This is a genomic window from Pseudoalteromonas sp. OANN1 (assembly GCF_024124685.1).
Taxonomy (GTDB): domain Bacteria; phylum Pseudomonadota; class Gammaproteobacteria; order Enterobacterales; family Alteromonadaceae; genus Pseudoalteromonas; species Pseudoalteromonas piscicida.
In genome coordinates this window covers 230,686-288,356 of sequence record NZ_JAMXSE010000002.1, presented here as the reverse complement: position 1 = coordinate 288,356, position 57,671 = coordinate 230,686, and the positions used below count along the sequence as shown (strand labels likewise).

Here is a 57,671-nt window from a genome sequence, read left to right as displayed (position 1 = left end):
CAAAAGCAAGCAGAAGAAGTAGCAAAAATGATAACTGCCTGTGGCTTTCCTGCAGAAGCTTTTCATGCATCGTTGCAGAGCGAGAAAAAGGCCCAAATCCAGGCCGACTTTCTAACGAAGGCTAACCTTATCGTTGTAGCCACCATTGCATTTGGTATGGGTGTAGACAAACCCGATGTTCGCTGGGTACTACATTATGATATGCCAAAATCTATTGAGGGATATAGCCAAGAAGTGGGTAGGGCGGGGAGAGATGGCGAGAATGCACATTGTGTTGCTTTAATTAATAATGAAAAAATTGCTACATTAGAGAACTTCGTTTATGCCGGTGCATTAGAGCGAGAGTCATTAACGCTGCTTTTTAATGAACTTTTCGGTGATCCAGCTACAGATTATCATCTCAATGAATACGATCTCGCCTATAAAACCAATATTAATCAATTGGTACTAAAAACACTTATTGTCCAGCTCGAATTGCAAGGTTACTTACAGGTAAACTACAGCTATTTTGCGGAACTAAGCATCGCATTCAGCCAAGACAAAGATAAAATATTAGCCAAGTACTCGCCTGAGCGGCAACGGTTTTTGACTCAGCTATTTTCGTGTTTTGAATTCAAAAAGAAATGGGGATTACTTTCACATCAAGCATTAAGCGAGCAAAATATCCCACAGGCTAAAGCCCAAGAAGTCGTTGAGTATTTGCAAAACCAACAACTGATTGACGTAAAAGTCGCTAAATATACGTCGGTTTATTCAAAGCCTCCTCAACAAGTAAACATTAATGAACTGATTGAGTCTTTCTATCAGCAATCACAAATTAAAGAGCAAGGCGAACTTGCACGACTAAGACATTTACTTAAATTTTTCCAACTGACTTCATGCTATCACAAAGCGCTTGCCAGCTACTTCGGTGATATGCACGCACCAGAGCAATGTGGCCATTGCGGAGTCTGCAGCGGTAAGCATTTGATCGTCAATGCACAAGAGAGCCACGAATTAGATATTGAAACAACACGAAATATTTTAAGAGACGCTTCGCAGTTTGCATCGCAACGCGGCGTAAATTTTTCTACTCACCTCAAAACGTTGTTTTTACTAGGCTTAAATTGCCCCTATTTTACTAAATATAAATTCAGACAACTTGAAGGATTTGGCAGCTTGTCCGGCGTAAAGTATGAACAGGCAAAAGCATTGATCATGGAGCGCGCATTATAAATGAAAACAGATATTATTAAACTCGCCACGATCGCGGAAAAAAAGACCAAATATATAGTCGGACTTATGAGCGGTACCTCATTGGATGGATTAGATATTGCGTTATGTAAAATTGAAGGTGTAGGAAAAAATACACAGCTAACGGTCGAACAATTTACCACGATAGAATACAACTCTTCGCAAAAGCAGCTTCTCAGTGATCACGCGTCTAAATCTCAGGTAAATCTTAAAACGTTATGTCAATTAAATGCTTGGCTTGGCGAGTTGTACGCAAGTCTCATCAATAATGCTTTGGCAGAATGGCAAGTTGCGGCCGACACTGTTGATTTAATAGCGAGTCATGGACAAACACTTTACCATTGTCCGAAACAAGCCTTTGCAGACATTGAAAACTTAAATAGCACGTTGCAGATCGTTGACGCCGATATTATTGCGACAAGAACAAACATCATCACCATCGCAGACTTTAGACAAAAGCATATCGCCAAAGGATATGAGGGCGCGCCTCTCGTGCAATATGGTGACTATCTATTATATTCGGACACGAGTATCGATAGGGTTTTACTCAATATCGGTGGTATTTCAAACCTTACTTATTTACCACAAAATTGTGCACTAACGCAGAGTATGAGTAGTGACATCGGTCCAGGAAACACATTAGTAGACCAATATTGTCGCCACGTATTAGGGCTGCCATTTGATGAAAATGGTGAGATTGCGTCAAGTGGCAAAATTCAATTGCCATTTCTCGAAGCCTTACTGTCACACGAATTCTTTGATATACCACTTCCAAAATCAACTGGACAAGAGTTATTTAATCAAACTTTCGTGCATCATGCATTGGATGGAAAAGATTATAATCATGAAGATATCATCACGACACTGACAGAGTTCACAGCTATCACCGTCGCAAATGCGGTGAATATACTTAGTACGGCTGAATTAGAGCTATATGTAAGCGGAGGTGGTATTCATAATGTATTTTTAATGGAGCGAATTGAAAGCCATTTGAATAACCGTGTTTTAATCAAGGATTTCTCACAACTGGGTATCAACCCTGATGCCAAAGAGGCCGCTTTATTTGCGCTACTTGCGAATGAAACCGTATCAGGTGATGGCGATGCACTGCCTTTTTCTATGGGTAAGATTTCATTACCAACATAGTCGCTAAAAAACGGATAATACAGCGCTGACCGCAGAGTTAAAAATACGTTTGAAGCCAGTAGTCTGAGTTGTAACCGCTTCAGATAATGGTTCGCTTACGATAAGTCGCTCATTCAAAATGATATCAAACTCAGCCGCATTCTTTAAGTAATCGTGGAGTCCCACTAGGTTCAGTTGCATAAAGTAAGGACCTGCATCAAGCGATTGCTTTACTTTAATTTCGACAATCTTAGTGAGATAAGACTCCGGATCAACCACCAAAGAGACCTCGCACTTAGTATTTCGCTCGCCGTGCTTTGTTAGTACAACGTTAACTCGGTCATCAATACGCGCATCCATTGGCAACTCTATCACCAAAGAAAGTCCTTGCTCACCTGGTTGCAGACTAAGTTTCTCATAGGGTTGAACAGCACGGTACTGTCCCCTCATAGAACTTGTGATCTGTGCTGCATTAAAACTAAAAATACCAGGTTTGCTACTCATTACTTTCTTTCGTTATTTACAAGACAATGTTAATTATCTCAAAGCTAGATTACAGAATTATGACTTATCAACCAAAGGCTACAAAAGTCAAAGCTCGGCAATACCGAGCTTTAAATGCATTCTTTGTCCGTTTTATTTATCGTACTGCGAGCATAATGAGCCCCGGAAATACGAAGAATGAACCTAATACGTAAGCCAAAGCTGCTGGTTTATTCTGCGCACCAATCTCGGCTAACTTCTCAGCTAGATGAAGCGGAATTTCTCTCAGTAATGGTAAACCGTAAATAAGTGCTACCGCAAAAACGTTAAACATAACATGTACAAGTGCAATCGTTAATGCGACTTCTGCTGCAGGACCTGTGATAGAAGTCGCCGCTAACAAAGCGGTAATTGTAGTGCCTATATTTGCACCTAAAGTGAAAGGATATATCTGACGAGTGGTAAATACGCCGCTGCCAGCGAGTGGGATCATCAAGCTTGTTGTTGTCGAAGACGATTGTACCATTACCGTAACTAAAGCGCCTGAGCTTATACCTACAACAGGGCCTCTGCCTATCGCACTGTGTAATAATTCTTTCGCTTTACCTACCAACGCCTTTTTGAGTAATTTACCTAAGTAAGTTACAGCGAACAGGATCATCATGATACCGATAACAACCATGGCAATACCGGCAGCCGTCGAATCTAAGAAGCTAACACCATCTTTTACCACGCTAACCGCAGGCTTCACTAGCGGTTTGATAAAGTTGTAACTTTTTAACGATAAGTCAGCATCACCAACAAATACATGGGCTAGTCCTGACGCAAGTTTCTCTAACATGCCAAACATGATTTCCAAAGGAAGGAAAATAGCAACGGCTAATAAATTAAAGAAGTCATGTACGGTGGATGCGGCAAACGCTCTTCTAAACTCGTCTTTACTACGAATGTGGCCAATAGAAACGAGCGTGTTAGTAATAGTTGTACCAATATTTGCGCCCATCACCATAGGAATTGCGATACTAATAGGTAATCCACCAGCAACGAGGCCAACAATAACAGAAGTTACCGTTGAAGAGGACTGCACCAATGCAGTTGCTAAAGCCCCTAAGAGTAGGGCGACGATTGGATTGGTTGCAAATGCGAAGATTTCCTTCGCGCCTTCACTTCCACCTGAGGCCAATTTAAAACCGCCACTCACAGTGCCAACTGCGACTAAGACTAAGTAAACAAGTAATACGATTGACAGCCAGTTAAAAAGTTTAGCTGATGCTGAAGTCTGAGATTGATTAACCATAGTTTCGCTCTTAGAGTAAGTAATGTTCATTCATTACACTTTTATTTCAGCCGCGCATTTAACCACCCAATTGTTACAGTTATATTTCAATTTTATGTAACTCGACACGTATGCTCATTTTCTCATCGCATTTTTTGAAACAATGGTAACTAATAGTAGTAATATGCTGTTTTTACTGATTATTAGTTATGTGATGCATTTACATTTGTTTACTTATCCAAATTTGATCCACATTTGCTTCACTATTTAAAAGTAGGATTTAACTATAATTATTGTGCCTTATATCACTATGTTAAGACTTTTCTCGTTAATTTTTATGCTTTTTTCTATGGCGGCTGGTGCAGTTGACTTTACGCCTAGTGCCGAGCTTAGAGTAAGTGAACCATTAACAATCCATTTTGGAGAAGTCGATGCTGCGCAATTATCTTCAACGCTCGGCATAAATGAGCGCGAAAGCCAATCTATTGTAAAGGTACTTTCAAGCCAAGTACCTGAGCTAAAGAATGAGTCTTATCAGTGGGCATTGATCACCCCAAATATGCTTGTATCCGAGGGCAGAAATTACATCGCATTTGGCTTTGCTAGATTACCTTGGCTAAGTGTTGCTTTGATTAACAACGGCGAGGTCAAATTTTTAACGCAACACACCCTGAATACCGCGTTTAATAAAAGGGAAGTGGAAGCACCTCAATTATACCTGCCATTATCAAAAGAGCACTTAACAGGGGCAAGTATTGTTGTCCGCTATCAAACTTTTGCGAATGCCCCCGCTGACCTTAGATTAATCAATGATAATGAGCTAAACAATAATATTCTTACCAGTACTGTCACCAATGCTGCACTAAGCGGGATCATAGCAGCCGTGTTTGTTATTGTATTGGTTAACTTCTACTTTAATGCCAATGCGACCAACGCTTACTATTGTCTTTGGACGCTATTGTTTTTGCTTATTGTGTTGGATATGTCAGGGTTCACTTTTCAATATTTTTGGCCTTCACAAGGCAAATTTGCCACCTTATTTTCAGCTTGTTTGATGACTTTTGTACCAGTGTTTCACCTTCTTTTCATCAAACAATTTCTGCAATTAAGGCATAGAAACGAAACCTTACACCTTTTATATAATGGATTTTTAGCGGCTTACCTACTACTTATCCCAATGGCAATCTATTCAAAATCGGTTCATTACAATCTAGTATTAAGCTTGAGTATCATCCCGCTATTTCTTTATACCAGCTATTGGTCTTTGAAACAGAGTGCTCCTGGTTCTGTAACTTTTTCCCTCAGCCTGCTAAACCATGTCATTTTTGTAAATTTCATTGCTATCGGTGGGACGATGTATGCTGGCTTTATCAATGTTTATCATATATCAAGCGCGATTAAATTTGGCTACTTAATTGAGGTTATGTTGTTTACGCTGGCACTTGCGCAACAAAATAAGTCAGCCCAAAATAATCTGCTATCAACGCTACAAACCCAGGTGAATGCGCTCTCGAATACAGTACAATCAGAGAAACAGTTCAACCGTCAAAATCAACAGGCGTTAGAAAAGAAAGAGCAACGTTTATTTACCGATCTCTCTCATGAGCTGCGTACACCACTTACCGTTATGAAGGTACAGGTTGAATCTCTACAATACAATATCGTTGAGAATGTTCAGGAGAGCTACGGCAAGCTCATGGATAAAATCGACGAGCTAAATCACTTTATTAATCAATTGATGCTGGTCACTGACAATGAAAAGTTAGCAACTATGCTTAATCTAAGAGACTTCACGATCTGCAAGCTGGTAAATCAAGTACATACTCAGGCCGCGGGCTTATTTAAGGATAATAAGGAGCAATTAGAGGTTAACTATCAAATATCTGGTACAGAAAAGATAACCATCGACCTAGATGCGATAACTAACTGCGTCCTTGAGATCTTAGGTAATGCGATTAAGCATGGTGGAGATAAGGTCCAAGTAAAGATGAGCTTCTTTAGCGTCGACAGCAATCTAATCATTCGCATTGAAGACTCTGGCACTCCGCTATCCTATGAAGCGCACCAACAGCTATTTGACCCGCTTTACAAATCACAATCAGCAAGAACCAATTCGGGAAAATCCAAGGGGATGGGCCTTGCGATGTGCAAAAAAGTGGTAGAAGCTCACAGTGGACAAATTGAATCCTTTAATAGCCTATTAGGCGGGTTGAACATGGAGATCAAGCTTCCGTTAACTAAAGTGCCTGCTTTTAGTTGATATACAACAGTATGTTTTCGCGCTCACGTTTTATTATTTCGTCGCGGTATTAACTTAAGCCAAAATGCAATTTCAAGTGCCACACCCAATATCACAAAAATGAACATCCCAGTGTGGCTGCTATAGCTATAAGCAGCTATTGCCCCAATGAGGAGCGCCAATAAAATAGCGATTTTGTAAAGTGTCTTCATTTTATATCCTTTTCTATGGTGACTTAGCTAATTCATTTACAGCCGAATACCAAATTTACAGCTCACCTGAGATTGCCACTTGATTACGACCATTACGCTTAGCAAAATAAAGTGCCTGATCTGCCGAGGCGAGCAATTCTTTACCGCTGTATGGTGGCTTAGTCTGAGTATGTAATCCTGCACTTAATGTCATCTCTATACAATAGCTTTCGCTTATCAATGGGCTAGTCTCACATGTCATTCTGATCTTCTCTGCAAGGTCAAAAGCCTGCGAGCTATCGGTTTGTGCAAGTACAATACAAAACTCTTCGCCGCCATACCGTGCGACAAAGTCTCCCGCTCTCGTAGCACAATTGGAAAGTATACGTCCGATGTGAATCAGACAATCGTCTCCCGCTTCGTGACCATAGGTATCGTTAACCTGCTTAAAAAAATCGATATCGATCATAATAACACTAAGAGCGTGTTCAAAACGCTTTGCTCTTAAGCATTCACTATGCAAGGCTTCGTCTAGCGCTCGCCTATTGGCAACACCAGTAAGCGCATCGGTGCGACTCGCAAGCTCCAGTCTATCGTTAGCTTCCTGTAGCGCTTGAGTTCGGATGGCGACAGTCTTCTCTAATTGAGAGTTTACTTTTTGGATTTCATTGAATGCCGTTAATTGCGCTTGAAAGCGCTTGTTTTTCTCGGTATTGAGTTTTTCACCTATTGCTATCGATAAACAGGCCACCTCAATGGCAGTACCTATTAATAGCGCATTTTCGGTAAACCAAGTTTGGCTGATTAAATCTAATTTATTTAGCGCAAGAATGATCCCGCCAAAGAGCACTGAGCTCCAAGCAATCGAATAGTATGTCGCTAAGCGGCTTTTCCCAGCCAAACGTAAAATACGGCAGAATACGCCCCAGATACAAGCTGATACGGCATACGCTATGGTAAGTTTTATCATCACTGCATAGTCAAAAAACACAGAAGAAAATAAGAGTACCAGCCCTAATCCCAAAATTAAGCGACAACCTAGATAAAGCCACTTGTCCGAAATACAAATCTCGAGCAATGTCATAACAAAGTAAGTGCCGGTTAACACCGAACTGATAAGAAAGAACAAGATTGCTTGATCGTTCCACCAAAGACTATTTGGCCAAAGATATCGAAAGGCAAAACCTGACAAACAAGCAGAAAATAGCGCTAAACAAATAACGTATAAAACATAGTAAAATAATGTGGATTCGCGAATGGTAAAATAGAGGAGCACATTATAAGCTGCCATTATCCCCATCAAACCAAAGTAGATCCCCATCACGATACGAAAAACTTGGTCGTTTATCAAAAAGTCATGGTTTGTCCAAAGTACCACGGGAAGTTGCAGCGCACTGGATGAGCGTACTTTAATGTATAGTGCTACCTTACCATGCGTGCCGTTTGGGAGTGGTATAATAAAATGTTCATGCGCAAAAGGGCGGTCAACGAAAGGTTGTTTATCTCCTAATTGCTGATGAACAAATATATTGCCTTCTTGTAGCATGTAAACATCAAGTTGATCCAGCACCGGATAGGCTATCTCAAGTAAATAAGGCCCTTCTTTTTCGTCAATATTTAACGACGTACGTACCCAGTAACTTCGGTTGGAATAACCTAAGTTCAACACTTTATCATCGGTAGTTTGCCAATGGATACTTGAGTTATTTATGACGTCGACAATTTTAGCATTTGAAGCCACGTACTCTAGTTGCAACGTCTCTTTGCCAGCAGCTACCACTTGACTACACAGAGACAACTGGAGTACAAACAATAAAAAGACGTACCTTTGCCTCAATCAACCACCCTCGCTACGTTCCATAATCGCAGACAAATAGCGCTCTCGCCAAAGATTATGAAATAAAAATAGTACTTTAATCATAGTCAGCCATAAATAGTTCGCCAATTTTGAATTATGTTCAACTATCCTATAGAATGCGCCGCTTGTTTGATGTGATCGATTCCAACGTCACAAATCAAATATGATGCAAAAAAGCGTAATGAAGGGGCAAAGTAATGAGCTTTTGGCAAGAAAAAGTACTCGAAGAAATGACTAGAGATGAGTGGGAAGCGATTTGTGATGGTTGTGGTAAATGCTGTTTACACTCTTTTATCGACGGCGATGAAGAAGATGAATCATTTGAGAGCACCGACTTTTTACGCGAAGGTGAAGAGTTACTCTACACCGATGTTGTTTGCCAATATAACGATAAAAATAGCTGTGGTTGTAGCCGCTACAGCGAAAGGCAAGTTCTAGTACCGTCTTGCGTACAGCTAACCAAAGAAAACCTCAAAGATATTTTTTTTATGCCAAACAGTTGTAGTTATCGACGACTTCATGAGGGCAGGGGACTGGCAAGCTGGCATCCACTTAGAAACAATGGTTCCAAACAAGCCATGATAGACGCGGGGATCAGTATTTTTGGTAAGGCTACCTCTGAGCTGGAGGTGGATTTAGAGTCTGATTTTGAAGCGCATATTGTAGAGTGGCCCCACAAAGACTGCGACTAAAGAAACAAGGACTAGGATAAATGCTTTGCGGTAGAGCATGCATCTATCCTAGAAAAAAGGCTACTATTCGCCAATATCGCCTTTAGACGGCAAAGCGGCAAATGCACCGTAGCGTTGAACGGCAAATGCACCACATTTCGCAGCATACGCGACTAAGTCTTTTGCCTCATCCAGTGAGATGACAAACTCAGTATCTTGGGTAGGTTTAAACTTTCGAATGATCTCAGCAAGTAACCCCCCGACAAACGCATCTCCCGCAGCCGTGGTATCCACAGCAACAACATTTGGCGCAGCAACTTTAGCACTATCATTTGGTAGATAAATCTCAACTGGGTTTGCGCCGTCGGTTATTAATAACAATTGAGTTTGCTTATCCATAACTGCGGCTATGGTTTGCGCTTCGGTTTTACCCGCATGACTATTCGCGTTCAGGTATTCCAATTCTTCGCGTGAGAGTTTAACGACATCACTTAGCGCGATACAATGCCAAATTCTATCAAGAATATGCGTAGTCGAACTCCAAAGGTTCAACCTGAGGTTCATATCAAAACTAACAAGCATGTTGTTTGAACGCGCATGCTCGAGCGCATAAACCGTGGTTTTATAGATATTCTCTTCAGTAAGACTGTTACTGCATATATGTAATACAGAATGCTCTGTAAACATATCCTCAGAAAAATGTGTTTGCCTGAACAACAAATCCGCCGCTGGTGGCCGATAAAAACTAAAGCTTCTTTCACCTTGTTTATCTAGAGAAACAAATGCCAATGCCGTTTTGGCTTTATCTGTATACTCAAGGTAACGAGTATTTACGCCATTAGCCTGTAGCTCTTCAGCTAAAAACTGGCCGAACATGTCATTGCCTAACATGCCGCAAAAATACGCATCAACGCCTTGCTTTGCCGCAGCTACTGCCACGTTTGCAGGCGCACCACCTGCATATTTAGTAAATGACTCTGGTGTTTTGCCGTCCGATAAAAAATCAATCAACGCCTCACCAAAACAAACAAGTGCCATGTTATTCGCCTTTTAACTTCATTGAACGCAGGACTTCGTAACACGCGCCCATGGTGTGATAATCGGTCTTGCCCGCCGGACTTTTTTCATCACTATACTTTTCGTTCTTGTTATTCAAAATACGATACCAAGCACCGTATTCATGGTCGACGAAGTTATCCCAAGCATATTGCCAAATTCTGTCGTACCACTGCCAATATTTTTCATCACCGGTTTCAAGTGCTAGTAGCGCAGCCGCAGCGAATGACTCAGCCTGAACCCAAAAGTACTTGTCATCATCACAAATCGACTTATCCGGCGCAAAACCGTAGCAAATTCCGCCGAATTCATTATCCCAAGCAGCTTTTAATGACTCATCAAACAAGTGCACGGCTTTTTCCACAAGCCATGACTTTGGCATGTAGCGGTTAATCAGCAATAATAATTTTGACCACTCAGTTTGATGACCAGGCTGAAACCCCCAAGGTCTGAATAAGTGTTTGGGATCGTCTTTGTTATACTCAAGGTCGACTTGCCAGTGACTATCATAGTGCTCCCAAATCAGCCCCTCAGCCTTAGCCGCTTGACGATTTACCATATTGTCGGCAAGCAAATATGCACGCTGTAAAAACCTTTCATCCTGTGTTGCTTCATAGCAAGCTATTAGCGCTTCGCAGGTGTGCATATTGGCATTTTGACCTCGGTACTTATCTGCCTGATTAAAGTCTGCATCGAATTCGTCTTTATAGAGTCCGAACTCAGGCTCAAAATATTTCTCTTCTAACAGCTGCCATACTCGCTCAATTGCAGACTTGCTGTCCGATAAACCAACCTTAAGCGCGCAGGCATGAGCCAATAAAACAAAGGCGAGCCCGTAACAATGGTTAGTGCCATCTACAACATTTTCGCCTTCAAGCAACCACGCATAGCCGCCATTTTCTTGTCTATGGACAGTTTCTAAATATTCGATACCATGCTTAACCTTATCTAAGTCAGCTGGCTCTTTAAAATAGTCATAAGCCATAGCATAGTTAAAGACAAAACGGGTACTTGATACTAAGTGACGCGTGTTCGCATCATAAATCTCGCCATTATCCCTGAAGAAGTGATTAAAGCCACCACGTTCATCCACGCAATTTGGTGCGTAAAAGCTGAGCGTCTTTTTAATGTGTGCTTCTAAAAATTGCGTTGTTCTAAAATTCATCTAACTTTTAACCTACTGCTGAACATTTCCGTTACTTTAGCAGATAAAACATGGAACGATCCAACAAAACATTTGTGATTTTCATGTAACAGTGTGTAGAATCTAGGTGAAAACAGATTGGAGTATCACTTGTGAGCGAAATAAATACAAATCAAACCTTCGTCACAAGCGGGAATACCGAGAATAATAATTATCGACTTCCGCTTATTGCAATGACAACGCTTTTTTTCCTTTGGGGATTTATCACCGTTTTAAACGATGTCCTCATCCCACGTCTAAAAGGCGTATTTGACCTTAACTACACAGAAGCAATGCTGATCCAGTTTTGCTTTTTTAGTGCCTACTTTATTATTTCTTTACCTGCTGGGTATTTAGTTAAACGCTTTGGCTATAAAAATGGCGTACTAACGGGCTTAATCGTGGCATCCTTTGGCTGCATCATGTTTTATCCTGCCGTTGTTGTTCACGAATATTGGATCTTTCTCTCAGCGCTTTTTGTGCTTGCATCTGGCATCACTGTTTTACAAGTATCAGCAAATCCTTATGTAGCAGCACTCGGTCATCCTCGCACAGCTTCAAGTCGTTTAAACCTTGCGCAAGCGCTTAATTCACTGGGTACTACTATTGGCCCAATCGTTGGTGGCTTTTTATTGTTTGGCTCAGCCGGTACGTTAACCGTTGAAGCTGCGGCAAGCGCAGAGGGTGTAAAGGTACCTTATCTTATTTTGGCAGCTGCGCTACTTACAATCGCCGTTGTATTCGCGTTTTTAAAGTTACCCGTCATTGCTGAGCATACTGAAGCGGTCGATTGTAAAGCCAAACACCATAACCTAATTGAAGCGCCACACTTAGTAATGGGTGTAGTAGCTATTTTCTGTTATGTCGGTGCAGAGGTTGCGATTGGAAGTTTCCTTGTAAATTACTTCGCAGAACCTGAAATCGCAGGACTTGAAGAGCATGCCGCGGCAAAACTTATCGGTTACTACTGGGGTGGTGCTATGGTAGGGCGCTTTATCGGCTCTGCAGCCTTAAAGACCATTGCACCTTCAAAAGCAGTGGCTTTTAACGCTGTCGTTATCATTTTATTACTGGCATTGACCATGAGCACCAGTGGCAACATTGCGATGATTGCCGTGCTCGCGATTGGCTTGTTTAACTCCATCATGTTCCCGACAATCTTCTCAATGGCAATAGAAGGCTTAAGTTCATTAACCAGTAAAGGTTCTGGTTGGCTATGTTTAGCCATTGTCGGTGGTGCTATTATACCGCTCATTCAAGGTGTGGTGGCAGATAAGTTCCATATTCAGATCAGCTTTATTGTGCCATTGCTTTGTTATGTCTACATCGCATGGTACGGATTAAACGTGGTTAAGCTGTCGCAAAAGTGGCAAGCAAAACTGAATTAAGTTAACGAAAGTTTACAAGGCGAGCATAGCTCGCCTTTTTTATTGCATAATTTTTTCGTCGCAGAGTATTGAATACGTATTCATAAAGGGTATTATAAAATAAAATTGGAACGCTCCAATTCAAAACAAAAACTAGGAGAGAGTAATGCGAGCTAAAACTTGGGCGTTGGCAATCACACAAAGTGTGTTGTTAAGCGCAACAGTTCACGCCACTGAATCAAATACACAGTGGGTCGATACCTTCATTGGTACTGGCGGTGATGGCCACACATTCCCTGGCGCAGTCGTGCCATTTGGTATGGTGCAATTAAGCCCAGATACAGATAACCCCATGCGCGGTGTTTCCCCTCAACCAGAAATCTACAAGCGCTGCGCCGGCTATCACTATGACGACCATACTATTGTTGGTTTCTCCCACACGCATTTCTCTGGTACTGGTCACTCAGATCTTGGTGACTTGCTGATCATGCCAATGACCGGCGAAGTAAAACTCGATGCCGGTACCGCTGAAAATCCAGACATAGGGTATCGCTCACGCTTCTCCCATGACCAAGAATGGTCTGAGCCTGGCTATTATGGCGTTGACTTACTCGACTATGGTGTGAAAGCCGAAGTCACCGCAACCACGCGAGTGGGTATGCATAAATACAGCTTCAACAAAGCAAAACAAGGCCATGTATTGCTTGATTTGACCTCTGCAATCTATAATTTTGAAAACAAAGTGATTTGGAGTGACATCCGCAAAATAAACGACACCACATTGGTTGCTTACCGTGCAACTAATGGCTGGGCGCGTAACCGCCAAATGTATTTTGCCATCGAGTTTTCAAAACCTATCACTGACTATCAGTTTTATAATCTAGACAACAACCGTTATCGTTGTATGAATTGCTTAGGAAAAGACAGCAAACACTCTACGATTGAGAATACCGCAGTAAAAATGACAGCAGGTAAAGCCGTTAAGTTTGTTGCAAGCTTTGATGATCTAGACGAAACGCCGCTATTAGTTAAGGTCGGACTTTCTGCCGTTAGCCGCAAAAATGCATTAGAGAATCTTAAAACTGAAGTGCCAAATTGGGATTTTGATACCGTTCGCGCTAATGCCAAATCTCAGTGGGCAAATTATTTAGATAAAGTCGACGTGGAAGGCACCAAAGCGCAAAAACGTCAGTTCTACACTGCGCTTTACCATGCGCTACAAGCGCCTAATATCTACCAAGATGTCAATGGCCAATATCGAGGCGTTGACGGTGAAATTCATGACGGCAAAGGTTTCGAGCACTATACCTTATTCTCGTTGTGGGATACCTATCGTGCATTACATCCATTACTCACTTATATCGACCCAGACCGCGTATCCGGCATGATCCAATCGATGCTGGTACATTATCAGCAAAGCTATGAAAAAATGTTACCTATTTGGTCGTTCCATGCCCACGAAACATGGACCATGATTGGTTATCATGCGGTGTCAGTCATTGCCGATGCATATCTAAAAGGGATCAGAGATTACGATATTGATTTAGCAGTAGAAGCCATTGAAAACACGGCTAACAATCCAGTGTATGACGCCATCCCTGAATACAAGAAATTTGGCTATGTACCAATGGACGTACTTCCTGAGTCTATTTCTATCACTCTTGAATATGCTTACGATGATTTTGCCATTGCAAGAATGTATGAAGCGATGGGCAATACCAGCAAAGCGAAAGACTATTACCGCCGCGCGATGAGCTATAAAAATGTGTTCAATAAAGAAACCGGTTACATGCAAGGGTTAGATTCAAAAGGAAACTGGGATCCGGAATTTGACCCGTTTGAAGCAAAATACATGGGGCCTTATACGGAAGGCAACGCTAAGCAATATAGCTTCTATGTACCGCACGATGTTGCAGGCCTGATTGAATTAATGGGTGGTGATGATGCATTTGAAGCGCGTCTAGATGCACTGTTTGATACCCACCTTTCTGAAGAGATGATCAAAGAGCACGAAGATATTGCAGGCCTGATTGGTAACTATGCCCATGGTAATGAGCCTAGCCATCATATTGCCTATCTATATAACTACGCAGGTAAACCGTGGAGAACCCAAGAGCGCATTCGTCAGATCATGGATACCTTAAGCTCAGACAAACCGGATGGCCTTGCAGGTAATGACGATGTAGGTCAGATGTCCGCTTGGTATATATTCTCAGCGATGGGCTTTTATCCTGTTGCGCCAGGCGACCTAAGCTACGCGATTGGTGCGCCTCAGGTGCCAGAAGTTACCTTGAAACTTGCAAACAGCAAAGCGTTTAAAACCGTTGCTAAAGGTTTCAGTGATAAAAACAAATACATCAAATCCGTTAAATTGAATGGTAAACCGCTTAATCGCAGCTACATCACACATAACGACATTATGAATGGCGGTACATTGGAGTATCAAATGTCCAGCAAGCCTAATAAAGCATGGGGTCAATCCAAAACGCAAAGACCACCTTCATTGTCGGAGTATAAATAATGGTTAAAGCAGGAATATTTCTTGCGGCTATGACTACATTTGCAAGTGCGCCGTTCGCACTTGCAAATGACACCGATAATGCCGCAGCGCGATTAAAACCGATCGCGTTTCAATCAGACTTAGCATGGCGTCAATTTCCCCTGCCAGCCGTCTCGCTCAGCAAAACAACTAAAATTAACCATTTCGCATGGCAAGAAATTGATAACAAAGTAATAGAGCAAATAAGTTATAACGTGGCTAGATTACTGTATAAAGATATGAGAATGGCGCCTAAACTACCTACACTCCATATCGTCTTTGAAGACCTAAAAGGGGTTGCATATAAAGAGGGCGATTTTAACGGCGCAACAATCCATATCAGCGCAAACTACATGGAAAACTTTTCTAAATCGCACAGCGAAACAGAATCATTCGATGAACTTATCGGTATTCTCTATCATGAAATTGCCCATGCTTATCAGCTAGATGATCATAATTACAAGGAAATAGGGCCAATCATTGAGGGAATAGCAGATGTTGTTAGACTAAAAGCTGGGTATATTCCTGATGACACCCAAAAGCCTGGTGGCAACTATAAAGATGGCTATAAAAATACTGCTTTCTTTATCGATTGGTTATCGAAGCAAAGTAATCGAGACCTACTTCAGGAGATCAATGCTCAGCTGGACCCACATGACGACATAAAGTGGGACTGGCAATACTTCGAGCAATCAGCAGGTGTCAAATTAGATACTGCTTGGCAACATTATCAAGCGTCATTACTGTAACGCAAGGTGAGCTTAGACTCACCTTTATTTAACATTCACACTAAACCTCTCTCAATTCCTGCCGATAATCAAAGACAAACCTTTGAGTTTTTGATAAAAATAGTTACAAAGGAATCCAGTTCCTAAGTCTATTAATAACAATCGGCCAACGAGTTTATTGCTTGGCTGAAGAAAAGAACAAGTTCAACAGGATCATGATGTTTAAAGCGCTAAAGTTCACCACCAAAGTAACCGTAGCAGCCTCCCTTGTGTTAGTGATTGTGCTCGGCTTATTTACCGTAAACAACTTTCTCGTTATGCGAGACCAAACTCAAGCTCGGCTTACCTTAGTTTTACAAGAGATTTCCAGCTCGGTTTCACAGAATATCGCCAATTGGCTCAATGATAGACTTGAAATCGTAGTCTCGATTGCTGATGGACATAGAGCTGATGACTCCACTGAACAGATAAGAAGACGGTTAAAAACCGCTGACACTGCAGGGGATTTCAAAAACGTTTTTATTGGCACGCCAGATGGTACATTTGTGTTGGACGATCCAAGTATCCAACTTCCTGCTGATTTTGATGCGACTAGCCGCCCTTGGTATAAACTCGCTGAGCAAAAACAAGATACCGCATTTACCGCACCTTATATCGACGTTACCACCAACGAATTCACTATTTCTGCCGTTGTACCGGTAAAACAAGGAGGCCGATTTGCAGGTGTGGCTGGGGGGGACATAGACATGTCAACCATCACAGAAATTATCAACGAAATTGACTTTTTAGGGTTTGGTTACGGTTTTTTACTTGATGAAAGCGGTAAAATACTCAGTCATCCAGATACTAAACTGAATGACAAGCCGATGTCAGAGCTGTTTGGTAAACGCCTGTCATTAAACCGGGATTTCACGGAGCTTGAAATTGATGGCACAGAAAAGCTCGTTTCATTTGTAAAAATGAAAGGCATTAAAAATGTCGACTGGTATCTTGGCGTTGTCATTAATAAAGAAATTGCCTATTCGTCCGTATCTTCTTTTAGAAATATGGCTGCTATCTATATGCTACTTGGCGTGATTGCTATTGTGGTGATGCTACAACTATTGCTCAAGTATCTGATGCGCCCAATGTACAATCTCAACGCAGCCATCAAAGACATCGCCCAAGGTGAAGGTGACCTTACTCGTAGATTAGTCGTAGAGAATCAAGATGAATTTGGCGAGTTATCCGATTATTTCAACCAGTTTATCGACAAAATTCATGCCTCAATTACACAGGTAAAAAATACCACGGTGACACTTGAAAACGTCGTGAATAGTTTGGTTGCACAAACGCAAGATACCTTATCTATGTATACAGATCAGTCCAAGCGCACCGATAGCGTCGCGACAGCCATCAACGAGCTTTCTTCAAGTGCACAAGAGATCTCAAACAATGCAACCCATGCTTCAGAACTTGCCAGTAACGCCAACAAGCTTTCTGTTGAAAGCCAACATTCACTCACTCAAAATATCGAAGAAATCGCTTCACTGACACAAAAAATGTCTCAAGCTCAAGACACGCTGGATGGATTGGATAAACTCTCAGGCAGCATAGGGCAAGTGCTTGAAGTAATTAAGGGAGTTAGCGAACAAACCAACTTACTGGCATTAAATGCAGCCATTGAAGCCGCTAGGGCAGGTGAGGCTGGACGTGGATTCGCTGTCGTTGCCGATGAAGTAAGGCAATTGGCACAGCGCACGCAAGAGTCAACGCAAGAAATCGAAAGCACTATTGCTCAACTACAACAAGGCTCGGCTTCAGCTGTGGCTGTAATGAAAGCGAGTTTAGAAGACTCAGCGAGAAGCGCCGATAGAGCTAATGCTTCTGGTACTAAAATGCAAGAGGTGAGCAATTCGATTGATGCCATAGACGGCGTTAACCATGCAGTTGCCAGCGCCACACACCAGCAAAACACCGTTATCCAAACATTAGATAGCGACATTCATCATATTAGTGACCTCAGCCTGCAAGGCAGTAATAACCTAACCGCAACCCTTGAAGAGTGTAAGTCATTGAAATTACAGTTCGACGAATTAGAACAAATGGTGCTCAAGTTTAGAGTCTAACGCCATTCCAATAATGCTTAAAAGCCGCTTAACAAAAGCGGCTTTTTTGTGATCCTTTTATGACACAAAACACCTGCAACATCTCATTAACCAACAAAATCCAATTAAAACCAATAAGTTAATTGATTAATGTAATTTCAATGACAACTGTCATATTTGTGTATTAGTTGCGCAACATGGTTGTCATTTTTCGTAATTAGACTGCACCCAGTTTTTTAGCAACTAGCAATAATTTATAAGGTGTATGCGATGAAGTGCGTTAACCACTTGCTTATAGCAGGTATGCTAGCAACGGCCTCTGCCGGAGCAACAGAATTAAATCAAGCGATGGACAAAAGTGCAGCTATCAATGAATCTGCATTAAAGTCTCAAGGGAAAATCGATGGTATTGCAGACGATATGCAGTCTCGTTTGCAAAAGTTCAAGACGTTGAACAAAGAAATCGACGGCCTATCTGTTTACAACGCTCAATTAGAAAAACAAATCAAAAACCAACTTGAAGAAATGGCGGCAATTAACACCTCTATGGACCAAGTTTCGGTGATCGAGCGTCAAATCACACCTCTCATGATGCGCATGATCACAGGCCTGAAACAGTTCGTTGAATTAGATGTGCCTTTCCTTCCAAAAGAACGTGCTGAGCGTATTACTCAGTTAACTAACTTGATGGACCGTGCTGATATTTCATCAAGCGAAAAGTTCCGCCGCGTACTTGAAGCTTACCAAGTTGAAGTGGACTACGGACGTACTATCGAAGCTTACACCTCATTACTTGACGTGAATGGACAAGAACGTGAAGTAGATTTCCTACGAATTGGTCGTCTTGAGCTGCTTTATGTCACAAAAGATGGTAGCCAAGCTGGTTTTTGGAACAAAGACAGTAACGCTTTTGACGCATTACCAGATACCAACATCAGCCAAATCAATAAAGGCATTCGCATCGCACGTAAGCAGTTAGCACCTGACATGTTAACGCTTCCAGTTCAGGCTGCAGAGTAATAGGTGAGACCACTATGAAATTCGTACAAAAATTCACTAAACACGCTATTTTCGCAACAACACTTGCGTTAACCGCATCTGCGCATGCTGAACAAGCATTAGATTTAGATTCGCTACTTAAAACCTTAGAGCAAGGTCAAACCGCACAAACAGCGCAAAACAAACAACGTGAAGCCGAGTTCAAAGCGCAGCAAAACAACCAAATCCAAATGTTGAATGCGTTAACGGGTGAACGTAACCAAGCGTTGGCTAAATCTGAACGTCTAGAAACCAATTTCGAAGAAAATGAAATTAAACTGGCCAACCTAAGTGACACCCTTAGCAAGCGTATGGGGACATTAAAAGAGCTATTCGGTGTGCTTCAACAAGTAGCTGGCGATAGTTCAAATAAGTTCGCAACTTCAGTTGTATCAGCTGAAATTAAAGGTCGTGATGATTACATGACTGAGCTTGCGAAAAAGATGGGTTCAACATCACGTCTAGCATCAATCGAAGACATTGAGAAAGTCTGGTTTGAGATGCAACGTGAAATGACAGAACAAGGTAAAGTGTCGCGCTTTAATACCGAAGTTATCGTAGCCGGTGGTGCCAAGCAAAACAAAGAAGTGCTTCGCGTAGGTGCGTTTAACTTAATCGCTGATGGTAAATACCTGACTTACAACAATGATACACAAACACTTTCTGAACTGACTCGTCAGCCAGCGTCTCGTTTCACCTCAACAGCGGGTGAATTACAAAGTGCGAAAGCAGGTTCTGTAGATTTTGCCCTTGACCCAACAGGCGGTTCAATTCTTGGTCTACTAGTACAAGCGCCAAATACCGAAGAACAAGTACACCAAGGTGGCGCGGTAGGTTATGTGATCCTAGGTGTTGGTTTACTCGCACTACTTATTGCAATTGAGCGTTTTGTATCACTCATGTTGATGGGTTCTAAAATCAATCGTCAGCTTAAAGATAGCGTTGCCCGTGACGACAACCCGCTAGGTCGTGTGATGAAAGTGAAAGAGCAATACCCTGATGTGGCTTACGATACGCTAGAACTTAAGTTAAGCGAAGCAATCCTTCGTGAGATGCCAAAGATCACTCGTAACCTGACTTTAATCAAAATTATTTCAGTCGTAGCACCTCTACTTGGTCTACTAGGTACAGTGACCGGTATGATCAACACCTTCCAAGCAATTACCTTGTTTGGTACGGGCGACCCTAAACTCATGGCTGGTGGTATTTCTCAGGCCCTTGTAACTACCGTACTTGGTCTGGTTGTCGCTATCCCAACCGTATTCCTTTACACACTACTAAACACACGTTCTCGTAACTTGCTCCTTATACTTCAAGAGCAGAGCGCGGGGATCATTGCAGAGCGTAGCGAGAAAGGAGCGTAATCGTGGTTTTATTGCTTGATGCAATTAACGCTTTACGTGAATTCCTTGATACAGGTGGCCAGGTTCTCCTGGTCATCGGCTTCGTAACCTTCGCCATGTGGCTACTTATTCTCGAGCGCTTCATGTTTGTGTTCGGTAAATACAGAGGCTACAAAAACGAAGTCCTACAAGCTTGGAACTCTCGAAATGAGCGTAACAGTTGGAACGCAGAGCAGATAAGACAAGCAACTATCTCTCGCGTGGGGATCAAACTCAACGCCAACTTACCATATATAAATGTCATGGTGGCACTGTGTCCTTTACTAGGACTCCTAGGTACGGTAACCGGCATGATTGAAGTATTTGATGTAATGGCGATCACCGGGTCAGGCAGTGCACGTTCGATGGCATCTGGGGTATCAAAAGCAACTATCCCAACAATGGCAGGCATGGTTGGCGCACTTTCGGGTGTATTTGCATCGACCTACCTTCAGCGTAAAGCCAAGCGTGAAGTTGAGTTGTTAGAAGATAAAATGCTACTAGACCATTAATCGGTCGTGTGAGGAAAGAATTATGAGAGCACCACTTGCAAAAGTATTCCAAGAAGAAGAAGCAGAAGAAATCAACATGACACCAATGCTGGACGTTGTATTTATCATGCTTATCTTCTTTATTGTAACGGCCTCTTTCGTTAAAGAAGCGGGTATTGATGTTAACCGCCCAGAAGCGGCCACTGCAGTGAAAAAGCAAAGAGCCAATATCCTGGTTGCAATTTCAGATACTGGTGAAATTTGGATTAACAAACGCCAAGTAGACATCCGTGCAGTTCAAGCAAACATTGAGCGTCTTAAAGCGGAAAACCCACAGGGTAGTGTGGTTATTCAAGCTGATAAAAAGGCAACTACTGACACGCTAATTAAAGTAATGGATGCATCACGCGCAGCTGGCGCATTTGATGTTTCAATTGCAGCACAGGAGTCATAGGAACATACCATGCGTTACTTAATTGCTTTAGTAATTGCAGGCATAGTTACCTTTTTCCTTTTCTTGGGTATGCAAGCGCTTATCCAAGGAGGGGAAGGAGCAATGACAGATCCTGTAAAAGGACAAGTACTAGATTTCGTCCGTCTTAAAAAAGAAGAGACGGTGGAGAAAAAAGAGCGTAAGCCACAAAAGCCACCAACACCAAAAGAGCCGCCTCCACCAATGGATGCACCACAAACGCAGAACAACAATCTTGACGCAACAGGCGGCAACTTTGATTTCAGTGCCAATGTGGACGCTGACGTAGATTTGGCGGGTGGTTTAGCACTTGAGTCCAGTGATGGTGAATATCTACCAATCGTTAAAGTTGCGCCGGTATATCCAAGACGTGCGTTATCACGCGGAATTGAGGGGTATGTGATTGTTGAGTTCATTGTAACTAAACAAGGCACCGTGAGAAACCCTGTTGTAGTAAGCGCCGAACCGGAATCAATCTTTGACCAAGCAGCGCTTGATGCAGCATTGAAATTTAAATACAAACCTCGTGTCGTAAACGGTGAACCGGTTGAAGTTGCGGGTGTTCAAAATAAGATTTCATTTCAAATTAATGGCTAACCGCCATTAAGGATTGCGATTATGAAAATATTTAAAAAAATTACGTTAATAAGTGCGTTATTTAGCACAGGTTTAATAGCACCGAGTCTCATTTCGGTCATACCAAATGTTAATTTGGCAACGGCTTATGCAGACTCAGAAACTAAAACCAAGCGTGTGCCCGCGCTACGCGAAAAAGTGTATAGTCAACTGGCTCGCGCACAAAAACTTGCAGACGACGGTCAAGTTGCAGAAGGCCTCGCCGCATTAGATTCGGTGAAAGAACGCGTTTCGAGTATGAATAGCTACGAAGTGGCAATGATGTATAACTTCTATGGTTTTATTTATTACAACGAGAACAAGCTCGACAAGGCCATCGAATCTTTCAAAGCCGTTATTGCTGAAGAATCTATTCCTGAGTCCCTGCGTCTTTCTACGACATTTAGTTTGGCTCAATTGGCCATGGCAAACAATGATTTTGAAAGTACATTATCATTCCTTGATCAGTGGAAAGAAGTTAATACGCAGGCCCCAAAAAGTAACTTTTATATTTTAAAGGCGCAAGCACAATATCAACTAAAAAAATATAATGATGCGATAAACAATATAAATACTGCGATTGATTTAGTTGAAGCCGACGGTGAACTACCTAAAGAAAACTGGTTAGTTCTTCAACGTGCGATATATTACTCATTAAATCAGCCGAAAAAAGTAGCGGATGTTTTAGAGAAAATGGTTACCCTTTATGACAAACCACAATACTGGATCCAGCTTGGCGGTATGTACGGTGAAATAGGTGCCGAGAAAAAACAGCTTGCAACATTTGAAACTGCGAAGCAAAGGGGCTTTATAAAATCAAAATCTGATTATATGCAACTTGCTCAAGTCTATTTAATGAACGCCTTGCCTTTTAAAGCAGCGGAAGCACTCGATAACGGAATAAAAGCAGGTGTCGTTGAAGACAGCGCCAAAAACCTAACTTTTATCGCAGAAGCTTTCGTTCAAGCAAGAGAAGATAAAAAGTCACTACCTTTCTTCCTAGCAGCAACTGAAAAAGTTGAACATGGTAATTTAGATCAGAGACTTGCAGAGATCTACTTAAATCTTGAAAAGTATGATGAAGCCGCAGATCACGCCCGACTTGCTCTCAATAAAGGCGATTTAACGTTTGAGTCTAACGCCTATGTTGCACTTGGAATGGCACAGTTTAACCTGCAAAACTTTGATGCTTCTATATTGGCATTCGAACAAGCTGAAAAGCACAAAAAATCAGCAAACCTCGCTAAACAATGGATTAAATATGTGAAGCGAGAAAAAGTTCATGCTGAAACATTAAAACAAGCTTTATTATAATATTTTATAATCGCAACACCAAAGCCGCCTTCGGGCGGTTTTTTTATTTTTAAAAGTTCCAATTTTTATTATGAAGATTTAATTACAATCACTTTGTGTAATCTTCGTGTAATAAAACCCCATTAATTTAGTCACATCATTTAAACACAGTAAAAAAATAATTTTTTAAAAGTCTACTATTGGAGTTAGCAATGGAACTAAAAAACCTCTTCAGAGTCTCTGCAATCGTCGCTGCTATGGCACTTACTGGTTGTGGTGGTGACATCGAAGTTACACCTACTGTAAACGATAACAGCACTAACAATTCAAACAATACAACAAACAATGGCGATTCAGGCGGTGATACAGGTGGCGATACTGGCACAACTAACCCTTGTACAACTCGCGCTGTAGGAAGCACTGAAGTTCAAGGTACGTTCCAAGCACCACACTGTGTATACGGCACTGACTTTGCTTCTAAATCACTAGAAGTACAAGCTGATGTGACATTCAAAAAGCTTGAGAATGGTGGCGCTCACGTATTCAAAGGTGCACTTTTAATCGGTAAAGATTGTAACACGTCAACAGGTTGTACAATCGAGGCAAACGGTCCAACACTAACTGTAGAGCCAGGTGCAGTAATGGCATTCACTTCTGGTGAGTCAGTGGTTCGTATCGCGCGTGGTGCGAAAATCAACGCAGTTGGTACTGCAGCTGAGCCAATTCGTTTCACTTCAGCAGCAGAATTTGACGCATTTAACCTAGCAGGTATCGGTCCACAGTTTGCTGACTGGGGTGGTATCATGGTTAACGGTTTTGGTATCACAAACGAATGTACTGATGCAGAGCGCGATGGCAACCTTTGTAATGCAGATTCTGAAGGTGTAACAAGCTACTATGGCGGTAAAAACAATGCAGATAGCAGCGGTCAAATCAAATATGCGCACATTTGGTATGCAGGTTCTGGTCCTCGTGATGGCGGCCCTGGGGACGACTTAAACTCACTAACACTGAATGCTGTGGGTTCTGGTTCAAGCTTCGAATTCCTTCACATTCACCAAGGTTTTGACGATGGTATCGAATTCTTCGGTGGTGCTGCAAACATCAAAAATATCGTAGTAACAGATACTCAAGATGATGGTATCGACGTTGATGCGGGATGGCAGGGTAAAGGTCAGTTTATTGTTGTTAAACACGGTACGATTCAAACAAAGCGTGACGTTACTTATGCTGATGATAACGGCGACGCGGTACTGATCCCAGCTGGTACAGAAGGCTTCATGGGTAATAACGGTTTTGAAACCGATGGTGAAAAAGCAGCAGGTCCTGATTATAGTCAAGCACCGGCATCTACGCTTAACTTTGCGAACGTAACTGTATTAACAACTGATGGTAACTCTATTCGCGACAATGGTGCATCACAAGGCATGAAGTTCGATGATGCTATCCGTGGTATGTACTACAACACGCTAATCGTAAAAGCTGAAGCTTCAAATGGCACTGAATGTCTAGAATTCAAAGACCCAGATGCAGCGGCAAACGCTGAAGCTGATACGCTTAACTACGTAAGCTCTGTACTTGCTTGTGCAGCGAACTTTAAAAATGGTTCTGAGCCATTACCTGCAGGTGAAGGTAAAGAAGACTGGTTTGTTAACGCAGGTTCTAACCAAATTCTAAACGGTGCTGCTGACGTACTTGCAGCAGACGGCTTCTCAACAAATTCAAGCTCTACCGCTATCACTGTAGAAGCAAACGACCTAAGCAGCCTAAATGATAACTTCTTCACGACTGTTGATTACATTGGTGCGGTATCTGATAAAGATACATCTTCTGAATGGTATCAGTGGGTTAAGAAAGCAATTGAGGCTTCAAACGCTGACTAATTATCCGTAATGACCTTAGTTATTACAATTAAGGCGCAGTCATTGCGCCTTTTTTATGATTTTTGGCAGGATTGCATATGGATACTCAAATGAAATTTAAAAAAGTTGCTTTAGCCATCAGTACGGCACTCACAGTCGCAACTTCTCTACCAAGCGTTGCAGAAGAAGAACAGGCAATCGAAGAAGTTGTTGCGGTAGGTACTCGTTTGCAAGGTAGTGCTGCGGCGGTAATTGAAGAACGTAAAAACCAAGCCTTCGTCGCGGATATCTTAGGTGCAGAGCAGTTATCTAGAACAGGTGATAGTGATGCAGCATCCGCGCTACGTCGTGTTACCGGTCTTACGTTAGTTGACGGCAAGTTTATCTATGTTCGTGGCCTGGGTGAGCGTTACTCAAGTGCTCGCCTAAATGGTGCCGCAGTACCGAGCCCGGACTTAACCCGAAACGTTATTCCACTCGATATTTTTCCAGCAAGCATTATTGAAAGTCTAGCGGTACAAAAGGCTTATTCTCCGTCAATGCCTGCTGCATTCGGTGGTGGTAACATCGATATCCGTACTAAGTCTGTACCATCGGAGTTCACCGCAGGTATTGAGTTAGGTATTGGCCAAAACTTTAATTCTGATAAAGGCTTTACCTACAGCGGAACCGCGGAAGGTATACCTCAAGTACTACAAGATGCAGTTGTAAGATATCGTGGTAACTTTGACATCGGTGAAGTTGTAGACAAAAACGGTTTCAAAGATAAAGACGGGCTAACACGTGCGGATCAAGCAATTGACGTGATCAAAGGTTTTGTGTCATCACTTCCTCGCGATATTCAAGTCAAAGAAGAATCCCTAGATCCAAACTTTGATGTAAAAGCCAACATTGGCAATAGTTTCCAAGAAGATTGGTTAGGCGGCACGGTAGGCTTTATGCTTGCGGGTTCCTATGACAACGATTGGAATTATAGCGACCGCACAACAGGCGTTATTGACGACACATTAACTGAAAACTGTACTTCAAAACTAGAAACCGCAGAAGACACAGCCAATTCCTGTTATGTGACACTTAAAGAATCTAAAGTAACCACTGAAACTGAACGCCTAAATGGTGTATTCAATATCGGTTACCGCTTAGACCAGCATAGCATTACTTATTCTAAGATTTATCTCGAAGATAACGAAACCGAATCAGAGTTTTCCGTGTTACAAAGCCCTAACGGTAGTACCGTTAGAACTATAGCGGGAACAGGTGCGGCACAGCGTTCACATCAGTTTGATTACGAAGAACGCACGTTGGATATCGACCAAGTGATTGGTCAACACACGTTCCTCGATTACTGGGGGATAGGCTTTGACTGGCAGTATACAGAGTCAAAGGCGCAAACCGATATTCCAACAGAAATCGACTTTAAGTTTATTGATAACTATAACGAAGACGGTTCTTATAAAAACTCCATCGTTACCGGTGATGATAACCGTATAACGTACGCTTTTACAGACATGGAAGACAACGTTAAGTCTTACAGCGGTAATGTCACCTTACCGTTAACCTTCGAGGGCATAGAAATTACCCTTAAAGGTGGTTACGACTTTATGGATAGAGCGCGTGTTTACAATACCAGTAACTTCGTTGTAAATAACAAAAGTGGCATATCCATCCCAGTAAACTTTGATGAATCTGAGATCTATGGATTATCGGGTTATCTTGACGATGAGTTTTTAGACAACAACACTTTCTTGTTGACCTTCAATGAACCTCAGGCACCAGCGGCAGACGATTATATCGCAGCTCAAAAGATTGATGCGGGCTATGGTGAGTTTGATATCTTCTTCGACAATACCTGGCGTATTAGTGGTGGTATTCGTTACGAAGACTTTAAACAAGTGTCACTTGCGACATCGAGTCTGATCTTCGACCGCGTAACGATGGAAACGATTTACGACGAGGAGCGCATTTTAGCTGGTACAGTTAACGAAGATAACTTCTTTAACGCACTATCGCTAACGTATCTGTCAGACGGTAACTATCAAGTACGTTTTGGTTATGGTGAAACCACTGTACGTCCAGACTTACGTGAGTTAGTACCGGTTGCCTACTATGACCCATTAACCGATATCCGTACCTTCGGTGTAGCTGGCCTTAAGAGTAGCGACCTGAAAAACTATGACGCGCGCTTTGAATACTATATGGATAATGGCGATAACTTCTCTGTTGCGGCATTCTATAAAGATATTACGGCGCCAATAGAAACTATCTTGCGCGTTGGTGATGAAGACTATACAGCAACCTTCGTAAACGGTGAGGAAGGTGAAGTATACGGTATTGAAGCCGAATGGCTTTACGACTTATCGGGTCTTGCGAGTGGCTTCTTTACGTCAGGTAACATCACTCTGAGTGATTCTGAAGTATCGATAGATCCTGCTCGTGCTGGTAACTTAACCAACCCAACGAAGCGTATGACGGGTCACTCAGAGTATGTAGTTAATATGCAATTAAACTATGACTCGGCTGATGGTCAACACAGTGGTTCATTAGTGTATAACGTCTTTGGTGAGCGTATTTTGGCTTCAGGGATCGGCGGTAGAGATGATGCTTATGAGCAACCATTCCACTCACTTGACCTAGTATATACTTGGTATCCTGACTTTAACTCTAAAGTTAAATTTAAAGTCAAGAACTTGCTAAATGAAGATCAAGAAGTAACTCAATCTGACGTAGTGGTGCGACAAAAAGATGTCGGTACCTCTGTTAGCCTGAGCTACAGCTACGAGTTCTAAAGAACAACTAAGCTTTAACCAAAGCCAAGGTCAGCCTTGGCTTTTTTGATCTTTATCAATCTTCGAGATATTTTTTTCTACTAATTCATTATTTCATGGACTAAGTTCTGTAACTTTGTGTATAGTTGGTCTATATATAAAAATATATCCAAATACTTCAGTAGGTTACTAGGTTGTTAATATACTTGTCATATTTAACCAGTAACATTATTTAAGAGCTTTAAAAACAAAACCATAGCTCGTTACGTACCGAGTTCTTGTTGACGCAAATGCGTTTAATTAGGACAACCTTTACATGTTGTATCCAAACCCCGCCATGCGGGGTTTTTTATTTATTAAATTCCTAATTTCTAGCTAGTCCACCGCGTCTTCTTTTGCTATGGTAGCCATCTAGACATACGACTCACGCAATGATCCGTATAATCAAGAATTAAGGCACATAACATGAAAAAAGTAGGACTCGTCGGCTGGCGTGGAATGGTTGGCTCCGTGCTAATGGAGCGTATGCAGCAAGAAAATGACTTTGATGTCATTGATCCACACTTCTTTACTACCTCACAAGCAGGTCAACTCGGCCCCGTTGTTAAAGGCGGTGGTGAGCCAAAGCCGCTTCAAGACGCAAGCGATATTCAATCGCTTGGCGAAATGGATATTATCATCTCCTGCCAAGGCGGAGATTATACCAAATCTGTATATCCTTCATTGCGTGAACAGGGCTGGGAAGGCTATTGGATAGATGCAGCCTCAGCACTGAGAATGGAAAAAGACAGTATTATTGTGCTTGACCCTGTCAACAAAGATGTCATTCAACAAGGCCTTGAACAAGGTGTAAAAACCTTTGTCGGTGGTAATTGCACGGTTTCTCTTATGCTACTTGCGCTTGGTGGTTTATTCGAGCAAGACTTAATAGAGTGGGTGAGCCCAATGACCTATCAAGCGGCATCAGGTGCAGGCGCGAGAAATATGCGTGAACTCATCACTCAAATGGGTGAGATCCACAGCTCGGTTAAAGCACAACTCGACGACCAAAGTTCAGCCATCTTAGAAATTGATAAGCTTGTGGCGGAAAAAATCAAAGATGATTCTTTACCACAAGATCAATTTGGTGTGCCGTTGGCCGGCAGCTTAATTCCGTGGATTGACGTTCCAATGCCGTCTGGTCAAAGTAAAGAAGAGTGGAAAGCACAAGTAGAAGCAAACAAAATCCTTGGCTCGTCAAAGCAACCTATTCCTATCGACGGATTGTGTGTACGAATTGGCGCGATGCGCTGTCATTCACAAGCGCTCACCATCAAGTTACGTGAAAATCGAAGCGTCGAAGAAATAGAGGAAATTCTAGCGGCACATAATGAATGGGTTCGCGTCATTCCAAATGAGCGTGATATTACGGCAAAAGAGCTAACTCCGGTTAATGTTACTGGCACACTGAGTATTCCTGTCGGCAGGATAAGAAAGCTCACAATGGGTGAAAAATATATCAGTGCATTTACTGTTGGTGATCAACTTTTATGGGGGGCGGCAGAGCCACTTCGTAGAATGTTAAGGATCATTACAGGTTAATTTCAAAAGGCGCCGTTGGCGCCTTTTGCTTTTTAATCGATGACTTTTGTAAGACCGATTAAGGCGTTTTCACTCTCACCATCGTGGCATTTAATGTTCCCGCCATCTCTGTTTTCAATAACAAGGCTATACACAGTACGATACTTTTCACCTTCACGGATAGCATCCAGTACAGGCCCTAACAGATAGTGCTGTTCTGGATAGATCACAACAGGCTCAAGGTCGAAACCAGACTCACGCTCGAACCTTACTTCATAACGGTTGTCACCTTTTGAGTAAAGGTCGTACACGATGCCTTTACACGTAAATATGACTGCATATGACTTTAATGAGATAAGCGCAAGGCTCACTAACATTAGTTTGATAAATCCTTTCATACATTCCTCTATTTAATTTTGACGCCAATACCATTATTAGCAACAAGAAGGTAGCAACACTGCATTACCATTTGTTTTCAGAAAAATTACTTCAAGTAACATTTATCATATCCTTACTGCCTCAAAACGCTAAATCTATCACGATGTTTGTTACAAAATATCTCACCTTAATTTTGTTGGACTATAGTTACCTTGATTAAACAATAATCTACGCTCGCGCTACGGAGAGACGAATGGGTATTTTGAAAAGATTTTCGATTATGCAGCTCACGATGATAAGTTCTTTCTCACTGCTTGCATTTTTACTATTTTTAGTTGGCAAAAACGTTTTGAATAACTGGAGACAGTACAATGCGGCCGATCAAAATATCAACTATGTCGTTTTGCTCGATGCCATTGAGAAAGTAGCGCATCATCATGCGGTAGAGCGCGGCTTAACGGCAGGGTTCCTTGGTAATCCAAGTAGTGATAACAAACGAAAGGTCGAGGCGCAACGTGAAATTGCCGACCAAACAATATCAACGCTTAAGAGTATTCACTCTTCACTGTTTCTTAAAAATAAAAATGTGCAAAAATGGTTACCTTATATTTTTGAAGTGGAAGCCAATAAGAACCGCGTAAGAGGTGAGGTCGACAGGAAAAATGGCATTAATGCTTTTGCTTACTACAGCAAACTTAATCAAGTTTCATTAAACACAGCAGCAAAAATTCAAGCCTACGTATCAGATAGAACCCTATCTTCTGAACTTTCTATTGCTTTCCTTATTGCCTAAAGTAAAGAGCGCCTTGGACAGATCCGTGGCAAAGTGAATGGTGTGCTTGCGAAAAAAGCAATGTCAGACACCCTCAAAGACGATATCAAGTACTATCGCCAACAGCTAGAGATGTCATTACATCAATTAGAAACCGCACTCGAAGGTACAGGCCAAAGCAACGTACAAACTATTTTATCTTCAAGCGAGGCAAAAGCGTTCAATCAAATTCTTGATACTCTTGAAAGCCAAGGGCAAGTTGACTTTAGTCGCTTACCTTCAAGTGCCGAGTGGTTTTCTGCTGCGACAAGTTTAATCGGTAAGTTCAAGACCAAACTCGATTCCGTATGGGAAATGACAATTAAAGATAGCCAAAAGCACAAATCAGATATCGCATTTGAAAGTATCTTAATGTTTGTGCTTTTTGTCATCGTTCTCAGCTTTATCGCGCTCGTCAACTTTCACCTCATTCGTTCATTACGCTCGGAGCTTTCACAATTAACAAGCATATTAAAACGTGTAGCTGAAGAGGGCGACTTAACTTTAGATATGCGCTTAAACACTCGCGACGAACTTGGGCAAATCTCCGAGTCAATTTACAATACGATTTATGCGTTTAAAGATTTAATGGTTGGCTTAGCCAAGTCCGTACAGGTAGGTACAAGGCTTGGCGAAAAAATGCATTTAGCAGCCTCTAATGTCAATGAGGATGCACAAAAAACCCAAGGCATGGCATCTTCCATTGCGGTTGCAATAGAAGAAATGGCCGCAACCAGCCAAGAAATCGCAAAACTCGCGCAAGATACACTAGATGCCAGCGACCAACTTAACATCGAATCACAGCAATTACTTGCAGACAACCAAAAGAACTTAGACACCATGAAAACCCTCTCGATGAGTATGAACACCGTCGACGAGATGGCCGCGAGTATGGAAAAGCAAGTTTCTGAAATAAATACTATCTTGGACTCCATTCGCAGTGTTGCCGAGCAAACTAACTTGCTTGCACTCAATGCCGCAATAGAAGCAGCCCGCGCAGGCGAGCACGGTCGTGGCTTTGCAGTTGTAGCCGATGAAGTGCGTGGACTTGCAAACAACAGTAAACAATCTTCAGAGCAAATTTCCACACTGTTACTTAGCTTGTCAGAAATAAGCCAAAGCGTTGTGAAATCAATCAGAGAAAACACACTGCTCACACAAAATACCATGAACGAAGTAGAAGAAACGCGTAAAGTCTCGCTCAGAGTAAACGAACACAGTACACATGTTGAAAAACTCACGACCTCAGTTGCCACCGCAGCCTGCGAACAATCAGAAGTCGCCGCCGATATATCACAAAACACCGCCGCAGTGCTTGAAGCCGCAAACCATGAATTAGATACATCGAAAGCGTTAAATGAGTTGTTTAAAGATATGAAATTAAATAGCGATACGCTACAACGCACAATGGATATATTTAAAATAGATAAGAGCTAGATTAAATTAAATCACCGAATCAAGGTTTACGAAAAATAAACCCTTACATAAATAACAACTTTATTTTCAATTAGTGAAAATAAAACAAAATAAAATCAAATCAAATCAAAAGGTGTGTAATGGATGTAAATAATGCAGCAGGTAGATTGCTGAATATCCTAGCTGAAGGAAAAAAAGCCAACCCCACAGAGAACTGTAGAAAAGTATGGTGTAAGATTCTTGACGTTGAAGAAAGTGAATCATTTATTTTGATAGGAAGAATAGGCAAAGTATTTTCTCTGGTGGATGATATTTCAACAGAGTTAAGCCAAATTGATGAAGTTGATGTATCAAGGTATATGTCTTGGACCAAATATTTAGAAAATGCATTTTCTAATTGTAACTTGGGCTCTGCATGGGGAGAGTTTATGAAACAACTTGGTGAGCCTGCTTTCGATTATCTTCACATGACAGCGGGTATGCTCTCTTCAAATAGACCACAACCAATTTTACCTCTTTCCGAGTTAAACCAAATTTATAGTGGTGCGAAAGAGCTTCTCGAGGAGGTTATTAATTCCGATTTACCTATCAATATTAAAAAATATTTTTCCGAGCAACTACGAAAAATTATAATTTCAATAGAAGAGTATAAAATAACAGGTTCTTATGAAGTTGTTAGTATAGTAGATGCAACTTTTGGTAAAGCTGTATTATCTAAAGACCTGACTGATAAAAAAGATACTAATACAGTAATGAAGAAGTTCTGGTCGTTTATGGCGAATACCGCACTAATTGTATCATCAGTGTCAGGTTTGCTACAAATTGCTGATTATACGGCAAAAACATTTCCAGAATTAAATGTATTGGAGAAAGTCATCAATGCACCAGTTGAAAAGAAGTGAATTGGAAATCGCACGACTTATATAAACGCAATTATGATTGAACGCTTTCTGACTGGCTGGCGCTAATTATCACCTAATTTAATATTCGTTACATTACGGCGTTCGTGGTAAGCCATCACACGACTATCAAATTGAATTCTGTCAATCAACCCTGACAGCCAAAGTCTGAGCTTAACGAGCAAAGCTCAGACATTACCAATCGCTATTATTCCACCAAATCCAGAATATAGGCGGCACCTGAGCTTTCTCCTTTGTCATCGCGGTGGGGAGTTGCGATGATGGCAGTGTTATTTGAAACTGCAATATTCCAACCAAACCTATCTTCTGGCACGGCATCATTGGCAAATACCTTAGACGCATATTGCCATTGGCCTTGTTGTTTTTTGTATAGATAAAGTGCCCCCGCGTTATTACCTTTTTCATCATGGTGCATAGCGGTGATAAACGCCATGTCCTTACTTAACGCAACACCGCGTGCAAATCTATCATCCGCTTTGGCATCTGGAGCCACTAATTTTTGAGTTTGTGTCCATTTATCATTTGTTCTCTCAAACAGATAAGCAGAGCCGGCATCTTTACCTATACCGTCGATATCATCTCTTCTGGCAGAAATAAGGGCTGTATCTCCAACAAATAGCCACGCGAACACCAAAAATATCGGTGTTCCCACCGTCACTTGCCATCAGTTTTGCTTGTGAATTCCACTTTTTACCATCGAATTGATAAACATAAACCGCACCAGCTTTTTCTGCTTTTTCATCATTCAAATCTGCGCCGACTAAAATGGTATCGCCATCTATTGCTACGCTAATTCCGAATAAGTCCCCATCAGCGCCATCCCTTGCCGTCAACTTTGACTGAAAATGCCAGCTATTGTTTTCTCTCTCATATACATACGCTGAACCTGAGTCTTTGTGTGGCGCATCGCTATGTGGTGCGCCGATCACTAAAAATTGCTCGGTGAGGGCAATGCTTTACCCAAAGGCATCACCCGCTTTTGCATCGTTGGCGGTTAAAATTTGTTTTTGTACCCAGCTATTTTCTGTGCGCTCAAAAGCAAACACCGCACCGGCATTTTCTCCTTTATCGTCCCGATTTATCGCACCAAGCATGGCAATATTATTCTTAAGGGCAACATTGCCGCCAAGCGTGTCGCCTGCATTGGCAGGCTGCGCGATGAGTTTTGCTTGTTGCTGCCAGCCAGACGCACCTAGCGTGTATAGGTAAGCCGCACCAATATCCTGACTCGTATTTGCATCCACTTTATGGGCACCAACTAATGCAGTTGTGCCGTCTACCGCGACGCTATAACCAAACTGCTCCTCTGCTTTACCATCATCGGCTAACAACTTTTGCTGCACAGCCATACTTTGACAGGCTATCACTAGCGCCAAACTAGGGAAGTATTTTAAAATAGAGGAGGAGGGGGCTTTCATCATTATTCTTTTTGTTTTCGATATAGGGAATCAACATAGTATTCCACTGCTTACGACTTAACAAGAGGTTGTGTTCTTAAGTTTTTTTGTTGGCGAGAAGGATTGATAAGCGTCTGGAGCAGTGACATTTTGTGATGGTAATAATGAGTTTCAGCGTCTAACTCTAGACCAACCAAAACCCATCATATAAAACAATAAACTAAACCTTATCCAAGCCAATATTGACCATAAAGTTGAGGTAGTTCAGCCTTTAACTGTTTTGGTTTATTTTTAAACTTTTTACCTTGCGGCGGAAAGTTCACGACACTGTGATATGGGAGTTCGTCTTGATTTTTTTCTTCAAAAAGCAACCCTGCAACTAAATCTAATTCGTCAATAAACGGGTAGGGCAGGTCGTCTTTATTCGGAATAGCAAACTTATTAGCTAATTCGTCTGGTTCCGCAGTGAGTACGCTTACCGCTTCAGGGCCACGACTGATGATCCAATTACAAAAATCCAAGAAGTCATATTCGCTATTACAGCCTGCAATCACGTAGGCCACTTTCCAGTTATCCCAATGCCACAGTGCTCTTAGTTCTTTGGTATATAATGCATCGAACTGAGCAATTTCTTCTGAGCTTAACGGTGATAAACGCGTTTTTAAATATTCATTATCGTTTGAATGATCGGGGGCGGTGACAAGCTGCCAGAAGCGTTCGAGTTCCATGTGCATAATCTAACTTGATAAAAACGAGATTATAGCCAGTAACCTAATGAGAGTAAATCGAAGCCGCCATGCATAACAGCTGAAGCGGGTTGTACGTAACACAACGTGCTCACCCGCCCAAAAAGATCACAGTGACAGCTAAAAGGTAAGTGGTTTTATCCTTTCAGCGCTTTGTCACCACGGCCAATACCTACCGCGCCAGAGCGCACTAGTTCAATAATGTCGCTTTCGTGACGTAATAGATCCAAGAAAGACTCAAGACGGTCGGCTGAGCTTACCATCTGTAATATATAACTTTGTTTGCCCATATCTATAATGCTAGCTTGAAACACCTCAGCAACACGATTGATAGCTGCTCGTGTTACTTCGTCTCTGGCATAGACTTTTACCAGTAGCAGCTCTCTTTCAATGTGCTGCATATCAGTTAAATCTATGACCTTAAGCACATCCACTAGCTTGTTCACTTGCTTAGTGATTTGTTCAACAATGCGGTCATCGCCTTGGGTCGTGATGGTAATACGAGATAGCGTTTTGTCTGCAGTCGTACCCACTGTTAAGCTATCAATGTTGTACGCACGCTGAGAAAATAAACCCACAATACGAGAAAGAGAACCTGGTTCATTCTCCAATAGAATCGATAATATTCTTCTCATTATGCTTTTACTCCTTTTTTCAACCACATCTCGTCTATCGCACCTTGCTTAATTTGCATTGGATACACATGCTCTGACTCATCGACCAAAATATCTAAAAATACAAGTCGGTCTTTAATCGACATTGCTTTTTCCAGCGCTGCATCAAGTTGCTCAGGCTTATCAACCCGAATACCGATATGACCATAACTCTCTGCAAGCGCAACAAAATCGGGTAGTGATTCCATATAAGAGCTTGCGTGACGTCCCTCATACATCATGTCTTGCCATTGGCGTACCATACCAAGCGAGCGGTTGTTTAACGAGATGACTTTGACAGCAAGGCCGTATTGCAAACAGGTTGAAAGCTCCTGAATATTCATTTGGATTGAGCCGTCTCCAGTTACGCACAATACTTCGCTTTGCGGGAATGCCATTTTTACGCCCATCGCAGCAGGTAAGCCAAACCCCATGGTGCCAAGTCCGCCTGAATTAATCCATTGACGAGGCGATTTGAACGGATAGTACTGCGCAGCAAACATTTGATGCTGTCCTACATCCGAGCAAACATACGCGTCACCGCTGGTCATTTGGTATAGCTTTTCGATAACCGTTTGCGGCTTGATTTTTTCTACCCCCGCAGTAAACGACAAACACTTCTGAGCGCGCCATGTTGTAATTGCTTGCCACCAATCTTCTTGTGCAGCGCGGTCGATGCGCTTCTCGCTTTTTTCGATACCGCGTAGCAATTGCTCCATCACCGTATCCAAACAGCCCACAACTGGTATATGCGCTTGAATGGTCTTAGAAATTGAAGTTGGATCCACATCAACGTGAACAATTTTGGCATCTGGACAAAACTTCTTAACGTTATTGGTCACACGGTCATCAAAACGCGCACCTAACGCTAAGATAACATCGGCATTCGCCATCGCCTTATTCGCTTCAAGACTACCGTGCATCCCTAACATGCCAATAAAGTTAGGATGTGTGCCACTGATCCCGCCAAGACCCATTAAGGTATTGGTAATAGGCGCGTTTAATTTCTCAACCAACTCAGTTAGTTTTTCCGAGGTATTCGAAAGAATAATGCCGCCGCCAGAATAGATAACCAAACGCTTCGCTTCAATAATGGCTTCGACCGCTTTGCGGATCTGCTTGGAATGCCCCTTTACACTTGGGTTGTAAGTACGCATATCAATCTGTTCAGGCATTTGATAATCGAACTTAAGCGCAGGGTTCAAAATATCTTTTGGCAGCTCAACTACAACCGGTCCTGGTCTACCAGAGTTTGCTAGATAAAATGCCTTAGCTAATACTTCTGGGATTTTTGTCGCGTCGCGGCAGTTAAAACTGTGTTTAACGATAGGGCGAGAGCAACCAACAATATCCGTTTCTTGAAACGCATCATCGCCGATTAGGTTTGAAGGTACTTGCCCTGAGAGTACAACCATTGGGATTGAATCCATATAAGCAGTCGCGATCCCTGTAATGCAGTTAGTGGCACCAGGGCCACTGGTCGCCAGGACAACACCGACGTCTCCCGTTGCTCTGGCATAACCGTCTGCCATGTGGGTCGCTGCTTGCTCATGTCTAACCAAAATATGTTCAATATCTGATTGCTGAAACAAGGCATCATAAAGATCAAGAACCGACCCTCCGGGATAGCCAAATATGTATTTTACTTTTAATGCGCTCAATGCTTTTACTACTAGCTCGGAGCCGTTGTATTGCTCTGCCATTACCTCATTCCTCGTTGACTGTGCGTGCCTGTTATATTTCTAAAATCAAAAAAAAACCCCGCTGGTTGCGGGGTTTGAGTATTTCTTTCAAGTAATAGCTCCCCGCTGAACTCTATGAAGAGACCAGTACCACCACGAGAACGATTAGTTGAAAGAAATTAGTCATTGTTTTGCCTTTAAGTTGATTTCAAAGTTAGCCTACACAGTATTAGATATAAATTCCACCTTTCCACCTTTCAATTGTTGAAATATTACATTTCAATTTAAAATTCACCACCAATTAGATTTTTTATTTAGTAGCACTTCTACGGGAACAAAGCGATAAAAATGCTAAACTTAAAGCTCCATTGTACTGGGGTCTCTTAGATGAATATTTTTAAACTAAGCATATTGTCATCGATCACGCTGCTATCAAGTACAGCGTCAGCGCAGGTACTCTATAAAGATCAGGTTATTTATTGGCAGGAGAAAAAGCTCGGCCGCACATTGAGTGAATACGAGCGAAAAATTGCGCTTGAGCAATTTATCAAAACAAAGCCCATTGCCAGCCAAATAAAAACACCCTACGCAATTAAAAACGTGCACCTTGGCAACACTAAGTTAGGCAAGCAATTTGCGGTGGGCACGGCGCAAACACTTAATGAAGCCAAAATTCTTGCTATTCTTGTCGATTTCCCGGATTTGCCTAACGACCAGAACCGACTAAACTCCGGTGATACGGATATGTACTACTCAAGCTATCCCGCGTCTCACTACCAATCACTATTGTACTCAGATAGCGGCTATAACGGGCCTAACAACGAATCTTTGCAATCCGCTACCCAGTTTTATCAAGCGGCCTCAGGCGGTAGCTTTAAGGTATCTGGCAATGCATTTGGCTGGGTAAGAGCCGCTCAAAATGCAGCCTACTATGGCGAACAAGAAGGCGACACCCGAGACTTAAGACCGGAAGAGTTGGTGTTCGAAGCTGTAAGCAAAGCCGTAACTCAATTTAATATCGACTTATCTGAGTACGATAAAACAGATTTGAACGACATAGATGGTGATGGCAACCGCCTTGAGCCTGACGGCATTATTGACCATGTCATGTTATTTCATTCAAGTATTGGTCAAGAGGCAGGTGGCGGCGTATTAGATACTGACGCAATTTGGTCACATCGCTTCTTCGTATTTGATGAAAACAACCAACCTAAGGCAATTCCAGATACCAACTACAAGGTTTATAACTACACCATTAATCCTATTGATGCTGCAATCGGTGTGGTTGTCCATGAGTTTGGTCATGATCTCGGATTACCGGACGAATACGATTTAAATTCCAATGACATAGGTGAACCCGTTGCGCTTTGGTCAGTCATGTCTTCAGGCAGTTACTTAGGCCAATTAAGTGGCTCGCAGCCCACCCAGTTCTCCCCTAAAAGCCTTGAGTTTTTACAACAAAATTATGCAGGAAATTGGTTAAACCAAACCGAGTACACATTTGATGATTTGATTACAGAACAAACGGTAACGCTCACAGATATTGGGGTGAACAATGGTACTACGAATCAAATAAAGATAAATCTGCCTGCGCAACTAGAGGAATTCATAACGCCACTTGATGGGAATTACCACTATTACTCCGGACAAGACGACAAACTCAATAACCAAGCAAGTTTTACCTTAAGCTTGCCTAATGCAAGCCAAATTTCATTATCCATGCTTGCAAATTATAGTATCGAGCTTAACTACGATATTTTCCAAGTGGCGGTAAATGGCCAGCCAATTGCTGGCAATACCACAAAATCGAACCATCCAAATTATGCCAGTGTGACTAATTACATGGATGGCGAGTCGTCGGCTTTTGGAGCTAACCCAATTACGCTAGATTTTGATATCTCAGCGTACCGAGGACAAACTGTTACCGTAACATTCGTATATCAAACTGACGATTTTGAAACACTTAAAGGGGTATTACTCGATAACATCGCAGTGACAGCGGATGGTTCGCAAATTTATACCAATACCGCAGAGCCAACAAACGACTTAGTCTACAACGGTTTTCGCAAAATATCTGGTTACAGAGCTAAACCTAGTAACGCTTACTACGCGCATTTACGCTCATTTAGAGGGTTAGATGCTGGTTTGTCTTTGTCTGGTTATAATACAGGTGTGTTGATGTGGTACAGCAACGATGGGCAAAGCAATAACTCTACTTCGTTACACCCTGGCTCTGGCGATATGTTGGTGATTGACCAAGACCAAAACCCGATCTTCAAAGCCGACGGCACAACACCCGCAACGAGTATTATTCAAATCAAAGATGCAACACTGCGTTTAGATACTCAAAAAGCGGGTCTTGGTGATCAACATCTCACGCCGATCAGTACGTTTGATGATACTCAGGATTACACCTTCTCGATCCAAAAGGAGTCAGGTGTTAGTTTGCCTGGTTTTGGTGTTCAACTTAGATTGAATACCATAGAAGAAGATGCGAGCAGTGCGCAAGTTGGTGTAATTTATCTCAGCGACCCTAAAATCACTCAAGTACAATCGCAAAACACCGTTAAGTTTAATGTCAAAGGCCTAGCATTAAACGAATCAGATAGCTTTTTGTGGAACTTTGGTGATGGTCAAACAAGTAACGCGCTTTCACCAGTTCACAGCTATCAAGATATCGGCAACTATACGGTAATGTTCACACGAACCAAAGCAGACGGAAGCAATTCAGCGCTGAGTTCAAATGTCAGCGTTGGCAACGTCGAGCCAATCCCGCTTACAGTCGGTGATATCAAAGCGACCGCAGTAGGGCAAGGCTTTGTCTTCAACGCCGAAATTATCGGTGGCAAAGCGCCTTATGAACTTGAGTGGAATTTTGGTGACGGGACAACAGCAACATCAAACTCAGTTGAACATATCTATGAGCTAAGCGGCACGTACACAGTAACACTTAATGTGGAAGACGCCGAAGGTAAAGCGGTAACTAAATCAACCTCGGTGACTGTCGTAGTACCACTAAGCATTGAAGCCACAGCGACCACATCTAACTTACAGGCAAGCTTTGTCGCAACTGCTGTTGGTGGCGATGGTAACTATCAAGCTAATTGGGATTTCGGTGATGGCACACAAGGTTCTGGTTTGACTACAACGCATAGTTACACTCAAGCGGGCACATATAATGTCGTGTTAACGCTATCGGATGGTGCGGATCAAAGCGCGAAAGGCACTGTTGAGATCACAGTGACAGCCCCAACAACAACGCCAACGGACTCTGGTGATAGCGGATCGTCTGGGGGCAGTATCGGATGGTTTGCGTTAATCGGTGGAATGCTAGTGGGATTAAGAAGAAGGTGGTGCTAACGCACCACCCAAGGATTAAATTGAGCGTTAATAATTAAAGACGCTCAATTACCGCCTGTGTGAAATCGGTAGTGCCGTGGCTACCACCAAGATCGCGTGTTGTACGGTCGCCGCTCTTGATAACGTCAGCTACTGCACTGCGGATTTTTTCCGCTTTATCAGCTTCGCCTAAGTACTCAAGCATTTGAATTGAAGCTAGAATAACTGAAGTTGGGTTTGCAAGGTTTTTGCCTGCGATATCTGGAGCGCTACCGTGAACCGCTTCAAAGATTGCAGCGTCAGTACCAATGTTTGCACCTGGTGCCATACCAAGACCACCAACAAGACCCGCACAAAGATCAGAAAGGATGTCACCGAATAGGTTTGTTGTTACGATCACATCAAACTCTTCAGGTGTCATTACTAGTTTCATACAAGTAGCATCAACGATCATTTCTGCTGATTCAATTTCAGGGTAACGCTCACCCACCTCACGAGCAACTTTAAGGAATAGACCTGAAGTTGATTTTAGGATGTTCGCTTTGTGAACCGCAGTTACTTTCTTACGACCTTCACGCTGTGCTAACTCATAAGCGAAAGTTACGATCTTTTCAGCACCTTCACGAGTGATCTTTGACATTGCTTCCGCTTCGTTGCCATCTTCAGAAACAACTTGACCAAGACCTGAGTACATACCTTGCGTGTTTTCACGTACTGTAATGATATCAATGTCATCGTAACGTGCTTTAGTACCTTCAAATGACTTAACTGGACGAACGTTTGCGTAAAGGCCAAAATGCTTACGCAATGTCACGTTGATTGAAGTGAAACCTTCGCCAACAGGTGTAGTTAGTGGGCCCTTTAGCGTGATTTTGTTACGCTCAATTGCTTCTAGCGTTGCTGCTGGAAGTAATTCACCTGTTTTTTCTAAAGCAGCCAAACCTGCGTCTACGTACTCGTATTCATAGTCGCAACCTACGGCTTTTAAGATCTCGATTGCTGAATCGATGATGCTAGGGCCAATGCCGTCGCCACGGATAACTGTGATGGTTTGCTGTGCCATGTTTTTTCCTTTATCAAAAGTTGGAATACACCCGAGAAGAATTGCAAACTAAGTTTAGTAGAAATTAACAAAGGTGTACGTTCGCTTGTTTAAGCCGCGTTTTATAGCAATTAATTAGGTCTTATTCCAGTATGGAATGAAAAAATGACATACATATGATTTATGCTTGTTATTGATAGTATTTATAGAATAAATATCAGGCAATAGATGAGTAAAATCCGGCCTCTAGTAGCGCTACATCAAACTTTTGCGCGGTAACAAAACGACTTTCAGCTAATACGTCATCGACCAATTGTTTTTGCCACGCAGTTAACACAAAAGTGGGGGATATCACTTTAAGTGCAATCAGTTTAATAAAAATGAACAGTTTACACTGCGTATTGGTCTGAGATTTTTTTAACGTTTCACTATCTAGCATTGCCTTATGAAGAATGCTTTTTTCAAAGTACTGCTGATTAAAGTCTAGGTATTTATCTTTTGCAATCGCGCGGATCCCAAATAGGTTAGCAATTGATACTAGTTCTTCTGAATACTCACGAGAATGGAGTGCCGTGGCATGTTGGATCTCTACCCCTTGTTTAGTCACTAAAAATACAATAACCGCTGCAAATGGCGACAATAAACGCTCAAATTGTTCACCATAACTTTCACCAACATATAAGGCGATGATTTGACTAATCACGCCATATTTATGCACGATATCTTCTGTGAAAGGAAGCTTATGGTTTGCTATGATTTGCTCAAGCAACACGCGCTGCGCCAGTAACCCAGCAGCATCAAGTCCTACCATGGCGAGAGAGTGCCTAACCGATGCGGCTTTTAGATTTTCGCGGTTATACTGCTTTGCTGCTATCTGCAATGCACTTGACACCGAATCGAACTCGCAAATCAGCTTTTCAAGTGCACGAATACTTTGAAATTGACTGTGAGATAAGGCTTTTACTGTTTCTAGTAGGTGTAAATGTTCAGAGCCGAAAGGCATTACCGCAGGCTCAGCAGCTCGGTCCCAAATATTGTAAAGTAGCTTCGCATCTGTCGTTGCAGTTAAACCACAGTGAAACTGGAACTTACGGTTGGCCTTCGCCAGCTTTTTGGTTTGCCCTTGTTCCACAACAGCGATTATTTTTTCACTATTGCTTTGTATCACCAAAAAGCCCTCTTCGCCTTTAATCTCACACAGCAATCCCGCAGGATGTTTAACAAATGCCCCTGCAATTGCACTCAGTACTTTTGATGCAAAAGCATAACTGAGTTTGCTATAAAGAAGCTTAATCGCTCTGTCTAGAGCTATGCAATTTTGTTTGTCTGTTGGCGTTATTAAGCTTGCTAATCGGTGAGCAATTGCAACAATTAAAGAAGCATGGTCATTAAACCGCTGAGGGGTAGAAGCCACGAGCTTGCTATCGTAGTTTGAAAGGCGAGATAAAATTCGCAAACATTGCAAGTTAGGTGTTTGTCCATCACTCAGTATTTGTACTGCCAACTGATGTCGAACTTTCCAAAGCTTATCTTGCTGTGCGTCTAACTTTTTACCTGCTGCGAGTTGATCGCTTTCTCTCGCTACGCATAAATAGTCCGCAAAGCTCGCAAGCAATAGCTCTTCGGTTACTGCACGAGAAAACTTTAAGTGATGACAAGCCATACAGACCAACACATTTTGATTCATGACCAGATTAGTGTTGTAACCCAAGTTTTGTGAATACAGTCCAAGCTGCCCATGCATGCTACTAGGCGAGGACTCATAACAGTCCATATAAAGCTGTGCAAGTTTAACTAGGGTAGGGTAGATAGAAGACCACTTTTCTTTGTGATAATAAAGCCGTAATACTTTATGTGTACCTTGGGCTATCGCGAACAGCGTTTTACTCGTAACTATCCTTGCATCCATCTATCTTTACCAATTTTATTAAGTAAACGGTCTATTTTAAAACGGTAAAATAGCTTTCTTAGCAAGGCAAAAACATTGCTATTTAGTTGTTCTAAAAGAGGCGTTGTTAACGAAGCTAATATGGTATTTTACCCTTCAAATTGGTTGGAAAATTAATCTAATTGGTATCACACTTTATCAAATGTGACCCGAGCGCCAGGTCCCCAAAGCTTTAATATGCCATTTTCAAACAATAGTCCGGTGCATTCATCTTCCGTTGTAATACCATCTGGTTTTACAAGCTGAGTGCGATAAAACACAATTTGTACAATCGTATTGTCTTGTTTCTTCTTTACATACGTTAGATCTGGGCTACCCAAGGTATCCAACACAGTGTCTAACTCAGTCGGCTTTTCAAGGCTAAGATTACGAATGAAACGATTGTTAAACGCTTCTCGGTCCTGCCAAATCATCGCTTGCGGGTCATCTTTGTAATAATTGATCACGAGAAACACCACAGTAACGTAAACCGCAAGGCCAAGAAATATGTACTGTAGTATTTTCCTAATCATCTAACTGCTCAATAAAGAATGGGTAAAACGGACCTTGTATCTGCAAAAACGGAGATACGCTTGTATGCAATATATCAAAGTCATCTACATTCGCCTAGCGCTTAGCGACGATGTAGTACATTGCCAATCAAAAGTCCTTTCAAACCACTCGTATATCCTTCAAACTAAAGCCAATTTCAATATCTCTTCTTAGTGTCACCAGTGCAAGGCTGGTAACATAGTCGCTTGCTCCGGCCTCTAATTTTGCTTTTGCAGCAGGCTTTACGGTCTCATCTTTTAGCATACTTTCAAAGTCGTCATGTTTTGCCAGCAGCTCTTGCGCCGTCTTGACCCCAACCCCTGTAACACCAGGAATATCGTTCGTCTTGTCGCCACTTAGTGCCCAAAACATTTCGAGCTTATTTTGGGTCACAGAAAATCGACTTTTGATATCTTCAATAGAAATTATCGACTTTTTGAAATAGTCGTACACAGAGATAGCTTCATTTATCAGGGGTAAGAAGCCTTTATCGGTCGATACTATCGTGCAGTTGACATTGGCGGCAGCGGCTTTACAAGCAAGCGTCGCTATCACATCGTCAGCTTCATCATGTTCGGGATTAAATGATTTAATACCTACACTTGCGAACGCTTCTGAAAACTTATCGAGGTTCTGATTTAGGAATTCGGGCATTGGTTGACGGCTTATTTTATATTTTGGGTAAAAGTGATAACGCCAACTCTTATCACCATCAAAGACCGCGACGGCGTGTGTCGCCCCCGTTTTACGTAACAAGCTACGAGTAGCTTGCTCTACACGAAGACAAGAGGCCTTTATATGGGCCTCTTGTTCTTTATTACCTTTTGGTTCGTTAACAGCATAGATGCGCCTGATAAGGTTAAGCGCATCTATTAACAACAAATTATTCATTCACTCTAAGCTTTAATTTTATAACACGGTATATATTTGCTCCCAGGTAGCTTCATTCGCCCCTGAGTTACAAATGCACCTAGCAGCTTATCCATATCGGCCATCAAGGATTTATCGCCACTTAATTCATACGGACCATGCTGTTTAATTGCTGTAATACCTTCATCCTTCACGTTACCGGCAACAATACCAGAAAAAGCACGTCTTAAGTTAGCGGCCAGTAATTGTTTTGGCTGCTCTAGGTGTAAGTCTAAGCCCGACATATTTTCATGCGTTGGTGCAAATGGATGTTGAAAATCGTTTTCAATCTTTAATGTCCAATTAAAGTAATAGGCATCACCTTCAGACTTACGATACTCGCGCACCGTTGCCATCGATTGTTTGAGCTTTTTGGCTACCAGCTCTGGATTGTCTACGATAATTTCAAACTTAGACAGTGCTTCTTTCCCGAGTGTTTTTTCAACAAAGGCACTGAGTTCTTCAAAATATGCAGCCGACTCTTTAGGGCCAGTTAAGATCACAGGTAAACATTGCTTTTCGTTTTCTGGATGTAACAAAATACCCAGTAAATAAAGCAGCTCTTCAGCTGTTCCAGCACCACCAGGGAAAATAATGATGCCATGCGCAATACGTATAAACGCTTCTAGACGTTTTTCAATATCAGGCAAAATCACTAATTCATTAACAATAGGGTTAGGCGGTTCTGCGGCAATAATACTGGGTTCAGTAAGACCTAAATAACGATTGTTCGAGATCCGTTGCTTAGCATGACCAATTGTTGCTCCTTTCATCGGGCCTTTCATTGCGCCCGGTCCACAACCAGTACAAATGTTTAGGCCGCGAAGGCCAAGTTGATAACCCACTTCCTTAGTGTATTTGTATTCAACTTCATTGATTGAATGACCGCCCCAACAGACAATCATGTTAGGGTCTTTATTCACTTCAAGCGCATCAGCGTTACGCAGCATGTCAAAAACCATATGGGTAATCTCTACCGGCGATTTATTTTCACCGTGGTATTTTTGACAAATAAAAAGTATGTCGCGGATCACGGAGAATATGTGCTCATGGATACCGGTAATTATTTGACCATCGACAAAAGCAGACTCGGGGGGGTTGCTTAACGCAATTTTTATTCCTCGCTCGCGTGCGAGTAGCTGGATATCGAAATTTTCGTATTTATCGTAGATTTCAGAGCTGGAATCGGTATGACTACCTACATTCAACACCGCCAATGCACAATTTCTAAAAAGCCTATATCTCTCACTTGTGGTTGACTGCTGAAGTAAATCGACTTCCAATCTTGATAATAGGTTAAGAACCCCAGTTGGGTTTAGCTCTACTTGCATAGGCTTACTCCTTGTTTGTAATGCGCAGCGAATTGGTATAACCAAGCAAAGCGGGGGCGAGTATAATGCCTCGCCACTCAGCCTTTACCCGAGTTAACTTTATTTACTTAAAACACAATCTATCTCGCCCGCTATTTTTCGCTTCATAAAGCGCTGCATCAGCTCTGTCAAAGGCGCTCAGGGCAGTATCCCCTTTGACAAACTGAGTAGCGCCGAGAGAAATCGTAATTTCAACTTCTTTTTCTTTAAATTTGAATGGTATAGATTTAATGACTTGCCTTACTTTTTCAAGCGGTTTTTGCGCATGAGTGAGCGGCATGCCCGGCATTAGTAAGACAAATTCCTCGCCGCCGTAGCGTGCGATAAAATCGCTTTTCCTAATAGACTTTTTAAGGGCTCGTGCGATCACTTGCAAGGTTTTGTCGCCCGCACTATGTCCGTAACGGTCGTTGATAGATTTAAAGTGATCGACGTCGATAACAACCAGCGTCACATCTGAATCGTTTATCTCAAATAGGTGCATTTCATGAGTTAGACGCTCATCAAAAGCCGCTCTATTTGGTAACTTAGTTAAGCTATCCAATAGGCTTTTGAACTTTTGTTCGCTGAGTCGCTTTTTATAATTTGAAACTTTAGACTCTAAGGTGTTAATACGATTATTAATTGCATCAAACGAGTCTAGCAGCGCCTCTCGCTCATTTTTTTCAAGCTTTTCACGCTCTATCAAATCAGCACTCAGTAGTTTCAACTCATTGTCGACCAAGGCTTTAAGCTCTGTTATAGAGCTGGCGTTTTGGGTTTGCTGATTTAAGTTTTGAATTTTTGATTCTATTTTATTGTTTAACGACTGTAATTCTTTAGATGTTGATTTTGAACGCGCCGTTGTTTCAACAATAGAGCGATGTAGCTCTTCCAGTGTTTGATTCAGTGAAACCAAAAAACCTTGTGCAGATTGGCGTTCTTTGGCAATCGTTTGCGCAATAATTTTAATGATTTCTGTCGCTGCTGAATATAAATTATCTAAACTGTTGTTTTCAGCAACGCTTGCACGTATACCTTTGACCTTTTCTATAACTTCATCTTCGAAAATTAACTCGTTGATCAAAGCTTGAAGCTCAGCAGCTAATTCAGGGTGGTGAGTATTATATGTTTCTTCAGTAATTTCTACTTTTGATTGTAGAACCGTATGGTAGATAGAAACCAAAGACTCCAACGCGGGGATATAGGCATTAGTAGAGTTGATATCTTCAAGTTCCACATCCAATAAGTGACGCAACTTTCTGCGCGACTCATCTGGTAATCCCTTGAGCTTCTGCAGTAACTTTCCGCTTTGCTGAATTGCTGTTTGCAACGCTTTTTGATTATTTGAGTTGGTCACTTCTTGTGACTTTAGCGGCTCGGAAATTCCGTCAATAAAAGGCACAAGCAGCTCAAAATCGACGCCTTTATTAAGTGCAAGGCGAAACTTAGCTAACTGATTATCAAGTGAAACATCTTGCCCTTTGCAGGCTAAGGATAACTTTGCAGCAAACTGAGTAAGGAGTTCTACTTGTTGTTTTCTTGCATCCTCAAGCGTTTTTCTAGCCTCTATGGCTTGTTTTAATTTTTGCTCAAGCATCACGGCATTATCAGTCACAGATTTCCAATCATAAAATAATCTCTTAGTTACTAAGTCTACAACAAATTAAGCTGTTATGCGCAGAAATTTAACGAGGTAAAGTATCGGAGTTTGCTGTTTACTCATCGATATTACTTAGCGTGTAAGTCGCTGATTTGGTATATTGATTTTATCTCGAATTACCAATACAAAAATAATGAAGAAAAGTCTTATAGCCTTAGCATGTGCAGCAACATTTAGTGTTTATGCTGACGTCGACTACCGTATTTCAATTACACAACCACAGCATCACCTTGCAGAAGTAGAAGTTAAGTTTCCTAAATCCTCACAATCAAGCATTGATGTGCAACTTCCAGATTGGCGTACAGGCCGCTACGAAATATTGAATTTAGCCAACGGTGTACGCTTTTTTGATGCACAATCTCAAAGCGGGCAAGAACAAAAATGGGAAAAAATTGATAAAAACACATGGCGCGTACACCTAAGCGAACCTACAGAATTAACGGTTAAATATCAGGTTTATGCCAATGAGTTAGGTCTTCGAGCCAGACACATCGATGACACCCATGCGTTTATCGATGCATCTGGCTTTTTGATATTTAGTGAATCTTTCAGATCTGAGCCTGTTTCTGTTGAACTCAATGTACCTAAAGGCTGGCGCTCAGTCTCTGGTATGGACTTTGCCGATTCAAAACACCGCTTCAAAGCCGATAACTATGACATATTGTTAGATTCCCCTATTGAAACTGGTATTAATCAACTGCATAAATTTGAAGTAGATGGCCGCAAATATGAATTAGTTATTTGGGGTGAGGGCAACTATGACGTTGACCAAATGCTCGCTGATCTTAAAAAACTTGTTCAAACCGGCACCCTCATTTGGCACGATTATCCTTATGATCGGTATGTTTTTATGGTGCATGCAACCAGTGGTGCACGAGGGGCAACAGAACACTTAAACTCGACAATTATTCAAAGACATAGAGACAGTTTTAAAGAAAGAGATGATTACATTGGTTTTATCTCTACAGCAGCACATGAATTCATCCACACGTGGAATGTTAAGAACTATCGCCCAGCGGGCATGGTTCCTTATGATTACGTGGCACCAAATTACACTGATTTGTTGTGGCTAGCAGAAGGCTCAACCAGCTACTTTGAGGATTATTTGCTGCTAAGTGCAGGGATCACCACCAATGACGAATATCTTAAAATGCTGACTAAGCGTGTTAATCGTCATTTGAAAACTCCTGGTCGTCATGTTCAGTCGGTAGCAGCAACGAGCTTTGATAAATGGATCAATCAAGGTGGCGATCATGGCATAAATTACAGTACCAATATCTATTCAGAAGGTGCGTTGGTGTCCATGGCACTTGACATCGACTTACTCGAAAAGTCAAACGGAAAAATTAGCTACCGTGACGTTCATAAAGCGCTTTACCAACAGCATAAACTGCCAAATAGCTTTACCAGTGAAGATGTTAAAAACATCCTAAAAGCGCTTACCGGTAAAGACTACAGTACTTGGTGGAATAAACATGTTGAGACACCGGCGAACATAGATTTTGACAAGTTATTCGACGAAGTGGGGCTTGTTTATGATTATCCAGAGTCGGCAAAAATGATTGCGGGCATAGATGGTATGGCAAGACAAAAGGGGGAATTACTGGAGTTGACCCATGTAGCTCGAGATGGAAATGCATGGCAAGCAGGGTTAACGGCAGGCGATCTTATCGTTGCATTTGATAAGCACCATGTTCGTAAAGATTTAAAAGCGAGCTTAGAAAACTTCGAGCCAGGTCAAACAATCGCGGTAGACTTTATCCGTCGAGATAAGTTGATGAATACAAAAATCAAGCTTAACCGCGAACATGATAAGCCTAAAAAGATAACATTCATGCCTAATCCATCAAGCAAGCAAGCGCTACTTTATAGAGCATGGATGGGGGTTTCTCACCCAAATGAAATAAAATAATACGCAATCAAAAAGGGCTGATGATTATCAGCCCTTTTTTAGTCCACAGTCCTAAGCTTAATCTCAATCAGCTTAACTTAGGGCTACTTAACTTACATAATGCGAGAGAAGAAGCGTGAACGGTTTTTAGAACGACTTCTACGCATAGAAGAGCGGATCTGAGAACGTGTACCTGCAAGCCAGCTTTCGCGATCGACCTTAGCGTTATCACCACGTCTTGCTTCTTCAGTAGCTCTAAAACCACAGAATTCACGGTATGCTTTTAAATCTAGCGACAGTTCTTGTAACACAAGTTCAATCATAATCGCATCATCGACATAGCCTAATACTGGAATATGATCTGGAACGATGTCTTCTGGCTCACTGAAGTAAGCAAGAGACGCCATGATCTCGCGCTTTTCATCTTCTGGCATTTGCCATTCTTCATCTAACACTGCGTCAATTAGCGTTTGTAACGAAATTAGACGAGTGCTTACAAATTCAGGAAGGTTGGATTTTTCCATCGTTGCCACTAAATCACGCGCTTTAGCAATGATTTCGGCATCACTTACATCGCCATTTTTCTCAATAGCAGCTTTCATCATTCCACGGAAGTGTTCAAGATCTGAATCAGAGAGTTCAAAGTTGATTTCTATAGACACGTCTGTGCTCCCTCAACGTTGTTATTATTAATGGTTTAAGCAAAAAGTTAAACTTATTGCAATAATCTTAGATACTAGCACATCTTTTTCAGAAGTCTTCCCATAAATTACACTTTTAACACGAATTTTTCTCTATTACGTACAAGTATAAAACCCATTGTTCAAAAGGCGTACAGCGGCTTTCGCACCATATAACTAAAAGTGTTGCTGATAGCGTTTGAGAACCAGCCCGCGATAAAACTTGTTTTTTATAAACTTATTTATCTGTAGCAACTGCTTACGCCAAAAATACCGCTTTGCTCCTGTAACACTTGGTGCTCTATCTATGGTACTCGCAAACTTTTCACCATGGCTAACAGGACAAGGACTCATTACGAACACACTTAGATCTTTTTCCCAAAAATGTTGATAATCAATATCAATCGGTCTGCCAAAAGGAATTGATTTGGATAATATTTTCTTTGCTCCTTTAAGACTTACAAGCTGGGCAACGGTTCCGGCAGGTACCTTATTTTGCATAAATAGCGATAACGATTTATTTAGCGGGAAGCTTGCAATCGGAGTACGTTTGTTCTTCTGAGATTGAAATAGCTTGATCATATCCCAATCAAATGGCAATGAAGCGATCAGTTGGTCAATCTGTGCTAAGTCGTCGTGTAGTTGGAAATCATCTTCAAAAATAAAAGCGTAGGGCAGTTCTAACTCAACAATTTTGCTCAGTACTTTTATATGACTTAAATAACAGCCTATCTCACCTAACGTTAAAGGCCGGAAGTATTGCTTAGTGTTTTTTAACTTACAATAGCTCGTATCTAAAACGTCTGCGCTCAGCTCTGCACCTTTTATAGCACTTATTCTTTCAAAGGGTAGTGAGAACTTATCAAACTGGAAAGTAGACTCCTTGAGTCTATCAGTACAAGAATCTAAATTGATGAGAAAAATATTCGGTTTGGTCACAATGAGTCTTAAATCCGCTAACTAATTACATTTTGAGTGTGCGACTTTTATATGACAGTGAAATGACGAAATTCTGACATAGAGTAGGGTATCAACCCTACTCTATAGGAAAGTATTACCAGTCACTCGCAGCTGAGCAATAACTCACTGCAGTCTGACGGTCTTCCGTTCTGTTATCATGGCGACTTGACATGCCGATGATTGCACCATTACCACCTAATGTCCAAGGTTGGTCGTAGCCTGTGTATTGTGTTGTAATACATGATTCAGCAAATAGTGCAGCGCCTGTGCTCGAGGTTGCCATAGATGCGCAATTAAAGTTAAACAAACGGTCTTCTGTGCCATTATCGTGGCGACTTGACATTCCGACAAAGAATTGACCATTAGGACAAACAAAGTTAAACGCTTGATCATATGAATTTACGTAACCGCTCCACTTTGTCGTTTTACGATAAATGCGACTACCGCTATCCGTTGTAAATTTTGCACAGACTAAGCTAAAGCGTCTGTCTTCTTGTTTATCTTGGTGGTAGCTTGAAATTGATTTAATAAACATATTACTTGGACAAGTGTAAGTAAATGCTTGGTCAAAATCATTTAAATACCCCGTATTGAGTTCACTATAAACGCGTAAGTTACCACCAGCTAGCGTTGAAAAATCACTGGCAATTTCTGTGCGCTCAGTTTTTGCTAACTTAGTCTCAGTAACGTCATAACCTGAAACATCGTTATTAGTTTCTATTAGCGCAATTATCTCATCTAAATTCTTAGCTTGAGAAGCGGGGATCTCATATACACTGCCATTTACTGTATACTCAAATGGCTTAGCTTGTTCATTAGCCGAAGCAGGGATGCAAAACATAGCAACAGAGAGGGATAGAGCCGACAACTTTATCAATGTGTTCATCTTAATTCCTTTAAAAATAGTAGTTAATTTAGCGCTAACAACAAAAATAGCAGCTGAATTAAATGCTACTTTTTTTTAATAAACAAGCTTTTTATTAACACACAAAAACCAAAGAGATGCATAATCAGCATCAATTAAATATAGACTGTTGCAGATCTCAACGCCGCTCAGAATATATACTGCTTATTTTTTCTAAATTAATATCGCGTTACACCACAATTACTATTCACTATTTTCATATAAAAGACGCCACGCGAAGCGACATTAGAACCGAGTGAAGCAACAATTAAAAATTTATTAACGCTCAAACAGACAATGTGAAGGGGATTGCAAAGGAGAAATGTTAGGATGGGATAGGGTAGGGTAGGAGAAGCACAACGCTTCTCCGTATTTTACGTCTTATTTTTCAGTCACATTAAACGTAACGATCCATGGCGTGACTTTGTCGAGGCCTTTGCCTAGTTCAATTGCAATTTTGCTAGTAGAGCTAGGTGACATAATGTTCGTACGCATTAGCTGGCCACTCTTTTGGCTATCACCAACCCAAGAGTGATCTAAACATTGCTTTGCTAGACTCTGCGCATAGTTATGGATTTTTACTGCGTTTTCGTACTCTCTAAACTGCTCTGAACAAGTGTATTTTGTTTTACCAGCGGTACTTTCAATAATTTGGCACTTGTTGCCAACTAAATGTGCCTTAGCCTGCCAAGAGTTCATTAACTTTGCACCGACTTCAGCGCCTTTAAGCGCAGAAAACCCATTTGCAGAAGCATTTAGAAGCGTATTTAGCTTTTCACATCCCGACATATCATCCAACTTTTCCTGTTGTTCAGGGCTCAATGTTGAACATCCGGCAGCAGTTAACCCTGCCAGCAATAGACCAAGTAATCTTGTTTTCATAAATCGTTCCATACTGTTCGCAATCGCACCATTAAAGTTAGACTAATATTTTGCCACTGCATAGTTGTAAGACTATGAGAAGTTTACCTTATTTATATGAACGGGAGTTGATCTAATTACAGATTTATTTCGATTGTGGTAGGTTGGCTTGTTACTGCACAATGCCTGAAACAAACCAACGAAAAAGTAGGTGAAATGGTTACTTACCCAAAGCGCAAATTACTTATGCCTATCTTTGAGCGTATTGACCACATCACTGAGCGTAAGCCCTTGTCTCTGTAGTAGGACAATAAGATGATACAGCAAGTCTGCGGACTCATTGAGCAACTCTTCGTTGTCGTTTTTCATCGCCGCCAGCGCCACTTCAACCCCTTCTTCTCCGACCTTTTGACAACTACGACTTAAGTCTTTAGCAAATAAAGAGGCAGTATAGCTGCTTTCAGGAGATGCATTTTTCCTCTGGGCAATCACTCGCTCAAGCTTTCCTAAAAATGCAAGCTCTGGCATGCTTTCCGCAAAGCAGCTTTCGCTACCGAGGTGGCAAGTTGGACCTTGCGGCTTTGCATAAATCAGTAAGCTGTCTTTATCACAATCGGTATGTACTTCCACCAAGGTTAAAACATTGTTTGAGGTTTCACCTTTGGTCCAAAGACGCGATTTTGAACGCGAATAAAAAGTGACGAGCTGCTTTTCTAGCGTCACTTCAAGGGCTTCTCTGTTCATAAAGCCTTGCATCAACACTACCCCGGTTAATACGTCTTGTACGATAGCGGGAATGAGTGCTGATTTATCAAAATCTACTTCTGCTATGTTTTGTTTATTAATTATCATTGTCGTGCCGCCACATCATTATTTATTAAGAACTGCTTGAGCTTTGGAATGTCAATTACACCTTTATGGAACACACTTGCAGCCAAAGCACCATCTACATTAGTTTGTTTAAATACATCAACAAAGTCTTGCATACTGCCTGCGCCGCCAGAGGCGATAAGTGGCACTTTACACAGCGCTCTAATCGCGCTGAGCTGCGCTATGTCATAGCCATTACGCACGCCATCTTGATTCATACAATTAAGTACAATCTCTCCAGCGCCAAGATCTTGAACTCGTTTGACCCATTCTTGCGTTTTGTATCGAGTACGACTTGCCGCATTCGGATCGCCAGTTAACTGGTATACTAAATATTCTTGAGTTTGCTTATCATAAAAGCTGTCTACGCCCACAACCACACATTGCTTGCCAAATTCGTCATGTAACTCTTTAATGAGTTCAGGCCTTGCAATGGCAGGGCTGTTAATGGAGATCTTATCCGCGCCTTGCTCAAGCACTCGAGCCGCATCAGCCACCGATTTAATCCCACCAGCTACACAAAATGGTATATCGATATGTCTGGCAATTTCAGCTACCCAATTGACATCGAGCAAACGCTTTTCGACGCTAGCACTGATCTCATAAAACACCAGTTCATCAGCACCTGCCTCGCTATAACGCTGGGCGAGGTCAAGAATATCACCGACGACTTCATGGCCTTGAAATTTAACACCTTTGACGACCTGACCGTCTTTTACGTCTAAACAAGGAATTATGCGTTTTGATAACATGCTAAAGCCTCCTCAACGCTAAATACACCTTCAAGTAGCGACTTGCCAAGTATCACTCCACCTACTTGTTGCTTTGCAAGCCGTGCAATATCGTCAAGCGAGCTCACCCCCCCTGATGCTTGTACTTTAATTGCACCGTTATGTTTAGTGATGTCTTCGTATAATGTAAACGATGGACCTGTCATCGTGCCATCCTTACTGATATCCGTACATAAAAAATCGCTTACACCTTGCTCAACATAAAAATCTAATAGCTCGAATAGATCGCTTTTCGCATCATTTAGCCAGCCGTGAGTGGCAGGAGACCAGCCACTTTCGGTTTTGTTAACATCAAGTGCTATCACAAATTTATCGGCGCCACATGCTTTAATCCATGCAGCAACTTCTTGCTGTTTATCGACCGCCATCGAGCCTATCACCACTTGGGCGGCTCCGGCATCTAACCATTGCTTTACGTCGTCAATACTGCGAATACCACCGCCTACCTGAAAGGGAACAGATAAAGCCTTAGTCGCCGCTTGGATAGTGCGCCATTGCTTTTTGCTCGGATCACGAGCGCCTTCTAAATCCACCAAATGTAGCTTAGCTGCGCCTGCGTTTTGGTATTCAAGTAAACGCTCGGCTAAATCAAATGGGTAAAATTGTGCGGTTTCATACTTGCCTTGATACAAACGAACAATATTGTTCTCTAATACATCTAAAGCGGGAATAATCATTGTTCGTCCTTTTATAGCTGCCAATTAATAAAGTTTTGTAAAAGCTGCGCGCCAACCTTGCTGCTGCGCTCTGGATGAAATTGCATGCCGGCATAATTGTCGTTTGCAACAATTGCAGAAAATACTTGACCGTACTCACCCGAAACCAATGTCGATTGATTGATGGTATGCGCAAAACTGTGTACAAAGTACACTTGGTCTTGTTCACTGAGCCCTGTAGTGAGCGCATGAGGCTTCATCACACATAGGTTATTCCAGCCCATATGCGGTGCAGTTAGCTCGTTAGTCTCTAACAACTCAACCTTACCAGGAATGCGACCTAAGCACGGAATATCACCTTCTTCTGTCGATTCACAAAGTAGCTGCATCCCTAAGCAAATACCCATCAAAGGCCGTTGATAGTCAGCTATTGCCTGTGCCCAGCCTTGCTCATTTAACCGCTTCATTGCTACATTGGCGTGGCCGACGCCAGGTAAAATTGCTCGTTCAAAGCGGGCTAATTTCTCAGGTGCCGTGATCACTTCAGGTGTGACACCAAGGCGCTCAAATGCAAAACGCACTGAGTTAATATTGGCACAACCAGTATTAATAATTGCAATCATAAACACCCCTTTGAACTTGCCATTTGCTGTGACGCATCCGTTGCAATTGCCATGCGAATAGCACGAGAAAATGCTTTGAATAAGCCCTCAACTTGATGGTGGGCATTACCTTCGCTCACGCTCAAAATTAAACTCACAGCCGCATTATCCGCAAAGGATTTAAAGAAATGCTCAACCATTTGTACATCCAAGTCGCCTACTTTATCTCGTGTAAAGTCAGCATTAAGTACAAAAGACGCGCGTCCAGATAAATCCAACTGACATTCTGCTTTACATTCATCCATAGGCAACGCAAATCCATAACGTGCGATTTGTGATTTTGTGCCAAGCGCGGTCTTAAAAGCCTGACCAAGGGCAATCCCTATGTCTTCTACAAGGTGGTGCTCGTCTATATGTAAGTCACCTTTCGCCTGTATATTCAAACCAAGGTTAGCGTGAGTTCTGATCTGATCTAGCATATGGTCGAAAAAACCAAGCCCTGTTGAAATCTGCCCATTGGCTTGTTGATCCAAATTTATCGCTACCGAAATCTGTGTTTCTTTGGTATTTCTGGCAATGTGTGCACTGCGATTTAAGGTGGTTAACTGCGTCACAATGGCGGGCCAGTTATCTTCGTAGAGAATACCTTCAATGCAGAGGTTTTCTGCAAGCTGAATATCGGTTTGCCTATCGCCAATAACAAATGATTTGCTAAGGTTCACTTTACCAGAGCGCATCAGTTCAGTGAGTAATCCTGTTTTAGGTTTGCGACATTGGCAGTTGTCTTCGTCAAAGTGAGGACAGATCAGCACTTCTTCAAAACGGATCCCTTGGCTTGTTAGGATTTGCATCATTTTATCTTGAGGCGCATCAAAATCAGCTTGAGGGAAGCTATCTGTGCCGAGGCCATCTTGATTAGATACCATCACTAGCTTGTAACCAAATGATTGCAGTTGTAATAGCGCTGGGATCACATTGGGTAATAGTGCCAATTTCTCTAGACTATCCACTTGTTTATCGGTTATTGGCTCTTCAATAATAGTGCCATCGCGGTCGATGAATAAATAGGGGGCGCTCATGATACTTCCTCAGTGACTTGGCATTGTTTCAGCCAGTTTTCTACTTGTTTTAATTCCTGCTCGTTGCCGATAGAGATCC

Annotated in this window: 49 protein-coding genes and 1 pseudogene (2 of these 50 only partly in view); 22 read left to right on the top strand and 28 right to left on the bottom strand. The window is 41.9% G+C overall.

The window, feature by feature from the left end:
* Positions 1-1,215: the 3' portion of a RecQ family ATP-dependent DNA helicase gene (locus NH462_RS03275; RefSeq protein WP_253103991.1), read on the top strand. 720 nt of this gene lie to the left of the window's left edge; only the last 1,215 of its 1,935 coding nucleotides appear in the window; its start codon lies beyond the left edge, outside the window; its stop codon occupies positions 1,213-1,215.
* Positions 1,216-2,379: an anhydro-N-acetylmuramic acid kinase gene (locus NH462_RS03270; protein ID WP_253103989.1), complete on the top strand. Its 1,164-nt coding sequence runs from the start codon at positions 1,216-1,218 to the stop codon at positions 2,377-2,379.
* 3 nt (positions 2,380-2,382) lie between these two features.
* On the opposite strand, the gene NH462_RS03265 is transcribed toward NH462_RS03270, so the two are convergent.
* Positions 2,383-2,862 carry a hypothetical protein gene (locus NH462_RS03265; protein WP_253103986.1) on the bottom strand — a complete coding sequence of 160 codons (480 nt, stop codon included), beginning with the start codon at positions 2,860-2,862 and terminating at the stop codon, positions 2,383-2,385.
* 136 nt (positions 2,863-2,998) lie between these two features.
* A complete protein-coding gene (locus NH462_RS03260) occupies positions 2,999-4,138 on the bottom strand; it encodes a Na/Pi symporter (protein WP_253103983.1) in 1,140 nt (379 codons plus the stop codon).
* Positions 4,139-4,454: 316 nt separating this feature from the next.
* Here NH462_RS03260 and NH462_RS03255 point away from each other — a divergent pair, with 316 nt between their 5' ends.
* Complete coding sequence (locus NH462_RS03255; protein ID WP_253103980.1) at positions 4,455-6,377, top strand: sensor histidine kinase; 1,923 nt, start codon at positions 4,455-4,457, stop codon at positions 6,375-6,377.
* 246 nt (positions 6,378-6,623) lie between these two features.
* Here the strand turns inward: NH462_RS03255 and NH462_RS03250 are convergent, their stop codons facing one another.
* The gene (locus NH462_RS03250) at positions 6,624-8,360 is read right to left on the bottom strand and encodes a diguanylate cyclase (protein ID WP_253103976.1); all 1,737 of its coding nucleotides are present in this window, start codon (positions 8,358-8,360) and stop codon (positions 6,624-6,626) included.
* Positions 8,361-8,602: 242 nt separating this feature from the next.
* On the opposite strand from NH462_RS03250, the gene NH462_RS03245 reads away from it, so the two are divergent.
* Entirely contained in the window at positions 8,603-9,097 is a 495-nt protein-coding gene (locus NH462_RS03245; RefSeq protein ID WP_253103973.1) for a YcgN family cysteine cluster protein, read from the top strand.
* Between the two features lie 63 nt (positions 9,098-9,160).
* On the opposite strand, the gene NH462_RS03240 is transcribed toward NH462_RS03245, so the two are convergent.
* Positions 9,161-10,114, bottom strand: coding sequence for a carbohydrate kinase (locus NH462_RS03240; RefSeq protein ID WP_253103970.1), 954 nt, complete (start codon positions 10,112-10,114; stop codon positions 9,161-9,163).
* Between the two features lies 1 nt (position 10,115).
* Positions 10,116-11,297, bottom strand: coding sequence for an AGE family epimerase/isomerase (locus NH462_RS03235; RefSeq protein ID WP_253103967.1), 1,182 nt, complete (start codon positions 11,295-11,297; stop codon positions 10,116-10,118).
* Positions 11,298-11,428: 131 nt separating this feature from the next.
* Between NH462_RS03235 and NH462_RS03230 the strand changes: the two genes are divergently transcribed.
* From NH462_RS03230 to asd, 13 genes are all read left to right on the top strand, one after another.
* The gene (locus NH462_RS03230) at positions 11,429-12,703 is read left to right on the top strand and encodes a sugar MFS transporter (RefSeq protein ID WP_253103964.1); all 1,275 of its coding nucleotides are present in this window, start codon (positions 11,429-11,431) and stop codon (positions 12,701-12,703) included.
* 145 nt (positions 12,704-12,848) lie between these two features.
* Positions 12,849-15,203 carry a GH92 family glycosyl hydrolase gene (locus tag NH462_RS03225; RefSeq protein WP_253103960.1) on the top strand — a complete coding sequence of 785 codons (2,355 nt, stop codon included), beginning with the start codon at positions 12,849-12,851 and terminating at the stop codon, positions 15,201-15,203.
* A 29-nt stretch (positions 15,204-15,232) separates the two neighbouring features.
* Positions 15,233-15,970, top strand: coding sequence for a basic secretory family protein (locus NH462_RS03220; RefSeq protein ID WP_253103957.1), 738 nt, complete (start codon positions 15,233-15,235; stop codon positions 15,968-15,970).
* Between the two features lie 197 nt (positions 15,971-16,167).
* Positions 16,168-18,057, top strand: coding sequence for a methyl-accepting chemotaxis protein (locus NH462_RS03215; protein ID WP_019647596.1), 1,890 nt, complete (start codon positions 16,168-16,170; stop codon positions 18,055-18,057).
* A gap of 249 nt (positions 18,058-18,306) precedes the next feature.
* Complete coding sequence (locus NH462_RS03210) at positions 18,307-19,056, top strand: DUF3450 domain-containing protein (protein ID WP_010378702.1); 750 nt, start codon at positions 18,307-18,309, stop codon at positions 19,054-19,056.
* A 14-nt stretch (positions 19,057-19,070) separates the two neighbouring features.
* Positions 19,071-20,438 carry a MotA/TolQ/ExbB proton channel family protein gene (locus tag NH462_RS03205; protein WP_010378704.1) on the top strand — a complete coding sequence of 456 codons (1,368 nt, stop codon included), beginning with the start codon at positions 19,071-19,073 and terminating at the stop codon, positions 20,436-20,438.
* A gap of 2 nt (positions 20,439-20,440) precedes the next feature.
* Positions 20,441-20,968 (top strand): MotA/TolQ/ExbB proton channel family protein, encoded by a 528-nt coding sequence (locus NH462_RS03200; protein ID WP_010378705.1) that lies wholly within the window; start codon positions 20,441-20,443, stop codon positions 20,966-20,968.
* A 22-nt stretch (positions 20,969-20,990) separates the two neighbouring features.
* Positions 20,991-21,401 (top strand): biopolymer transporter ExbD, encoded by a 411-nt coding sequence (locus tag NH462_RS03195; protein WP_010378708.1) that lies wholly within the window; start codon positions 20,991-20,993, stop codon positions 21,399-21,401.
* A 9-nt stretch (positions 21,402-21,410) separates the two neighbouring features.
* On the top strand, positions 21,411-22,016 hold the full coding sequence (locus NH462_RS03190; RefSeq protein WP_010378710.1) for an energy transducer TonB: 606 nt from the start codon (positions 21,411-21,413) through the stop codon (positions 22,014-22,016).
* A gap of 21 nt (positions 22,017-22,037) precedes the next feature.
* Entirely contained in the window at positions 22,038-23,348 is a 1,311-nt protein-coding gene (locus NH462_RS03185) for a CDC27 family protein (RefSeq protein ID WP_253103954.1), read from the top strand.
* Positions 23,349-23,539: 191 nt separating this feature from the next.
* The gene (locus NH462_RS03180) at positions 23,540-25,210 is read left to right on the top strand and encodes a hypothetical protein (RefSeq protein ID WP_138582865.1); all 1,671 of its coding nucleotides are present in this window, start codon (positions 23,540-23,542) and stop codon (positions 25,208-25,210) included.
* A gap of 77 nt (positions 25,211-25,287) precedes the next feature.
* Positions 25,288-27,975, top strand: coding sequence for a TonB-dependent receptor (locus NH462_RS03175; RefSeq protein WP_253103951.1), 2,688 nt, complete (start codon positions 25,288-25,290; stop codon positions 27,973-27,975).
* 444 nt (positions 27,976-28,419) lie between these two features.
* Positions 28,420-29,535, top strand: coding sequence for an aspartate-semialdehyde dehydrogenase (asd, locus tag NH462_RS03170; protein ID WP_253103948.1), 1,116 nt, complete (start codon positions 28,420-28,422; stop codon positions 29,533-29,535).
* A 32-nt stretch (positions 29,536-29,567) separates the two neighbouring features.
* Here asd and NH462_RS03165 read toward each other — a convergent pair whose 3' ends face one another.
* Positions 29,568-29,912: a hypothetical protein gene (locus NH462_RS03165; protein ID WP_017216849.1), complete on the bottom strand. Its 345-nt coding sequence runs from the start codon at positions 29,910-29,912 to the stop codon at positions 29,568-29,570.
* Positions 29,913-30,145: 233 nt separating this feature from the next.
* On the opposite strand from NH462_RS03165, the pseudogene NH462_RS22990 reads away from it, so the two are divergent.
* From NH462_RS22990 to NH462_RS03150, 3 genes and pseudogenes are all read left to right on the top strand, one after another.
* Positions 30,146-30,982, top strand: a pseudogene (locus tag NH462_RS22990) (nitrate- and nitrite sensing domain-containing protein); the annotation flags it as partial.
* Positions 30,983-31,018: 36 nt separating this feature from the next.
* Positions 31,019-32,140 carry a methyl-accepting chemotaxis protein gene (locus NH462_RS22985; protein WP_366033234.1) on the top strand — a complete coding sequence of 374 codons (1,122 nt, stop codon included), beginning with the start codon at positions 31,019-31,021 and terminating at the stop codon, positions 32,138-32,140.
* 119 nt (positions 32,141-32,259) lie between these two features.
* Positions 32,260-33,021, top strand: coding sequence for a hypothetical protein (locus NH462_RS03150; RefSeq protein WP_253103938.1), 762 nt, complete (start codon positions 32,260-32,262; stop codon positions 33,019-33,021).
* A gap of 205 nt (positions 33,022-33,226) precedes the next feature.
* Here NH462_RS03150 and NH462_RS03145 read toward each other — a convergent pair whose 3' ends face one another.
* The 6 genes from NH462_RS03145 to NH462_RS03120 all read right to left on the bottom strand — a co-directional run bounded on the left by NH462_RS03145 (position 33,227) and on the right by NH462_RS03120 (position 37,538).
* A complete protein-coding gene (locus NH462_RS03145; protein ID WP_253103936.1) occupies positions 33,227-33,691 on the bottom strand; it encodes an FG-GAP repeat protein in 465 nt (154 codons plus the stop codon).
* Positions 33,615-33,968 (bottom strand): FG-GAP repeat protein, encoded by a 354-nt coding sequence (locus tag NH462_RS22980; RefSeq protein WP_253103933.1) that lies wholly within the window; start codon positions 33,966-33,968, stop codon positions 33,615-33,617. The genes NH462_RS03145 and NH462_RS22980 overlap by 77 nt, the downstream gene beginning before the upstream one ends.
* A 27-nt stretch (positions 33,969-33,995) precedes the next feature.
* On the bottom strand, positions 33,996-34,457 hold the full coding sequence (locus tag NH462_RS03135; RefSeq protein ID WP_253103930.1) for an FG-GAP repeat protein: 462 nt from the start codon (positions 34,455-34,457) through the stop codon (positions 33,996-33,998).
* A gap of 206 nt (positions 34,458-34,663) precedes the next feature.
* On the bottom strand, positions 34,664-35,164 hold the full coding sequence (locus NH462_RS03130) for a DUF4240 domain-containing protein (RefSeq protein ID WP_253103926.1): 501 nt from the start codon (positions 35,162-35,164) through the stop codon (positions 34,664-34,666).
* A gap of 155 nt (positions 35,165-35,319) precedes the next feature.
* The gene (gene ilvN / locus NH462_RS03125; RefSeq protein WP_010377111.1) at positions 35,320-35,817 is read right to left on the bottom strand and encodes an acetolactate synthase small subunit; all 498 of its coding nucleotides are present in this window, start codon (positions 35,815-35,817) and stop codon (positions 35,320-35,322) included.
* Positions 35,817-37,538 carry an acetolactate synthase 3 large subunit gene (locus tag NH462_RS03120; protein WP_010605491.1) on the bottom strand — a complete coding sequence of 574 codons (1,722 nt, stop codon included), beginning with the start codon at positions 37,536-37,538 and terminating at the stop codon, positions 35,817-35,819. Before NH462_RS03120 ends, ilvN begins: the two co-directional genes overlap by 1 nt.
* 366 nt (positions 37,539-37,904) lie before the next feature.
* Between NH462_RS03120 and NH462_RS03115 the strand changes: the two genes are divergently transcribed.
* Entirely contained in the window at positions 37,905-40,877 is a 2,973-nt protein-coding gene (locus NH462_RS03115; RefSeq protein WP_253103891.1) for an immune inhibitor A domain-containing protein, read from the top strand.
* 34 nt (positions 40,878-40,911) lie between these two features.
* On the opposite strand, the gene NH462_RS03110 is transcribed toward NH462_RS03115, so the two are convergent.
* The 6 genes from NH462_RS03110 to NH462_RS03085 form a co-directional block, all read right to left on the bottom strand.
* Positions 40,912-41,919: an isocitrate dehydrogenase gene (locus NH462_RS03110; RefSeq protein WP_010377116.1), complete on the bottom strand. Its 1,008-nt coding sequence runs from the start codon at positions 41,917-41,919 to the stop codon at positions 40,912-40,914.
* Between the two features lie 196 nt (positions 41,920-42,115).
* Complete coding sequence (locus NH462_RS03105) at positions 42,116-43,807, bottom strand: hypothetical protein (RefSeq protein ID WP_253103880.1); 1,692 nt, start codon at positions 43,805-43,807, stop codon at positions 42,116-42,118.
* A gap of 167 nt (positions 43,808-43,974) precedes the next feature.
* Positions 43,975-44,358, bottom strand: a complete 384-nt coding sequence (locus NH462_RS03100; protein WP_010377120.1) for a DUF3192 domain-containing protein — start codon at positions 44,356-44,358, stop codon at positions 43,975-43,977.
* Positions 44,359-44,497: 139 nt separating this feature from the next.
* Positions 44,498-45,268 (bottom strand): flap endonuclease Xni, encoded by a 771-nt coding sequence (gene xni, locus NH462_RS03095; protein WP_010377121.1) that lies wholly within the window; start codon positions 45,266-45,268, stop codon positions 44,498-44,500.
* 5 nt (positions 45,269-45,273) lie between these two features.
* Complete coding sequence (ppnN, locus tag NH462_RS03090) at positions 45,274-46,617, bottom strand: nucleotide 5'-monophosphate nucleosidase PpnN (protein WP_010377123.1); 1,344 nt, start codon at positions 46,615-46,617, stop codon at positions 45,274-45,276.
* Positions 46,618-46,720: 103 nt separating this feature from the next.
* Positions 46,721-48,253 carry a GGDEF domain-containing protein gene (locus NH462_RS03085; protein ID WP_253103877.1) on the bottom strand — a complete coding sequence of 511 codons (1,533 nt, stop codon included), beginning with the start codon at positions 48,251-48,253 and terminating at the stop codon, positions 46,721-46,723.
* 178 nt (positions 48,254-48,431) lie between these two features.
* Here NH462_RS03085 and NH462_RS03080 point away from each other — a divergent pair, with 178 nt between their 5' ends.
* Positions 48,432-50,210, top strand: a complete 1,779-nt coding sequence (locus NH462_RS03080) for a PDZ domain-containing protein (protein WP_253103860.1) — start codon at positions 48,432-48,434, stop codon at positions 50,208-50,210.
* A 92-nt stretch (positions 50,211-50,302) separates the two neighbouring features.
* Here NH462_RS03080 and NH462_RS03075 read toward each other — a convergent pair whose 3' ends face one another.
* The 10 genes from NH462_RS03075 to hisC all read right to left on the bottom strand — a co-directional run.
* On the bottom strand, positions 50,303-50,851 hold the full coding sequence (locus tag NH462_RS03075) for a YkvA family protein (RefSeq protein WP_010377130.1): 549 nt from the start codon (positions 50,849-50,851) through the stop codon (positions 50,303-50,305).
* Between the two features lie 195 nt (positions 50,852-51,046).
* Positions 51,047-51,808: a glycosyltransferase family 25 protein gene (locus NH462_RS03070; RefSeq protein WP_253103857.1), complete on the bottom strand. Its 762-nt coding sequence runs from the start codon at positions 51,806-51,808 to the stop codon at positions 51,047-51,049.
* Positions 51,809-51,923: 115 nt separating this feature from the next.
* The gene (locus tag NH462_RS03065; protein ID WP_010377133.1) at positions 51,924-52,715 is read right to left on the bottom strand and encodes a dermatopontin-like protein; all 792 of its coding nucleotides are present in this window, start codon (positions 52,713-52,715) and stop codon (positions 51,924-51,926) included.
* Positions 52,716-53,114: 399 nt separating this feature from the next.
* Positions 53,115-53,615: a hypothetical protein gene (locus tag NH462_RS03060; protein WP_010377134.1), complete on the bottom strand. Its 501-nt coding sequence runs from the start codon at positions 53,613-53,615 to the stop codon at positions 53,115-53,117.
* Between the two features lie 219 nt (positions 53,616-53,834).
* Complete coding sequence (hisIE, locus tag NH462_RS03055) at positions 53,835-54,446, bottom strand: bifunctional phosphoribosyl-AMP cyclohydrolase/phosphoribosyl-ATP diphosphatase HisIE (RefSeq protein ID WP_253103854.1); 612 nt, start codon at positions 54,444-54,446, stop codon at positions 53,835-53,837.
* Positions 54,443-55,216 carry an imidazole glycerol phosphate synthase subunit HisF gene (hisF, locus tag NH462_RS03050; protein ID WP_010377140.1) on the bottom strand — a complete coding sequence of 258 codons (774 nt, stop codon included), beginning with the start codon at positions 55,214-55,216 and terminating at the stop codon, positions 54,443-54,445. Before hisF ends, hisIE begins: the two co-directional genes overlap by 4 nt.
* Complete coding sequence (locus tag NH462_RS03045; RefSeq protein WP_253103851.1) at positions 55,198-55,932, bottom strand: 1-(5-phosphoribosyl)-5-[(5-phosphoribosylamino)methylideneamino] imidazole-4-carboxamide isomerase; 735 nt, start codon at positions 55,930-55,932, stop codon at positions 55,198-55,200. The genes hisF and NH462_RS03045 overlap by 19 nt, the downstream gene beginning before the upstream one ends.
* A gap of 11 nt (positions 55,933-55,943) precedes the next feature.
* Positions 55,944-56,534, bottom strand: a complete 591-nt coding sequence (hisH, locus tag NH462_RS03040) for an imidazole glycerol phosphate synthase subunit HisH (RefSeq protein ID WP_017216833.1) — start codon at positions 56,532-56,534, stop codon at positions 55,944-55,946.
* Complete coding sequence (hisB, locus tag NH462_RS03035) at positions 56,531-57,592, bottom strand: bifunctional histidinol-phosphatase/imidazoleglycerol-phosphate dehydratase HisB (protein WP_010377146.1); 1,062 nt, start codon at positions 57,590-57,592, stop codon at positions 56,531-56,533. Before hisB ends, hisH begins: the two co-directional genes overlap by 4 nt.
* Positions 57,589-57,671, bottom strand: partial view of a histidinol-phosphate transaminase gene (gene hisC, locus NH462_RS03030; RefSeq protein ID WP_010377148.1) — the final stretch only. The gene runs 985 nt beyond the window's last position; the window shows 83 of its 1,068 coding nt (coding positions 986-1,068); its start codon lies off the right edge, out of view; its stop codon occupies positions 57,589-57,591. Before hisC ends, hisB begins: the two co-directional genes overlap by 4 nt.

What these genes read in the sequence shown, in the direction of transcription:
- NH462_RS03270 (WP_253103989.1), top strand. Translation starts at nt 1,216, where the DNA reads ATGAAAACAGATATTATTAAACTCGCCACGATCGCGGAAAAAAAGACC.
- NH462_RS03130 (WP_253103926.1), bottom strand. Translation starts at nt 35,164, where the DNA reads ATGGAACTCGAACGCTTCTGGCAGCTTGTCACCGCCCCCGATCATTCA.
- NH462_RS03265 (WP_253103986.1), bottom strand. Translation starts at nt 2,862, where the DNA reads ATGAGTAGCAAACCTGGTATTTTTAGTTTTAATGCAGCACAGATCACA.
- NH462_RS03175 (WP_253103951.1), top strand. Translation starts at nt 25,288, where the DNA reads ATGGATACTCAAATGAAATTTAAAAAAGTTGCTTTAGCCATCAGTACG.
- NH462_RS03245 (WP_253103973.1), top strand. Translation starts at nt 8,603, where the DNA reads ATGAGCTTTTGGCAAGAAAAAGTACTCGAAGAAATGACTAGAGATGAG.
- NH462_RS03260 (WP_253103983.1), bottom strand. Translation starts at nt 4,138, where the DNA reads ATGGTTAATCAATCTCAGACTTCAGCATCAGCTAAACTTTTTAACTGG.
- NH462_RS03080 (WP_253103860.1), top strand. Translation starts at nt 48,432, where the DNA reads ATGAAGAAAAGTCTTATAGCCTTAGCATGTGCAGCAACATTTAGTGTT.
- NH462_RS03215 (WP_019647596.1), top strand. Translation starts at nt 16,168, where the DNA reads ATGTTTAAAGCGCTAAAGTTCACCACCAAAGTAACCGTAGCAGCCTCC.
- NH462_RS03235 (WP_253103967.1), bottom strand. Translation starts at nt 11,297, where the DNA reads ATGAATTTTAGAACAACGCAATTTTTAGAAGCACACATTAAAAAGACG.
- NH462_RS03205 (WP_010378704.1), top strand. Translation starts at nt 19,071, where the DNA reads ATGAAATTCGTACAAAAATTCACTAAACACGCTATTTTCGCAACAACA.
- hisB (WP_010377146.1), bottom strand. Translation starts at nt 57,592, where the DNA reads ATGAGCGCCCCCTATTTATTCATCGACCGCGATGGCACTATTATTGAA.
- NH462_RS03100 (WP_010377120.1), bottom strand. Translation starts at nt 44,358, where the DNA reads ATGATTAGGAAAATACTACAGTACATATTTCTTGGCCTTGCGGTTTAC.
- NH462_RS03120 (WP_010605491.1), bottom strand. Translation starts at nt 37,538, where the DNA reads ATGGCAGAGCAATACAACGGCTCCGAGCTAGTAGTAAAAGCATTGAGC.
- NH462_RS03195 (WP_010378708.1), top strand. Translation starts at nt 20,991, where the DNA reads ATGAGAGCACCACTTGCAAAAGTATTCCAAGAAGAAGAAGCAGAAGAA.
- NH462_RS03150 (WP_253103938.1), top strand. Translation starts at nt 32,260, where the DNA reads ATGGATGTAAATAATGCAGCAGGTAGATTGCTGAATATCCTAGCTGAA.
- NH462_RS03165 (WP_017216849.1), bottom strand. Translation starts at nt 29,912, where the DNA reads ATGAAAGGATTTATCAAACTAATGTTAGTGAGCCTTGCGCTTATCTCA.
- NH462_RS03220 (WP_253103957.1), top strand. Translation starts at nt 15,233, where the DNA reads ATGACTACATTTGCAAGTGCGCCGTTCGCACTTGCAAATGACACCGAT.
- NH462_RS03105 (WP_253103880.1), bottom strand. Translation starts at nt 43,807, where the DNA reads ATGGATGCAAGGATAGTTACGAGTAAAACGCTGTTCGCGATAGCCCAA.
- NH462_RS03180 (WP_138582865.1), top strand. Translation starts at nt 23,540, where the DNA reads ATGGAACTAAAAAACCTCTTCAGAGTCTCTGCAATCGTCGCTGCTATG.
- NH462_RS03065 (WP_010377133.1), bottom strand. Translation starts at nt 52,715, where the DNA reads ATGAACACATTGATAAAGTTGTCGGCTCTATCCCTCTCTGTTGCTATG.
- NH462_RS03115 (WP_253103891.1), top strand. Translation starts at nt 37,905, where the DNA reads ATGAATATTTTTAAACTAAGCATATTGTCATCGATCACGCTGCTATCA.
- asd (WP_253103948.1), top strand. Translation starts at nt 28,420, where the DNA reads ATGAAAAAAGTAGGACTCGTCGGCTGGCGTGGAATGGTTGGCTCCGTG.
- NH462_RS03225 (WP_253103960.1), top strand. Translation starts at nt 12,849, where the DNA reads ATGCGAGCTAAAACTTGGGCGTTGGCAATCACACAAAGTGTGTTGTTA.
- hisH (WP_017216833.1), bottom strand. Translation starts at nt 56,534, where the DNA reads ATGATTGCAATTATTAATACTGGTTGTGCCAATATTAACTCAGTGCGT.
- NH462_RS22985 (WP_366033234.1), top strand. Translation starts at nt 31,019, where the DNA reads ATGACAATTAAAGATAGCCAAAAGCACAAATCAGATATCGCATTTGAA.
- NH462_RS03060 (WP_010377134.1), bottom strand. Translation starts at nt 53,615, where the DNA reads ATGAAAACAAGATTACTTGGTCTATTGCTGGCAGGGTTAACTGCTGCC.
- NH462_RS03185 (WP_253103954.1), top strand. Translation starts at nt 22,038, where the DNA reads ATGAAAATATTTAAAAAAATTACGTTAATAAGTGCGTTATTTAGCACA.
- hisIE (WP_253103854.1), bottom strand. Translation starts at nt 54,446, where the DNA reads ATGATAATTAATAAACAAAACATAGCAGAAGTAGATTTTGATAAATCA.
- NH462_RS03240 (WP_253103970.1), bottom strand. Translation starts at nt 10,114, where the DNA reads ATGGCACTTGTTTGTTTTGGTGAGGCGTTGATTGATTTTTTATCGGAC.
- hisF (WP_010377140.1), bottom strand. Translation starts at nt 55,216, where the DNA reads ATGTTATCAAAACGCATAATTCCTTGTTTAGACGTAAAAGACGGTCAG.
- NH462_RS03255 (WP_253103980.1), top strand. Translation starts at nt 4,455, where the DNA reads ATGCTTTTTTCTATGGCGGCTGGTGCAGTTGACTTTACGCCTAGTGCC.
- NH462_RS03210 (WP_010378702.1), top strand. Translation starts at nt 18,307, where the DNA reads ATGAAGTGCGTTAACCACTTGCTTATAGCAGGTATGCTAGCAACGGCC.
- ppnN (WP_010377123.1), bottom strand. Translation starts at nt 46,617, where the DNA reads ATGCAAGTAGAGCTAAACCCAACTGGGGTTCTTAACCTATTATCAAGA.
- xni (WP_010377121.1), bottom strand. Translation starts at nt 45,268, where the DNA reads ATGAATAATTTGTTGTTAATAGATGCGCTTAACCTTATCAGGCGCATC.
- NH462_RS03135 (WP_253103930.1), bottom strand. Translation starts at nt 34,457, where the DNA reads ATGAAAGCCCCCTCCTCCTCTATTTTAAAATACTTCCCTAGTTTGGCG.
- NH462_RS03045 (WP_253103851.1), bottom strand. Translation starts at nt 55,932, where the DNA reads ATGATTATTCCCGCTTTAGATGTATTAGAGAACAATATTGTTCGTTTG.
- ilvN (WP_010377111.1), bottom strand. Translation starts at nt 35,817, where the DNA reads ATGAGAAGAATATTATCGATTCTATTGGAGAATGAACCAGGTTCTCTT.
- NH462_RS03110 (WP_010377116.1), bottom strand. Translation starts at nt 41,919, where the DNA reads ATGGCACAGCAAACCATCACAGTTATCCGTGGCGACGGCATTGGCCCT.
- NH462_RS03190 (WP_010378710.1), top strand. Translation starts at nt 21,411, where the DNA reads ATGCGTTACTTAATTGCTTTAGTAATTGCAGGCATAGTTACCTTTTTC.